Here is a 57,671-nt window from a genome sequence, read left to right as displayed (position 1 = left end):
GGTCGTGATGTGCTTGCCGTCCCCATGCAATTTCCATTTGAAATTGCCGGTTTTCGTTTCTGACATTTTTCGTCCTTCCTTGCAGACTCCCGGATTTGTCCCTCTCATCCTAGTACGGCCCCGGGCGCGCAAAAAAACGCCTGTTGCGTTAGGCTAAACGGGTGAGCGATGCCTATGTTTCGGATTTTCCCGGCCTGGAAAAGGTCGACCCGCGAGAGGTTTTTTCCCAAACCGGATACAGGGATTCAGCACAAAAAATCCCCGGTGTCGTCATCACACTGTTTGTGATTGCCCTAGCCAGTTTCCTGGTACCGGTGTTTCTTTCAATAGCCGCCGTAGTCGTGGCGGTGCTGGCTGGCGGGATGCTGCGGGTGCGTACGCTTTCCTCCGAGCATCTTCCCGGCGACGGGATGCTGCGAGCCGCGTTCGGGCTGTCATTCCTGTCGATAGCTTGGGGCTCAGTATGGTTTCTAGCCTGGATAATCACCAGAGTTACTGTGACTGTCGTCCCGTTTTAGCCGCTACGCCAGACACGGTTCCCGGCTTCAGTTCGGGAAATCGCACCATACAATCCGACGAATTTACTCGTCGACAGGCTCGTCAGGAATTTCAGAGGACAGCAGACGGCGAACCTGGAACTTTTGAATCCAAGTGGTCCACAAGATACCGCAAAGCGTGGTGACGACAAACGCAATAACAGCCAGCCAGGGTTGTCCCACCATAGCGCGCGCCACGATAATGGCGGACAACAAGCCAATGGGCATAAAAGATCCCAACCAAATCACCTTGTACCCGGTCGGATCATAGAAACGTCCCGAACCGATACGACTGGCGAAAGAGTAGGTGAACAGCAACACAATCGCCATCAACACGGTAAAGGCAATCAAGGAAAGAAACGCGTTCAAAGCGGAAACGGCCGCCCCGCATACGCCACCGAACAAGGAAATTACCCAACGAATCCATCGGGGAATCGCGACGATACGAGCCAGCACCTGGCGGGCGTGCTCGGGATCACGAATGGACTCCATGATTAGGCTGATTTCGTAGCCTGTGTAATACGACGGGTGTTCACGGGCGATGTAGGGAATCTCGTAACGGGCGTCCACCTCGGGCACTTCGCCCACGGCCAGACCTACGGCTCGCATTTGCAGGCCATCAGAATCTTCGATTTCTTTAGGGCTCAGAATCGTCGCCGCAGCCATATTTGACACGGGCTGACCCAGCAGTTCCTTTAGGGACAGACCCGCATTCGGATCGCCAGGAAGACTGAGATTCCCCAACTTCCCTTCGGATTTGTCCCTCTGGCCGGCATCGCGCTTTTTACGCCGAGAAGCCCGACCGACCACGGCGGGCTGGTCAGAGCCCAAGGTCGGCATATTAAAGGGCACTCGCGCGCGAATGTCTTGCAAATCAGGATACTGTTCCTCGGAGCGCTGCACCACCATACGAGGATCCATGGGTTGGGGTGCATACTGAGGAGCCGGCGCCCCCATGGAGGGGTATCCCCCGGGCGGTGAAACAGTTCCTGCCTGACTAAAATCAACCGGCTGGTTTTGAGCAGGGTATCCAGGGTATTCGGGATATTCAGCACCGCTGGGAGCTGACCCTGGACCACCGGAAAAAGACGATTGAGCCATATTGGAATTACCGTAGCCGTAGCCAGCGTATGCGCTAGGATTCAGGGGCTGACTGTTCGGGTCGTATGTCGGCATTCCCATCGGTGCCGCCGGCGGCATTCCCATCACATCGTTCACACCATCAGGTTCCCCACTGAGAGGCACTGCCCCACCATCATAGGCAGCCGCAGGGTCGTTGAGAGGCACCGCACCTCCCATGGGGACGTTGAGGGAAACCATATTGTCACTACTGGCAGCGCCGCCGTAGCTCTGGGGAGGAACTGCCACAGAATCGAGCGGAACCGCACCTGACGGAGTGCCGCCCAGGGAAACCAGGTTCGGGTTGGCATTTGCAGGCTTGGGCGCAGGTCTGCCTCCCTGACCGCTACCGGGCACGTTTACGCCAGTCATAAACCTGTAATCCTCCTTGAGCATACAAATACCTGGACACCATTGTACAAGGTTGGAACAGGTGGGGTCGCGTGATTCTGTAAAGAAGAATTAAACTTTTCCCCATTCTTTCGGTCACTACCTTCACGGCGTGGCGAGTTGGCCCCCGCCGTCCAACATACCCGGGCAAACCTCGATTTATGCAGGCTTCGCCCGATTAGTGCCCCAGCAGTCTCACCAAGATACCCAGCCACAGCCCTGTCAGCTTCTCGCGGCGAACCTTAATTTGCCGAACTGGCAATGTTTAGGTATCTTTTTATGGCGTTGTTTTTATAAACAGCCGCACACGCGCGAGTGGCGGAATTGGTAGACGCGCACGGTTCAGGTCCGTGTCCCAGTGATGGGGTAGGGGTTCAACTCCCCTTTCGCGCACGCTTCCGGGATTTCCCGGTCTGACCCAGCGCCGGTTTTACAGCCGGTTTTGCTGGGTTTTTTCTTATTTCCCAAATCTTTATTATTCTTTCATTATTAACATGACATCGAGGGAAAGGGATATCATGAACAAATTTTTCACTCGCGCCGCAGCATTTTTAGGCGCTGGCGCTTTGGCTATTTCTCTGACCGCCTGCGGCGGGGCCGGCACCGGTGACGCAAACGTTTTGACCGTAGGTGCTTCTCCCACCCCGCACGCCAAGATTCTGAAGTACCTGCAGGATTCCGGCGCCGCCGAAAAGGCTGGAATCACTATTAAAGTTCAAGAATTTTCTGATTACATCCAGCCCAACGAGGCTCTGAAGTCTGGGGACCTCGACGCTAACTATTACCAGACCGTACCTTACCTCGAGGAGCAATCTGCCTCTCGCGGCTACAAGTTCACTGCCGGCAAGGGTATTCATCTGGAGCCGATGGGCATCTACTCCAGCAAAATCAAGAGTCTCGACGAACTCAAAGATGGCGCCAAGATTGCCATCATCAACGACCCGTCAAACCAGGCACGCCAGCTCAACTTGCTGGCAGCTAACAATTTGCTCCAGCTCAAAGGCATGAAAGATGTCTCGGTCGTGAACGTTAAGGCTAAGCCGGCGGCTAATCCTCACGGTTTCCAGTTCACCGAAGTTGACGGCGCTTCCGAACCAGCCCTGCTTCCTGACGTGGACATCGCCGTTATCAACGGAAACTTTGCGCAAGGCGGGGGTCTGAAGCCCTCTGACGCTTTGACTCTGGAAGACCCGAAGGGCAACCCAGCGGTGAACGTCCTGGTGTGGCGCGCTGACGAAAAGGACAAGCTCGACGCCATTAAAAAGCTCGATGAGCTGCTGCATTCTGACGTGACCAAGAAGTACATTGAAGACACCTGGCCCGATCAATCGGTTCTCCCGGCGTTCTGATCATAGCTAGCTAAAAATATTGGCGGTCAAGGTTTTCCTTGACCGCCAATATTTTAAAATCTCAGTTCAGACCAGCCCGTAGAGACGATCTCCGGCGTCGCCCAAACCGGGCACGATATAGGCATCCTCGTTCAGATGGTCGTCCACCCCAGCCACGACAACACTGACTTCCGCCCGGTCACCCACCGCGTCAGTCACGGCCTTGATTCCCTCAGGAGCAGCCAGGATACACGTGCAGGTGACATCCCGAGCACCGCGTTCCAACACGTAGTTGATGGCCGCTACCAAGGTTCCCCCCGTCGCCAACATCGGGTCGACGATGAAGCACTGACGTCCGGACAGGTCACTTGGTAACCGGTTAGCGTAGGTTTCAATCGCGAGGGTTTGTTCGTCGCGTTTCATCCCCAAAAATCCGACTTCCGCGGTCGGCAGCAGGCGAGTCATACCTTCCAGCATCCCCAAACCAGCGCGCAAAATCGGAATCACGATGGGGCGCGGAGCCGCCATGACCTGGCCTTGTGTCTTCGTGATGGGGGTCTCTACGTCAATCGTCTCCACCCGAACGTTGTGGGTTGATTCGTAGGCCAACAAAGTCATCAACTCGTCCACGAGCTGGCGAAACATCGGCGACGGGGTGTTTTTGTCGCGCAACAGGGTCAATTTATGGTTAATCAGCGGATGATCCGCAACATATAAGTGCATGGTTTTAACTTACCGCGAAAGCACCTCGCCTCGCGTGAAGTTCACTCGGGCGGTTAGAGTTACTTTATGGTTTCCTCCAGTGTTCCTTCTGTTCCCAACTTTTCCGCCGATTCCCCTGGGAATTCACCAGGCGGGGGCGCGGCTTACGGTTTGTCCCCGGCAGAAGTACGGGCGTTGGATACCGCGTTTCATTTAGCTCAGCAGGCGGGACAGAGCGGAGACGTCCCGGTCGGCGCCGTCGTGTTAACCCCGGAGGGAATAGTGGCGGGATTGGGGCTGAACCAGCGCGAGTGTCCGCCTTACGATCCCAGCGCTCACGCGGAAATTGTGGCGCTGCGGGAGGCCGCGGGCCGGCTGGAACGTTGGAATCTCAAAGATTGCACCCTGGTGGTGACGCTGGAGCCCTGCACGATGTGTGCCGGAGCCATTGTGAACGCCCGCATCTCGCGGCTCATTTTCGGCGCTTGGGATCCGAAAGCCGGAGCCTGCGGGTCGGTGCGCGATGTGGTGCGGGATAGCCGGCTCAACCATCAGGTGGAAGTCAGAGGCGGGGTGGATGAACCTCGGGTAAAAGCCCTGTTGAGAGAATTCTTTGGGGAGCGTAGATAGGTTTCGGCACGGCTCGGGTCAGACCGTGAGTTTCTCGACAACTTGCCGCAAGGAATCCTCGTCCCCCACGTTGCCCGGAAAGACCACGTAAGGAATGCCCGCCCCCAGGCCTTCTGGGGCGCTCCAAAGCGACACCAACCCCTCCAACATGGGACCACGTACCCAGGCGCGGCGTATCTCCAGTCCTCTCGCCGCCACATCAGAAGACGTAATCCCCCCTTTTGCCACCACAAACCGCGGTTTCACCCTGCCAATGACTCCCTGCACGACGCGCACCACCGCCTGTGAAACCAGGCGGGCAATCCGCAGCGAGTCGGCCTGGTCCTGGCCTTTTACCAGGTTGCGGGAGGTGTAAACCACTACTGAACCGCTCTCTAAGGCCCGGCAGACTTCGCTAATGACCTGCTGTATCAAAGCGTCGGGCTGGTTCTGGCTGATAACCCCCGCCACCTCGATTTCGACCCGTTCCAGGGACATCTGTGACTCTAACCGGGCCAGTTGCCGGGTCGTCAGTCCCACGTGGGAACCCACCACAATGAGGCCCCCCGGAACAGGAGTCCGGCCAGACGTCGAATCGGGAATCCGGGTCGAAGCGATGTCCGGGGCCTGCAGTGGACAGGGAATGTCTTGCCCCAGACGAGCCCGCACGAAAGAGGGACCGGTGCGATAGATAAACCGTTTCCCCTGTGCTTCGGCCCGCATCACCGCTAAAGCCAAGAGCCGCAGGTCATCCTCGGTGAGGGCATCGCAGATAAGCGGTTGGCGGTTTGAGGCGGACAGCAGCTTTCGCAACACCTCGTCCCCCGCACCCCGATGACGCAAATCCTGCAAGTCAATGCGGATAACCGCTTCAGGCCGGTATTGGCCCGCGGATTTTTCCTCGACCCACTGGGCCAAATCCGATTGTTTATACCCAAAGGTCGCGTCCTTAGCGAACTCGGATTGACCTACCGGAATGAAACCTTCGCTCGGCGAACCGGCATAGTGAACCCCGCCGACGGTGACGCGACCAGCCTCAGGAAACGCCGGCACGATGATGACCCCGTCAACCGTTTGACCCTGTTTTTCTAGCTCGGAGCCAATCGTGTTGGGTTCCAGCGGGAAATGCCCGCGCAAGGTGGAATCAGACCGGGAAATAAACGCGACTTCCCGCCCCCGTGTCGCGCCCGCACGAGTGGCGGCGGCTACGATTTCCTGGTTTATACGGCGGGCTGAATCCGAATCCAGAGACCGGGTATTGGTCACCACGTACACAGCTGGCGCGGCGGTGCCCAGAGCCCAGAGAAAATCCGTTTCGTCCCACTTCATCAGCACCGGTAAGTCACAAACTGATTGGCTGCCAGTAGGGTCGTCGTCGAGTACCACAAAGAAGGGGCCGGGATGATCCGCCTGGGCTTGGCGCACCTGAGATGCGGATACGGCAAGCGGCGCCGGCCATCCTTTCGTCAGCTCCTCCAGGCTCACCAAAGCTGCCGGAGTATCGCTAGGTTTAGCCATAAAGCCTCCCAAAATTGCGGTAGAGGTGGGATTTGAACCCACGGTGGGTTGCCCCACACAGCATTTCGAGTGCTGCACCTTCGGCCGCTCGGACACTCTACCTGGTCGCGCTTTTCAGCACGAGCCATGATTTTACCATGAAGCCGCGGGGGAAATCTTGTGGCGGTTCCACGTGCGCACAGTCCGGGTGCTGCCGAGAGTTTGTCTGGATGGTTTAACCTGTCAATATCGTTGCAAACACGGCAGTTTCCGCGTTTGTCGCCTTGATACCCTCGCTACGCCATCGGTCGGGATTGGGGGAAACGTGAAAATCGGCAGAGTGGCCAAAATATGCTCTACAATTTGGTTTTCGGGATTTCCTGGAAATGACCCATTTGACACCAGTCACACGAAAGGCTCGATATGTCAGTCGACCGCGACCTGAATCTTCCCCTGCCCCCGGCTCGCACGCCGGTTCTGGCCATCATTACCGCCGCGATGGAGGACGAAGCCACGCCCTTGTGGGACCTGGCTAAAGGCGGGGGGAATCTGGTGCGTTTAGGCGCGAAAGGCGCCCTGCAGCTGCTCCAGATTGAGGACGCTACGATTGCCCTGTTGACTACTGGAATCGGGCTGGTCAACGCAGCCAGTTCGCTGGCCACAGCCCTAACTTATGTTTCTCCGCGCTACATTTTTAGCTGCGGTTCGGCTGGCGGTTTGGATGCACATTCACAAGTCCGGGATGTCGTCGCGGCTTCGTCTTGCCTGTTCTCCACCGCCGATGCCCGCGAGTTTGGTTACGTTCTGGGCCAGATTCCGGGGATGCCCGAACGCTATTTAGCTGACGGAGACCTGTTAGGGCGTTTTCACGCCCTGCCCGAGCAGCTGGCTGGGTCGCGCACCCGCAGCGGTGAGTTTCTCTCCGCTGACCAATTCGTGGGCACCGAAACCGCCCTGCAGCTACGGGAACGCTACCCCGAGGCGACCACAGTCGATATGGAATCAGCGGCTTTGGCGCAGGTTGCTTACGGGGTTGAGGTTCCCTTCCTGGCGATCCGGGGTATCAGTGATTTGTGCGGACCCGAAGCGGCAGCGGAAAACTACGCTCGAGCCGGGGATGTGGCCCGCCTGAGTTTCTTAGTGGCGCTGTGCCTGCTGGGACTGCGCGAACCTGAGGAAGTCAAGTAACGTCCCGGTTTTCCGACGTAAACGAAGACTTCGGCTTTAGTGAGAATAGATGCGACCCCACTCTTCCTTGTGATCAAGCATCTTTTGCGCCGCGGCTTGGGCTCCGGCCAAGCTGTGGTTCTGGCCCCAACCGCACTGGACTTCATTCGCGGCCGGCACCTCAGTCATGTTAACTACGTCAACCAGGGTTGCTTCCAATATAGACATAAATTCCGCTGGCTGAAGGCCTAAAGTCATCGCATAAAATCCCGTTTGGCAGCCCATCGGCGAGAAATCCAGCAGTTTATCCGTGTGGTCACGCATATGCTCAGCCACGCTGTGCTCCAAGGAGTGCACCACCGGCATATCCAGATGCTCTACATTGGGCTGGCAAAACCGTACGTCGTACTTGATGAACTCGTCCCCGCCGGGCAGAGTCTCCTGGTGTGCCACCCGCACGAACGGCGCCTTTACCTTGGTGTGATCCAGCTGAAAAGATTCCACGTTAGTTTTCTCGATTTCCATAGTTAAAATTCTATAGCTTCCCCGACACGCCGGCGACACGCCGAAGCCGCCAATTTTATAAAAAATTCTTTTTGCACCGCTTGTGGATAACTACACCCATGTAACTTACCCTTACTACGTGGACTAACGCCGCTATGCACAAGCTCGTCCACAGCAGGAATCGGACTTGTCCACAGGCGGCGGGGAGAGAAAACCGACCACTACATATAGTGGTGGTAGACACACCCGCCCCCAAGGTGTAGTGTTTTGAACTCGACAGGACTTTTCAGTGCTGATAGAATAACAACGTTGTAGTTTTCCCTTCGTGGTTCCCGAAAACGCCGCGGGAGGACTACACACCGGGAGAGAGATGTGGAGGAAGTCTCGAGATGAGTATCACTCTTTACACGAAACCTAACTGTGTTCAGTGCAACGCAACGAAGCGCGCTTTGGACAAACAGGGTCTGGACTACGAAACCGTCGACCTGACCGAGGACGTGAACGCTCTCGATCACATCAAGAGCCTGGGGTTCCAACAGGCCCCCGTTGTTTTTGCCGGAGACGACTCCTGGTCCGGATTCCGTCCCGATAAAATCAAGGCTCTCGCCGCTGCGGCCCTCACCGCCGCCGCCGTCTAAACGCAACACCTCGGTCCGCCCGCTCCGCGCCATCGGCTCGGAGTCACGCACCGCGCCCCCGCACCGTCAGCGCGACCGACAAACCTTGTGAATCCGCTAGAAAAAGCATCTAAGTAAGGCAAAACCGTGGGGTTATTGGTTTATTTTTCCTCCGCAACTGAAAACACCAAACGATTCGTGGAACGTGTCGGTGTTCCGGCGTTGCGTATCCCGCTGCGCCCCGGTCCTGAACCCTTGCTGGTCGACGAGGAATACGTGCTGATGGTGCCCTCTTACGGCGGCGGGGACACCAGTAAGGCAGTCCCCAAACAGGTCATCAAATTTTTGAACATCGAACATAACCGCAACTTGTGTCGCGGCGTAATTTCCAGCGGCAATATCAATTTCGGCGAGGCCTACTGCATCGCCGGCAAAGTACTTTCGAACAAACTTAAGGTTCCCTTCCTGTACAAGTTTGAACTGTTGGGAACCCCGGAAGATGTAACTGCAGTCAGAAAGGGATTGGAAGAATTTTGGGCGAACCTACACTCTCAACAAGCGGAATCGGACTCCCCGGCGTCACCGGAGTCATGACTGACACACTAGAAGACGAATTCCTCGACGCTAAACACGATTACCACTCGTTAAACGCGAAACTGAACCTCTACGGCGAGGACGGAAAAATCCAGTTTGACGCGGATCGGGAGGCTGCTCGCCAGTACTTCTTACAGCACGTCAACAAGAACACGGTGTTTTTCCACGATCTGAAAGAAAAGCTCGACTACCTGGTCGAGGAAGGCTACTACGAGGAGGAAACCCTCGAACAGTACAGCTTTGAGTTCATCAAGTCGCTGTATGAAAAGGCCTACAGTCACAAGTTCCGGTTCCCGACTTTCCTGGGAGCGTTCAAGTACTACACTTCATACACGCTCAAGACGTTCGACGGCAAGCGTTACCTGGAGCGTTTTGAGGATCGCGTGTGCATGGTGGCGCTGTACCTGGCACGCGGGGATGAACAGCTGGCCGTGGACATCATGGAAGAAATCATTTCGGGACGCTACCAGCCCGCCACCCCCACCTTCCTCAACGCGGGAAAGAAAGCCCGCGGAGAGATGGTTTCGTGCTTCCTGGTGCGCTTGGAGGACAATATGGAGTCCATCGCCCGGGGGATAAACTCAGCCCTGCAGCTATCCAAGCGCGGGGGCGGTGTCGCTTTGCTGCTAACGAATCTGCGTGAGGCGGGCGCCCCGATTAAAAAGATTCAAAACCAGTCCTCCGGCGTGGTTCCGGTGATGAAACTGCTGGAAGATTCGTTTTCTTACGCGAACCAACTGGGGGCTCGCCAGGGAGCGGGGGCGGTCTATATCAACGCTTTCCACCCTGACATCATGGCTTTCTTGGACACCAAGCGCGAAAACGCCGACGAGAAAATCCGGATTAAGACCCTGTCCCTAGGGGTGATGGTTCCCGACATCACTTTCGAGCTGGCACGCAATAAGGAGCCGATGTACCTGTTCAGCCCCTACGATGTCGAGCGTGTCTACGGGGTGCCCTTCAGCGATATTTCCGTCACGGAAAAGTACCGCGAGATGGTTGACAACCCCGACATTCGTAAGAAAAAGATAGATGCCCGCAAGTTTTTCCAAACTTTGGCGGAAATCCAGTTCGAGTCCGGCTATCCCTACATCGTTTTCGAAGACACCGTGAACCGGGCAAACCCGATTGACGGGCGCATCATCATGTCAAACCTGTGTTCCGAGATTCTCCAGGTGTCCGAGCCTTCCGTGCTCAATGAGGACTTGTCGTATGCGAAAGTCGGCAAAGACATTTCTTGCAACCTCGGTTCCATGAACATCGCCAAAACCTTGGAATCCCCGGATTTTGCGAAATCTATCAACGTGGCGATTCGCGCTTTGACGGCGGTGTCGGATTTGACGAACGTGGAATGCGTGCCGACTATTCAGCGCGGCAACTCGATGTCTCACGCCATCGGTTTGGGAGCGATGAACCTGCACGGCTGTCTGGCGAAAAACCGAATTTTCTACGGTTCGGACGAGGGTCTGGACTTTACGAATATGTACTTTTACGCCACGGCGTTCTATGCCCTGAAGGCGTCTCACGCTTTGGCAGTAGAACGCGGCGTCACCTTTGAGGGTTTCGAACGTTCCCAGTACGCCAGTGGGGAATACTTTGAGAAGTATATTAACGGGGATTGGACCCCAAAGACCGCCAAGGTTCGCGAACTGTTCGAGAAATCCTCGATTCACCTGCCAACCCCTGAAGATTGGCGGGCTTTAGCCGCGGACATCAAGCGCGACGGCATGTACAACCAAAACTTGCAGGCCATTCCGCCCACCGGATCGATTTCTTACATCAACAACTCGACGTCGTCGATTCACCCCATTGCTTCCAAGATTGAAATCCGTAAAGAAGGCAAGATTGGCCGGGTGTACTATCCAGCCCCCTACATGACCAACGACAACCTGGACTACTATCAGGATGCCTACGAAATCGGGTATGAAAAGATTATCGACACCTATGCCGAGGCTACGAAACACGTGGACCAGGGGTTGAGCCTGACCTTGTTCTTCCCGGACACGATTACGACCCGTGACGTGAATAAAGCACAGATTTATGCCTGGCGCAAAGGCATCAAGTCGCTGTACTACATTCGTCTGCGCCAAGCTGCCTTGGAAGGCACCGAAGTGCAAGGCTGTGTCAGCTGTATGCTCTAAGTCTTTCTGACTGCTTATATACGGGAAATCCCCGGTTGAGGCGTGAACCGCGTCAACCGGGGATTTCCTTTCTCAAAAGCGATTACTCGGGTATCTTACTTGGGTTGCAGAGCCTCGGAAACCAGGTATTGCAACAGCACCATCGGGGTATGCGCCCGCACGTCGACCTCACCACGAGAGTTCAAACAGCCTGCTGAGAACAAGAAGTTATTGAACACCTCCACCGCTTCGCCCACAGCCTCCGGGGTCGCATCTTGCCCCATTTCATGCAGCAGGTCCACCGCCACCGTTTGTGGGTCGTCCGGTGCAGCCCAGTCGCAGGAGGCGAACGCCTGTGCCAACGCCCCAATAATGAGACGCAGGAAAAACTCATCTTCATCGTTGTCGCTCAAAGCGAAAGCCACCATCGGCAAGATGGGCTGCGGTGAACGCAACTGGCGGATACCCATCAGCGAGAGCATGACTTGGGAACCGGCCAAGTTAATCAGTCCCGACTTCACCGCCATGAGGAAATAGGCTTGCAAGGAGCTCGACAAGGACATCGCGAACCCGTCGGGGAGATTTTCCATGTCCATCGGGGAGGAGGGTCGGACGGCTTTGATTTGTACCAGATTGTCATCGTCGCCCCGGTCAAAGCGTGAGGAAGCCACGGAAGGAATGTACTGACCGGCTGCCAAACCGACCTCGTCGGAGTTATCCGTGAGGGGGCCTGAACTGGGCAGCACAAAGTTCAATAAATCGGGGCCGGGATGCTGCACCAAATCCACGAAATCCTGCATATCCAGACCCGCGCATCCTGCCCTTAGCTGGGACAAAATCCAGGCTAAGGGTCGGTTTAACGCCTGTTCCGCGGCCTCAACCATCGCGGAAGTAATCGGCTGGTTAGACAGCTCCAGCAGGTATAAACCCAGCTTTGATCCGGGCTGCAGGTGCAACAACTGGTCTCCCAACTGCGAAACCGGCAGCTGGGTTACCAAGCGAATCAAGTCCGAGTCTTCCACTTTTTCTTGCCTTCAAACACGTATTGGTCTGTCTGCGCATCCTCACCGTTGAGTTAGTTTATTTCTGTTCCTACCCTAGCCGCCCCGCGGTTTTTTTGTATCCCAAATTGAAACCTGGGTCCCACAGGATAAACTTGGAAGGTCAGTTTCGCGCGATATTTCCCGCTTTGCGCAAACCCAAAAAAACTATTGAATTCAAGGAGAAACTCGTGGTCATTGGGATTCCAAAAGCCGTGCAAGCCATCAACTGGAACGACATCGAAGATGACAAAGATTTGGAGGTGTGGGATCGTCTGACCGGCAATTTCTGGCTTCCCGAAAAAATCCCGCTGTCTAACGATATTCCCTCGTGGAAAACCTTGAACGAAGACGAAAAGAACATGACGAACCGTGTGTTCACCGGTCTGACCCTGCTGGACACCATCCAGGGTACGGTGGGTGCGGTTTCGCTGATTCCAGATTCCCGAACTCCTCACGAAGAAGCGGTTTACACCAACATCGCGTTCATGGAATCGGTTCACGCCAAGTCCTATTCCTCGGTATTCTCGACCCTGCTGTCCACCGAGGAAATCAACGAGTCTTTCCGCTGGTCCGAAGAAAACGAATACCTCCAAAAGAAAGCCCATATCGTGCTGGAGTATTACCACGGTGACGATGCGGAAAAGCGCAAGGTCGCCTCGACCATGCTGGAATCTTTCCTGTTCTACAGCGGTTTTTACGCTCCGATGTACTGGTCGGCGCACGCGAAGCTGACCAACACTGCCGACCTCATCCGCCTCATCATCCGCGACGAGGCTGTTCACGGCTACTACATCGGCTACAAGTATCAACTGGCCATCCGCGAGTCTTCCGAGTCCCGGCGCCAAGAAATGAAAGATTACACGTTCTCCCTGCTGATGGACTTGTACGACAACGAAGAGCTGTACACCGAGACCCTTTACGACCCGCTGGGTTTGACGGAGGACGTTAAGAAATTCCTCAAGTACAACGCCAATAAGGCTTTGATGAACCTGGGCTATGAAGCCCTTTTCACAGCTGATCAGGTCGACGTTAATCCCGCGATTTTGGCAGCTCTGTCGCCCGCGGCCGACGAAAACCACGACTTCTTCTCCGGTTCGGGTTCCTCCTACGCCATCGGCACCGCCGAGGAAACCGAGGACGCCGACTGGGAATTCTAGATTTATTCAATCTTGAATCCAACAGTTGGTCCACGCTCTTTCATGGTTGGGAGTATTCTTGTTAGCAGTATGCCGTTTCCGTACTGTTGCGGTTACGGCGTGCATTTACTTTGTGAATGTTATTCTGCGTCTAGCGTTCAGATTTGCTAGAATGCAGTGGTTAATATCAACGTAATCGAGGTGTAATTCTTGTCTCGCCAAATTATCTTGTCCCAAGAGGCCGTTGAAGCCGGTCTGTGGTATGTGCTTTCTCTGCGGTATCAGGACGAAATCGACCGCGAGCTGAAACAGTTTCCAGCCGACATGATTGATTACTGGGCTACCAAATTAAAGATTAATCCTCGGATGAAGACCGAACTGGCTGAGGTTCTGGCCGAGGAACGCGAGGTCGTTAAGACCCAGCAAACGGCGGACAAAGAACTCGGCGCGGAAAAGGAAAACTATATCTTCCCCTCTCTTGACGAGGTCTGGCCCCGTATCGTGCTGGCCAAAAAACGCGCTCATGACCACCGAGAAACCACCATCCCCGCGGCAGTCTACGAGCGGTTACGCACCCAAGACATCACCAGCCGGGGGGTACATTCTTCGCAGGGCATGGTGCGCTGGCCACCGACTTGCCAAACCATCACGAAACGATGCGGCGGTTCGTGGAACGAAGCGCTACACAACATGGGACTGATGACCTCGAAACGGGGACGTTCACGGGGGTCGCTGAAGTTCACCGATGAGATTTACCTGCGCGCCGGTGCCGAATTTTTGATGCACTGCAACGAAATCGGTAAAGCTACCACCGTGGCTTATTACTGCCAATGGGTGGCTCGCGAACGCCGGGCCGGACGCATCTGGCCCTCCGCTGCGGCGCAGCGTCAATTGCGTGGCACCTGGAATCACGTCATGGAATTGGCTGACCAAATGGTGAAATCCAAGAGCTTTTCCTGAGTTTTTTCACGTCAGGCGATATCCTGAAGGTTGCGGATTTAATTTTTCGATTCCATGGGGAGGCAGAAGTGGATAAGCTTCACGGCGGACGACGCCTTTTTCGTCTTTTGGGGGGTACCTGCCTGGCTGTTTTTGCGCTAACAGGGTTGGTTCTCACCAGTTCGGGCCTGAGTCCGGCCTACGGTCAAGACTCAGATTCCACCCCCTCGATCCAATCCGAGTTCACCTCTGCGGTTGTAGGGTTCAACCCCGGAATGATTATTTCCGATGAAGTTTTTTACAACCCCAACACTATGGATGCCAACGCAATCCAGCAGTTCTTGAACGCGAAAGGACGTGCTTGCCAGCCGGGAGTTGACACGATTACCATACTGGCTCCCCAAAATCAGCCAGGTGCCCAGCCCACTACGCAAGAAATCACCATTCCTTGCCTAAAAGACTATGTTTTGGACACCCCGGATCGTCCGGCTGACGCCTATTGCCCTGGTGCCTATCATGGAGCTGAAGGCGAAAGTGCCGCGCAAATCATCTGGAAAGTCAGCCAGGCTTGCCAGATTAACCCCCAGGTATTACTGGTGACTCTACAAAAGGAACAGAGCCTGATTACCGCTTCGGGTAAAGCTTTGAAACTGTCGCGATACCAGAAAGCTATGGGGTACGGCTGCCCGGACACAGCCCCGTGCGACACCCAGTACTATGGGTTCTTTAACCAGGTTTATCAAGCCGCACACCGTTTCCACTACTACCAAAAGCATCCGAGCAAATTCCGTCATCGTGCCGGGCGAGTCAATGACCTGCTGTATCATCCCTCTCGGAATCAGGATGGCTCCTACAAGTGCGGAACTGCTCCGGTTTTCATTGAAAACCAAGCGACTGCGGGGCTGTACAACTACACCCCTTACACTCCGAATGCCGCGGCCCTAGCCGCCGGGGGTGGCCTGGGAGACAAGTGTTCCAGTTACGGAAACCGCAACTTTTATCGCTTCTTTACGTCCTGGTTTGGTTCCGCCGGTTCGGCTAGTGCGATATCGTCGCTACGGATTTCGGGTGCTAGTCGAATTGAGACCGCGGCGGGAATCTCCGCTCGAGCCTTTCCCGGTGGTTCGCAACGGGTTTATATAGCTCGTTCAGATATGCCCATTGATGCCTTAGCGGGCGGAATTCTGCCTGACGGACCGGTGTTGCTGGTTCCCATCAATGGTCCCCTTCCCTCTGCAGTTACTCAGGAAATCAACCGGCTGCATGCCACCACAGTAGTGGCTCTAGGCGGGCCGGGAGCAATTCCAGATGCAGTTCTGGCCAACGCGGCACAAGGACGTCAAACTTCGCGGATTTCCGGTCCTGATCGATATGCCACAGCTATCGCGATTTCACACCATGCGTTTCCACAGGGTGCCAAGCGGATTTATATTGCCGATGGCGTGGGCGCAAACGGTGCAGGTTCTCCCGATGCGGTTGTTGGCGGAACGCTGAGCGATGGCCCGGTTTTGATAGTCAACCCGCGCAGCCCCGAGACGTGGAAGTACGTCGCTTCTGAAGTTTCTGACCTGCACGTTTCCGAGGTGGTTGGCTTGGGTGGACCCGGTGTCCTCCCGGAGCAAGCCCTGACTACGATCGCGGCTCAATCAGGAGCTAACGTCTCCCGACTGGCTGGGGCAGATCGTTACGGTACCGCAGCGGCTATCGCTGCCTACGTTTTTCCATCTCAGTCGGACTTGGGCGATGGTGTCGCTTATATCGCTCGCGGTGATAACTTTGCGGACGCTTTGGTGGCAGGAGCTTTGCGAGACGGGCCAGTTTTGTTGGTACCTTCCCGCACTAACCAAGCCCCCGCTCCGGTGGCGAACTATCTGAGTGTCCTGCACCCCAACACGATTATTGCTCTCGGCGGTTTAGGAGCAGTGCATCCCGATACGGTTAAAGCAGTAGTAGTTAGTGCCGGATCTGGTTTGCTATAGAAGATTAGCTTGCGTCGGTTAACCTGGTTCACTCACGCAGGCAGGTTCCAAATGCGGTCTGCCCGCGCTTGAGAACTCTGGACCAGCAGCCGGTTCGGTTCGTCAACCCGCTGCACCCAAGCGAGCGCCTGTTCCGGGGTTCTGCCGTGATGCGTGTGGCGAGCGACTAGGCGAGCCTGCGTTGCCTCCGGCGGCGCTTCCAGATAAATCAACAGGTCGATTGCCTCGCGAACCAGGGCCCACGCCCCGTCTTGCAGCGCCAAGTAGTTGCCTTCCGTAAGTACCACGCCTTCTCGTTCGACCTTGTAACGTGCCGCGATCGCTTGACCAAGCTGACGGTCGTATCCGGGAGCGTACACCACCGTTTTGGCATCGTGGGCCCGATCCAAAGCCATCAGGTAGCCCACCACGTCGAAAGTGTCCGGACGTCCTTTATAGTCGCTGAGACCCTCGGCTTGGAGGACTTCGTTTGACTTGTGGAAACCATCCATCGGAATAATGCCGGCTAGCAGCGGCTGCGCACCCCAAACCGATCCGTCCAGCAGCTTCATCAGCCTAGTTACCGCCTCGGATTTACCCACTCCTGGAGCTCCGGTAAATCCAACCACCCGCAGGACGTGTCCGTCATCAGCCATTTCCTTTAGTTCCGTAGCCAAATCGCTGAGCAGTTCATCAAGGGTGCCTGAGAAAGTTTGGACCATGATTATCCTCGGTTCGCCGTGATTGAAATGGGTTCGCTGTCCCCAGTCTAACAGCCCCAGCGTCTCTCGCGGGAGGTAGGTTACGATGGTGGGGTGTCCACAAGATTGCCCCCAAGTCTCTCCCCGAGGGGTTACCCGCCCGCGAGCACACCCAGGGGAGGGCGGCGCAAGGGTGGTGCGGTTCGTGTTCTTCTGGTGATCTTGGGGATAGCCTTGGTCGCGCTCGGTTTGGGCGGGGCTTTGGCTGCGGCGGGGATTCATTTTTTTGCCAGTACTGAGGAACCGGCTGTACCAACGGCAATCCGACCGAAGGCTCCTGCCCTTGACCTGTCTGGATTTGACCCCGGAAACATTATTTCCGACGCGGTTTTCTATGATTATCAATCCATGACCCAAGCGGACATAGAGAACTTTATTCGCGACAAGAACGCGGGGTGTGTGAGCCTCTCCACCCCCTGTCTGGCTGACTACACCGAGGACACCATTGATGTTCCTGCTTCACCCCGCTGCGAGGGCTATCAAGGTGCGCCGGGGGAATCAGCGGGAACAATCATCTATAAAACCGCCCAGTCATGCAAAATCAATCCCCAGGTGCTGCTGGTGCTGCTGCAAAAGGAACAGGGCTTGCTCACGGCCTCTGACTATAGTTTGTCCCCGCGCCGCTACCAGGTCGCAACGGGATTTGCCTGCCCCGATGGGGCAGATTGTGACCCCCAATATTTCGGTTTTGGAACCCAGGTTTACTACGCTGCGGCTCAGTTTCAGCGCTATCGGCAGAGCCCAGCGCAGTTCCCTTTCCACACCGGGATAGCCAACAATATCCCTTACTCGCCTCAGGCCAGCTGCGGCTCGGCTCCGGTGGTTTTGGCTAATCAGGCGACCACGGCGCTTTACAACTACACGCCTTATCAGCCAGATCCCGCTTTGCTGAGTGGGACGCCCGGCGAATGCTCCAGCTATGGAAACGCAAATTTTTACGGTATTTTCAAGGCTTGGTTTGGGGATTAGCGTCGCTAAATAAGCCTATCAATGCAGCTAGTAGGCATTTATAAGCATTTTGCAGCTCCTTATTTTGGCGTTAGCTAACCAGGTAGATTTCCTTATTTTAGAACTAAGATTTGCTTATTTATCCGTTTGGCCGACACCTTTTCAATCGTACCAAGCTGCTGTGCAAAGGTCTGTACCCGGTACTCCTCCAGCAGCCAACGCAGCTCCTGCAAACGGCGATGTGTCTCGGCGTTAAACGGACGAGCCTCCGCCGCTGTCACCGCCGTGTCAAAGGCCGCTACAACTTCCGCAAAACGTGCAGCTAACTGGGCGTCACCAGCAGAGTTACGCCGAGCCTTGTCCAATCGTAAAGTATCTGCTCGCAAGTAACGAGCCAACTGAGCCAGCCATTTGCCAGGCGTCCTCGCCAGGAAGTCGCCGCCCACCAATTGGTTTACGTGGTTTACAATATCTGCTTTGGTAGCAGTGAGGTTAGCGCCGGTGGCTTCTCGTAAATGCTGCTCAAGTTCGCCTTGTGCCTGCATCGTCGCAGCGACGGATTGCAGGATTGAATAAACCTGGTCCTCAAAGCGGTCGGTAGCCCATTCTTGCAGTTCAGCGTAGTCTGTATCGTTTGTTAGGGCATGCCCCTCCGCCAGGTATTCCTCCACCAAAGCCCGACCCGCCGCGCTTTGTGCCGCCCCGATCAAAGCGGAAGTGGAGGGATAGGGGGACGCGGCCAAAGCCGCCGCTTCCGCCCCGCGCCACCGCGTCGATACCCGCGTCTCCGACAGGCACAGCGCTTGACTGAGTTGCTCAGCAAAATCTCGGGGCCGCTCGACTTTGGCTTTTTCGGCTTCCTGCTGCGCCCAGACTTTGCCTTGTTCCTGAGTGGTTTTCACAATCAGGCGGTCACGCAGAGCCTGAAAATCGTCCCCCAGCCCCAGGACTTTCCCACCGCGTCCCACAATCGCGAAGTGGTTTCGCTGTCCTTCTTCCAAAGCCGCGTGCATGGCGGCTAAGTCTGTCGCGCACAGGTCAACTCGGCGCACCGCGGCTACACTCTGGGTAAAGATTTCGTCAAAGTCGGGACGCTGGTAGGGAGGCTCGTTTACAAACCGCTCAAACTGGGGCAGGATTTCGTCAACGCAGTTTGCCGCGGGTACCACGTATTTCCGCACGGATTTCGGCAGTGCTTTGACGCAAGCCAGCAGGTAATCACGCAGTGCTCCGGGAATCGGCCAATCGAAGCCCTGGGAATCTAGAGACTCTAAGATTGCCTCATCGATGATGATGGTGACCCCTTCGGGAAGGTCAACCGTGTCAATCTCACGTTCTTTGGTTTTGCGGGATTTTTTCCCTTTGTTGTGGGGCAAGTTACGGTGATGAGCCGCTTCGGGGGTCGGTCCGCGTTTGCCCGAAAACGTGTAGGCCAGTGGCAACAGATGCTCGCCCGCCGGCCAAAAATCAGGGAATTGGTCAGCATTTTCGTCGCTATCCGGCACCAAGAGATCCCAGGGATATTCCAACCAATCCGGGTGCTCAAGACGCTGGTTTTCCCACCACGCCTCGAAGGCGGCTCCTGAGTTAACTGCGGGGTCAATGCGTGTTTCCAGCCAGTTCTCTAAAGAGTAGGGATCGACTTCGCCGGGAATCTGACGCCGCCGCCGCGCCTCGGCAGCCATCTCTAGCCGGCGCTGATTTTCTTCCCTAAAGGGATAGACAGAACGCCATTCGCCGCGCACAATTCCGTGACGAATAAACAACTCTCGCGCCAGAGTCCGGGCAGGGGTCCCTTCCACCACCGTGTCTCGTAAAGATGCCAACGGAAGGGAACGATCCGCGCTGAGAACCATCCCGAACAGGCTGACGCGCTCGTGAATCATGGCGCACCCAAAACGTGTGGACCAGTAGGGATCGAAATATGTTCGCGTCAACAGGTAACGTCCCGCCTGTTCAATCCATTCAGGTTCGACCCGTGCCACTGTCCGGGCAAACAGTCGCGATGTTTCTACCAACTCAGCAGCCATGACCCAGTCATAGTGTTTGCGGCTCAACCCCGAACCCGGCCACACCACAAATCGGGTTCCGTGCGCCCCGTGATATTCCCTTTTTGCCTCTGACCAGAACCCAATCTGGGTGAGCATCCCGCTCAAGATAGCTCGGTGCAGCCGCTCAACGTCAACCTGGTCAAGGTTTACTTCTTTGATTTCCCTAGTTTTTATCCCAACCTCGCGGCACATTCCGCGAAGTTCCGCCACCAGGTCAATCCACTCCCGCACCCGCAGGAAATGCAGAAACTCGCGGCTGCACAACCGACGGAATGCGCTGGAAGACAGGGTTTCAATCCGGTCTTGCAGGTAACTCCACAGTTTCAGATAACTTAGGAAATCCGAACGCTCGTCTTCGAAACGGGCATGAGCGAGGTCGGCCTCCGCCCGGCGTTCGCTGGGTCTCTCCCGCACGTCTTGCATCGCCAACGCAGCTACGATAACGACCGCGAGGTCAATAACTCCGAGCTGATCCGCTTCGATAAGGATGCGTGCCAAGCGCGGGTCGAGAGGGAACCGGGAAAGTTTGCGCCCCAGACGGGTCAGTCGAGCGGGCTTCTGGCGGGTATCCAACGCTCCCAGCTGGCTGAGTTCCGTCACCCCATCCGTAACAGAACGAGGCGAGGGCGGATCCAGGAAAGGGAAATCCGCAACTTCGCCCAAACCCAGAGCCGCCATCTGCAAAATCACCGCGGACAGGGAAGTCCGTTGAATTTCAGGCTCGGTGTAAGGGGGGCGGGACAAAAAATCCGCTTCGGAATACAGACGAATGCACACCCCCGGAGCCACCCGGCCGCAGCGCCCTTTTCGCTGATTGGCAGAGGCCTGCGAGATGGGTTCGATAGGCAGACGCTGCACGCGAGTCTTGTTTGAATATCGGGAAATTCGTGCCACTCCGGGGTCAATCACGTAAACGATACCCGGTACGGTCAAGGAAGTTTCGGCTACGTTCGTAGCGAGGACCACTCGTCGGTAAGGGTGCGGGGCAAACACCCGCTTTTGTTCCGCCTCGCTGAGTCGGGAATACAACGGCAAGACTTCCACTGCTCCCGGAACTGAGGTCCGCTGACCGGGAGCCACGTAACGGCGCCCCAAGTGTCCCTGCAGCGCCTGGGCAGTATCACGAATGTCACGCTCGCCAGCCAGGAAAACCAAAATGTCTCCGGGACCTTCCCTGCATAGTTCATCTACCGCGCGCAAAATGCCGGTGACCTGGTCAATCTCGCCGTTTTCAGCCCTCGAGAGGTCATCCTCGGCTTCGTCGAACGTGAACTCCCCCGAATTTTCGTCATCCACGTCAACCAAGGGGCGATACCTGACCTCTACCGGATACGTTCGGCCCGCGACTTCAATAATGGGAGTATCGGGCCCAAAAGCCGTGGCGAAACGTTCGGAATCAATGGTGGCGAAAGTAATAATCACCAGCAGGTCAGGGCGTTTCACCACCAGACGCTGCAAATAGCCCAGGATAAAGTCAATGTTCAAAGACCTTTCGTGAGCCTCGTCGATAATTAGCGCATCGTATTGTTTCAGCAGCGGATCGTGGCTGATTTCGGCCAGCAAAATCCCGTCGGTCATCAGTTTGATCTGCGTCTCGGGACCCAAAGTTTGGCGAAACCGCACCTGGTAACCAACCGTGGAACCTAGTGACTGACCCAGTTCGGAGGCAATTCGCGAGGCGACGGTCCGGGCCGCCAGACGACGCGGCTGGGTGTGGCCGATCATCCCTCGCGTGCCCCGGCCCACTTCCAGGCACATTTTCGGCAGCTGCGTGGTCTTTCCGCTTCCGGTGGCTCCGCTGATAACGACAACTTGATGCTGACGCAGGGCAGCCAGAATCTGCGGTCGTGCCGCGCTGAGGGGCAAGTCGGAGGGATAGGACAACTCTAGGGACATAACCCACCTATTTTAGGCAAGGATGGCTCAAACTTCACCTGTCAGCGGGTAAACTCGCCGGGATGCTCCCACCAACCCGTGAATGCGAGAGAATAGGAGCGTGAATAACTCGACGCCGAATCTGCCCCCGGAGCCGACCGATGCCGCCAGTTTGCCTTCGAGGCCCGCTGCGACATCGGATTTTTCCCCGTTCCTCCCGGTTCAGGTGCCCATTTTGCCGTGGAAAAACACGAAACTTTTGAGCCAAGCCCTGGGCGACACAGTCTATGTCAACTCCGCTTTTGCCACGGCCTTGCGCTTGGAGCTGCAGCTCGGCGTGCCCGCCCAGCGCGGAGAAATCGGGGTGAGGATTCCGGTTGCTGATCCGGATTCATGGTCTGAATTTTTTTGTCTGGGTGATGCATCTCCCCAGCTGGGCAGGTCTTTGCGTGCCGAAGTCAGCGCTCGGGAAGTGCTGGAAAATTCCCGCGCATTCTCTCAACTAGTGTCATGCTTGGCGGATAATCACTGGCACGGCATCGAAATTGAGGTTCCGGGAGAAAACCTCGATTCGCAATTGATACAGGTGGCCCAGCGCGCCGCCGACGCGGGTCTACATCCGGCTTTAAGCGTTTTGCCCGGAACGCTACATTCTCAGAATCAGGGGATTATGAGTGCTTTTGAAACAATTTCGTTGGACCTTCTCAATGGCTACCAGCCCCGGCGTGAACAGTTGAAATATCTGGCAACTCAACGCGTGGTGGGCAAAATCATTGACGCGAAAGGTCGCGAGAGAACGAACTTGGAAGCCGCTTTAGAGACCCTGGTGTTGATGCGGTCTCAATTAGACAGCCATTCGGAAGTTGCCGTGGGGATTGCGGGAGATTTTGGTTTGGAGTCCCTCACGCTGCCGCTGCGCGAGGACTTGGATTTCGTGGCCAAAACACGCTTAGCGGGGGCTCCGGAAAAGATTTTTGAAGCCCTGGATTTGGCTAACGCGCTGACTCAGGGCAAGACCACGGTGGCTTCCGCTTTCGTGGCGGACGTACTGTCCCGGTCTGGCAAAGCCACGTCCCTTCCGGTCTAGCTTTGGCGCAAAAGGCCGGTAAACAGTAGAATTGTCCCACAGAGTTTTTCGGAGGTGTGTGCAATGTCTGAGGGCAAGTGGCTGTTTCTGGCTGGTTTGGGGGCTGGAGCCGCATTGGCCTTGCGGATGAGTGAAAAGCAAATTAGCAACGTAAAGGGGTTTGCGGCAAAAATTGCTAATTCGGAAAGCGTCACTGATGCCCGCAGGGTGACCGCCGAAAAATTGAACGATGTCTTGCGCACGCAGGGGGCTAAACTCGTCGACAAGTTGGCAGAGAGCCTAAAGAGCCAGTTGAACGCAGGGGGCAGTGCCTCCTGGGCGGGCTTCGCCAATGCCGAGGGAGCTGGGAACAACCCTCCCAAATCGTCAACCACATCAACTGATAAAGACGGCGTTACCCGCGATAAAGACGGCCACATTATTATTGATGGAAAAATCGTTGCCTAATCCGAGTTGGCCGAGAGGTTACCGCAGTACATGAACTTACAGAACCTCCCCGAACCCACACCGGAACAAATTAAACGCTGGCGGCGCTATCTCGCCGAGGAACGTGACGAAGCCAAGATTTACCGTGCTATCGCTAAAAAACGCTCCGGCATGAATCGCGAAATTCTGTTGGAACTGGCCGATGCCGAAAAACGTCATGAGGATTACTGGCTGGCGCACCTCGGCACTAACGCCGAGCCGGCTCCACACAGCCCCTGGTATATTCGGTTGCTGCAGGGTTTGGCAATCAAGATAGGCTCAATTTTCGTCTTGGCGATGATGCAGCGCTCCGAAGAACGCGGCACCTACGATGTTGATGCCGACGCCACCCCGCAGATGGCGGCGGATGAGCACCTGCATTCCGAGGTCGTGCGGGCTTTGGCAGCCCGCTCTCGCGCCCGTTTTTCGGGACGAGCCCGAGCCATGGTTTTCGGGGTCAACGATGGTTTGGTTTCCAATCTCGCCCTCGTGGCGGGCATTGCGGGTACCGGCGTTGCGCCGTCAATAGTCCTGGTCACCGGATTGACCGGGTTGGTGGCGGGAGCCCTGTCGATGGGTGCGGGAGAATACATCTCCATCACGTCTCAACGCGAGTTGTTGGAATCTTCACGGCCCAACCCCGATGTGAAACAGCGTCTGCCCATGCTGGACCGCGCCGCTAATGAACTGAAACTCCTGTTCATGGCTCGGGGTGAGAAGCCTGAGGAGGCAGCCGCGCACGCGGTTTTGGCCTTGGAAGCCATTGATGCACAACTGCAGTCACGTACGCTGTCCAAAGCGGTTTCGCCCGACCAGCCGGAGGACTCCAACCAGAGCGAACCCCCGCACGAAAAAATTGTGCCAGGGGGCGATGCCACCCTCCCTTCTGCGTCAAGAATGTCAACTGAAGAATCAAGAAAACAAGCCGATAATCCGTTCGCCTTAGCTTTCGAGGACACTCCCTCTGGCGAGCTGGAGGCGATTGGCTCCGGGTCTCAGGCGGCCGTGTCCTCTTTCCTGGCTTTCACCCTGGGTGCGTTCGTTCCCCTAATCCCTTTCCTCCTGGGATTCAGCGGAATTACCGCTATTAGCGTCGCGGTCGTCCTGGTCGGACTCATTTTGCTGATGATTGGAGGAACCATCGGCATTCTGTCAGGTAAACCGCCGTTTTTCCGAGCCTTGCGGCAAGCTACTATCGGTATTGGTGCTGCCGTCGTCACTTACCTATTGGGTCTCGCCGCCGGAGGGGCATTTTCCCTGTAAAACCCCCGGCAACAACGGTTTGCGCACCCTGCCCTGCCACAAAACACGCGGATTTTCGCTAAACCGCCATGATTTGCACCGCTTGCGATTTTTCGGGGAAAGTTTCGCTTTGCCTCAGGTAAAATGCTCACGTGCTGAGTGCTATCTTCTCTTTCGATACCGGCCTGTTTTCCACAACTATTCCGGCCGCGGCACCAGTTTCTTTCAATGACCTTTTACCTCAGGTGTTTCGGGTTCTCGACATTACCGGCGTTTTCCTCAACGGTATCCTCGGCGGCAGGCTGGCTCGTCAAAAACGTTTTGACCTGGTCGGTTTCGGGGTTTTAGCGGTCGTTTCTGCTTTGGGAGGCGGCATCATTCGCGACATCATGCTGAACAACGCGCCACCTGTAGCCCTGACCGACAAATTTTATTTGACTATGGCTTTGGCTGGGGCGTTGGTCGCCGGACTGTGGAAATTTGACGGCAAATGGTCGCGGCGAACCCTCATTTTATTCGATGCCCTGGTGCTGGGAATCTGGGCTGGCACAGGTACTCAAAAGGCTCTGAGCTTGGGATTCGATGTGATTCCGTCCATCTTAATGGGTGTTGTCACCGCTATCGGCGGGGGGATGGTACGCGATATCGCCGCGGGCAATGTGCCGATGGTTTTCGGCGGAAGCAGTCTCTATGCCATTCCGGCCATCCTTGCGGCATGTGCCGATGCTTCTTTCTATAAACTCGGATACCCCCTGACCGGTATGGTGGCGGCGGCTCTCATCGGTTCGACCCTCACCATCTTGGCTTCGTGGCGTCGCTGGGTTCTGCCCGAAACTCACGACTGGACGATTTCGATGACCCATCAGCAGTGGAAATCAGCGCAGCGGGCCCGCCGAATCGCCCGCGGGGATTATCCAGATGCTAAGACAAAGAAGCTGTGGAAAAACCAGTTTTCCACAGGTAAATCCAACAAGGATGGCGAAACCGAAGACTCCGGTACCACACTTGAGAAGTGAGCGATTCCTCTAACTTCGAGACATCTACGCAGGTACGCCGAGCGAGTGTAGGCGATGTTGTCTTGATTGGCTGCGCGGCACTGGTGTGGTGGGCACTATGGCCTGGCGTGGGGCCGAATCTGGCGAATTTTCCGACCCCCGGCCTCCACTGCCCCGCCGGTTCCGTCAGCGCGAAAGTCGGTGGCTCCCTGCAGCAACTGTGTGCCCTGACGGTTCGTAAAGATGCTGGACCCAGTGGGTATCAGCGCGATATGTTCGGAGCGGGATGGATGGACCGCGACGGAAACGGCTGCGATACCAGGGCGGAAATTTTGGCTCGGGACTTTCAGTCCCCGCGTTTTGCAAATAGCGCCAAGCCCTGCCGGCTGACCGGGGGAATCTTTCACGATCCTTACACCGGCAAAACTATGCAGTTTGAGACAGCGCCAGGCCGTAAAGTTCAGATTGACCACGTAGTGGCGTTGGGTAATGCGTGGAAGTCCGGGGCTTGGGCCTGGACGAAAGCACAGCGGGAGGCTTACGCAAACGACCCGAGCGTGCTTCTGGCTGCAGACGGAGGGGCTAATCAACAGAAATCCGATGCCTCCGCCGATGCCTGGATGCCTCCGAACCGCAACTTCCGTTGTGCCTACGCCCGCCAGCAAATCGACATCAAGTACCGGTGGAACCTGACGATCACCGCCGCGGAAAAAACCGCGCTACTCTCTGCCTTGGCCAAATGTTAGGCAAGTCTGGCGCAATCCGCCTTACTTTGCCAAAGCCTGGGCCACCACCTGTTTTGCTTCCTCCTGAATAGCCTTGAGATGCTCGGGACCCTTAAACGATTCGGCATAAATCTTATAAATATCTTCGGTGCCCGAGGGACGCGCGGCGAACCAAGCGTCCTTGGTGGTGACTTTCAACCCGCCGATAGCTGCGTGGTTGCCCGGCGCCTGAACCAGGCGGTCGACAATCGGTTCCCCGCCCAGAGTCGAGGCCGCAACGTCTTCGGGTGCCAAGGCCGCGAGTTTAGTCTTTTCCGCCTTGGTAGCGGGGGCGTCCACTCGTTCGTAAGCGGAGGCACCAAACCGGGCCACCTGTTCCTCGTGCAAAGCGCTGGGAGTTTTTCCGGTCACTGCAAGGATCTCGGAGGCCAACAAAGCCGCAATCAACCCGTCCTTGTCGGTGGTCCACACCGTACCGTCTTTGCGCAGGAAAGATGCGCCGGCGGATTCCTCGCCGCCGAAACCTACGGACCCATCGAGCAACCCCGGCACAAAATACTTGAAACCGACGGGGACCTCGACAAGTTTGCGTCCCATATCGGCCACCACCCGGTCAATTAAGGCCGAGGACACCAGGGTTTTACCTACGGCACAGCCCTGTGCCCAGTGCGGACGGTGGGTGAACAGGTACTCGATTGCCACCGCCAGATAGTGATTCGGATTCATCAGGCCGTCGGCAGTAACGATACCGTGACGGTCCGAATCAGCATCATTTCCAGTCGCAATATCATAGGGAGCCGAACCGCCTTCCATCACCTGACGCAGAGAAGCCATCGCGTATGGTGAGGAGCAGTCCATCCGAATCTTGCCGTCCCAGTCCAAAGTCATGAAAGACCAGCGCGGATCGACCTTTTCGTTCACCACCGTCAGGTTCAACCCGTAGTGCTCTGCGATGGCGGCCCAATAGTCTACCGAAGCCCCGCCCAAGGGGTCAGCCCCGATACGGATTCCCGCAGACCGAATCGCCTCAACGTCAACTACGTCAATCAATGAATCAACGTATGAAGGTAGAAAATCTGTTTTCCCGATGAAATCCGATTGCTCAGGATGCGGGTTTCTCGGTACGGAACGCCACCCCTGGCGCAAAATTTCGTTGGCACGATTAGCAATCCAGGAAGTCGCGTCTGAATCGGCGGGACCTCCGCTGGGCGGGTTGTATTTAAATCCACCATCACGAGGCGGATTGTGCGAAGGGGTAACGACGATACCGTCAGCCAAACCAGTCCCGCTCAGCCGCACGCCTCCGGCAGTGCCCGCCCCATTAGCCTTGAGGATGGCGTGGGACACGGAGGGCGTGGGGGTGAAAGAATCGCGCGCATCCGTCAGAGTGCGCACTTCCATCCCCGCGAGGACTTCCAGAGCGGTACGCCACGCCGGCTCGGACAGGGCGTGCGTATCGCGGCCGATGAACAGGGGTCCGTCATAGCCTTGCGACTGTCGGTATTCAACAATCGCGGCCGTGGTGGCTACGATATGAGCCTCATTAAAGGCGCGGTCCAAAGATGATCCGCGATGCCCCGAAGTCCCGAACGAAACTGCCTGTGCAGGCTCGTTTACATCGGGTTCCAGGTCATAGTAAGCGCTGATGACTTCATCAACGTTGATTAGGTCTTCCGGTTTGGCAAGTTGTCCAGCTCGTTCATGCATAGCCTCATTGTTTCACTAATTTCTGTTCCGGCGCGGAGGTTTAGAGGGCAAAAACCGGAAACTTTTAGCGTCGAAAACTCGCATTTGGCTTAATGGGGCTTTAAAATTGCACACGTGCCAGAAACTGACCAGGAAAACAGCAAGAACTCCGCCGCAACCGTTCCCGATCCGAACCAGAAAGTCGCGGTCATCATCCCTGCCAAGGATGAAGCCGATTCGATTGGGGCGACTATTCGTGCCTGCAAGGCACTGCCCCGAGCGGATTTATTCGTGGTGATTGATGATGGTTCCAGCGACAATACGGGAGAAGCCGCGCGCAGTGCCGGTGCTGTGGTGGTGCGCCATTCCGTCAACCGCGGTAAGGCCAGCGCGATGGAGACTGGGGCAAAAGTCGCGGCCATGCGCGACCCCGAGGACGGTCCTCGCCGTCTCATCCTGTTTCTGGACGCGGACTTGGGCGATTCTGCCGCCCAGACTTTCCCGCTGGTTGAGGCGGTAATGGAGGGACGCACGGACTGTGCCATAGCTGCCCTGCCGCGCCAAGCCGGTGCCGGCGGTCACGGTTTTGTGACGCGTCTGTCGCGTCGAGCGATTCGCTGGGCGACCGGGTGGGAACCTCTCCAGCCTCTGTCCGGTCAGCGTTGCCTGAGTGCGGAAGCGTTTTTCGATTGTCAACCTTTGGCACACAAGTGGGGTGTGGAAACCGGCATGACTATCGACCTTTTGGTGAAGGGGTACTCGGTGCAGGAAGTTCCCTGCGACCTGACCCACCGGGCTACCGGCAACGATATGGCAGGGTATCGTCACCGGCTGAGCCAATTCCGAGATGTATTCCTGGCCGCAGCGACACGCTTTGTGCGCCATGTGCGCGCTCCACTTCGGCTACGCCTAGCCGCGGCGAGTAAGCAACAGCCCGGTGAGGTTTACTGCCTGAAATAACGTTGCGTTGAGCGGTTAGCGCTGAGGCTGGTCTGTTAGGAATTTGTGACATCCCTGCGCCAAGATGGCTGGGAACATGACCGCGGCTCCCGCCATACCCAGCAGGATTCCAGAATCATTGAGCAGCATTCCCACCACCATCGTGGTACACCAAGCCATAAATAAGGCTCTTTCCGCATGATTCCAAGTGATTCCTTCGGGTTTTAGCTTGGCGCCAACGCTGCCCCACAGCCAGCCGTAGTCACGTCGGTAGGGGTTGCGCATATTGGCAAACAGCGGGGCCAGAATAATCGCCAGGGCCAAGAGAATAGCCAGAATGACACTAATAATCAGCCACGCCGGCCAGCCAGCATTCCAAACCATCGTAGATTTGTTAATCAGTACCGGCAACACTCGCCCCTGTGCGAGCGTATCCATAAAATTGCCCAAATGAGTGCGTTCATCGGCGGGCCGCAACCAATCTAAATAAGCAAATATAGCTGCTACGACTACGGTCAATAAGGCTATCGTCGCAGATGATAGGATTGTTAGAGGTTTTCGATTGAATTTTAAGAACAGGATGGCAAAGCCGGGAACCAGAGCCATCGTGCCGCCGAAATCTGCCCCCAGGCTGGGGGCTGAGTCCAGAATAATCACCGCGCCAGCTAGCACTATTAGCACTACCATCAGGGACTTTTCTGAGACATTTGGTTGTTTGCGTTCCTCTACCAGCCCGTAGGCCACCGTAGCCAGGGTGAGCGCCCCGGTAGCGAGTACCGCGAACATGACATTGTCGATGCCGAAAAAACGCCCCCCGACCGTTGATTGCAGCCCCATGATGGAATCCAGCACCATCGGAGAACCAATTAAGGGGTCAAGTACCCCTACTATCAGCGATGATATGCTTATTATGAAGAGCGGGCCGAGGAGGGAATTCAAGCCCAAAACGCTCCAGACTATCGCCGCTAGGGCACTAAGGATGACCGGGAGCAGGCACCCCAACCACAGGTAGCTGGCGGCAGCCACGTCCGTGTCGGCTGGTCCAAGTTCCCACCACGGCGCCAAGTTCATGAAGTACGCCATGGCCGGAATGAGGGCGGCGAAGGTTGCGACCATTCGCCAAAACCCCAGCAGCGCCCGGGGCTGTGCCCACTCCTCACCCAGCCGAGGGTGAGTGCGACGATTCAGTGTCCATACTGCCACAATCAACAACAAAGCCAGCCCCACCCCCAAGCCGGGAAGGAACCAAACTTGGACATTGCGGATCATCGCGGCCCGGCGCGCTGCCGACGCGAGAGACTCCACTGTGACCACATTTCCCGTAGTGATGGTTGAGCCTTGTACCCACGCTGGTTTCTGAGCTCCGACATAGTCCAAGATGGTGGCGGTCAGGTCGGCGGTTTGCACCCACCCCGGTCGGTGGGTGGAAGCCGAGGTCGCGCCCCCATTGCCAAACTGGGGGCCGCGCGCCGCAAAAACCTGCAGCCTGGGATTTCCCGGCGGAACAATGGCTTTTTGAGGCACGGATTTGTCAACTAGGTAAACATCGGATTCCCGATTCACCGCCGATTTATCATCAGCTATTGAGGCAACAATGGTATTCCAGCCCGAATCATCGCCGCGCTGCCAGGCGGCGCGAATAATTTGGGGCTGCAGGCGGCGGGAAAATACCCTCATATCGACCACGACGACCGCTCCGGGAGTCATGACCTGGCTGAGCAGGTCCGCAAAAACTTCTGGGCTGGCCCCCCGGTAGCTGGATGCCGGAGAAAAACTCAGGGAATCGGGAAGCTTGGTGCCCGGTGCGTCAGGGTGCACGAAACCCAGACCGGCCGCCGCTCCATCACCAAAGAGGCGCAAGTTTGTACCGGAATCCAGCACCGCCCGACCGAGGCTCCAGTTTCTTTCACTTGAGCCCATCCGGTTTCCTGTCGCCAACGTCCGAAAACCGGCAGCCGGAACAGTGGTGTTCGCTTTGGTACGCACCACCGAATTTGCGCGGGTGGAACTTTCCAGGAGTCCTCGTAAGTCCGGGTCGGCCAGGGAATCGTCATCCCAACGCCATTGCGCACCCAACAAAACTAATAGCGGCGCGCGGCTCATCTGGGCAGCCATACTGACCGTACCGGAGGCACCACCCAAACTGGAGACCGATGAAGACGCTCCGGTGGCTATGCTTTTGGGACCGCGACCTCGTGAACCGGGTCAACTGGAGAACCCTTAGAGATGGAACCCATAGCCACGGGAGGCGCCCCAGCGGGAGCTTCTGAAGCGGTCGGCTCTTGGGGCGCGCCAGGAACTTCAAAAGTCTGTACGACAGTAGAAGACGACTTTGTCTCATTGGCTGAGGAAGGCTCTGGATTGGCTTGGCCTGAGGCCGGAGACTCATCGACCGTCGCCTCGGGAGTTTTCTCAGTCTTTGTCTGCGTATTAGTTTCTGCGGGAGTTGCACCCGTCTTAGGTTTGATTGCCTCAGAAGTACGACGTCCCGCCTCACTGAGAGAGCCCACATCCAAACCAGCAATCATATGATGCTCGAACGGATCCCAGTGCATTTCTTGGGAAGGATCCCAGGGCCTGGTGTCAAAAGTATTGGTTGAGCTCATCGCCCCGGCGATGAGTCCCATGCTGACAATAATCGCGGTCAAACCAGCAACCAGGTAACGCGTCGTCGGAAGCGGCTTATAAGAACGCTTAATCGGTTTACGCGTACCGTTGCCCGTCCGCCCCGACGTCGGGCGTGGAGGCATAACAGCGGGCTTGACTTTTGTCTGCATGGTTAAAATCATACCGATTTTTGTGGAAATTGCGCTGCTTCGCGATAATTATTTTGAGGAGTACCATCTATGAACACTGTATCAAACAACCCGGCATCATCGAATTCGACTGGAACATCACTTCCCGGACCGGAGGTGAGAGGTCCTTTGCGAGTTTCCTTCCTGGGACCTTTTGGGACTTTTAGCGAGCAAGCAACCCGTGAAATCACACCCCGTGACGCCACCTTGATTCCCGCTGCCGGCGTCGAATCTGCTCTGCACCTGGTTCGTACCGGCGAGGCCGATCGCGCTGTCGTGCCTATTGAGAACTCCGTTGAAGGCGGCGTTAACGCCACTTTGGACGCTTTAGCTCACGGTCAGCCCTTGACGATTGTGGGTGAAGTTTTAGTACCGATTGCCTTTGCGTTGATGGTGCGGGCAGATTCTGGGCTTGAGTTGAGTCGGATTAAACGAATCGGCACGCATCCGCACGCCTGGGCGCAAACTCGTTGTTGGGTGGAGCAGCATATCGGCGAGGTGACTCATATCCCGACCACTTCCACCGCCGCGGCCGCCAAACTGCTGATGGAGGACGCCTCGTGCGGCTATGACGCGGCCCTTTGCTCCGCAGTATCCGCTTCGGCCTATGGCGGAAAAACTCTCGCGGAGGGGATTGCCGATGACGACAGCGCCCAAACCCGATTCGTCCTAGTTTCCCCTCCCGGAGCCATTCCTCCCCCCACAGGGGCAGACAAAACCACAGTTCAAGTTACGTTACCGGACAATGAATCCGGCGCCCTGCTGACCATGCTAGAACAGTTTTCGGCACGGGGAGTAAACCTTTCGCGCATCGAATCACGCCCGGTCGGAGGGCACTTTGACCGCTATGCCTTTTCCATTGATATCGAGGGCCATATTTTTGAAGAACGTGTCAAAGATGCTTTGATGGGGCTGCACCGAACCTGCCCGGAAGTGCGGTTTTTAGGCTCCTACCCGCGGGCGGATCGGATGCGCACCCAGATTGTGCGGGGGACGGCGAATATGGATTTCGCCACGGCACAAGCCTGGATGGAACAGGTCGTCTCCGGTCGCGCGGTGTGAGTTCGCTAGCGAGCCGCGCTATCTAAAGATGAGGCGCAAAACGGTTATGCTTTAAGCATGATTGATTTGCGTGCGATGAAAGACAATCCGGAACCGATGCGGGCCTCCCAGGTGGCTCGCGGTAACGACCCCGCAACTGTAGACCAGGCCTTAGCCGCTGACGAACGCCGCCGGGCGGCGCTGACCGCTTTTGAAACAGCGCGCGCCGAACAAAAGGCCTTTTCAAAGACCATCGGCAGCGCCTCGAAAGAGGAACGCCCCGCCCTGCTGGAGCAAGCCAAGAAGCTGAGCGAAACAGTCAAAGCTTTAGAAGTTACGTCTAATGAGGCCGCCGAGGAAGCCAAGAAGGCCGCGATGGTGCTGGAAAACCTGATTTTGGACGGGGTTCCTTCCGGCGGCGAAGACGATTACGAGGTACTGGGTCAGGAGGGCGTGCCGATTCGCGACTTTGAGGCGGAAGGCTTCACCCCCAAGGATCATCTCGACCTGGGTATCGGTTTGGACGCTATCGACACTGATCGGGGCGCCAAAGTTTCGGGGGCGCGGTTCTACTATCTGAAGGGCGTGGGCGCGCGCCTCGAACTCGCCATCCTCAACGCCGCCTTTGACACCGCCATGGCTCACGGGTTCACCCCGATGATTACGCCGTGCATGGTGTCACCTGAGACTATGAGCGGGACGGGATTCCTAGGCGAGCACTCGGACGAGATTTACTACCTACCGGCAGATGATTTGTACCTCACTGGAACTTCGGAAGTTGCTTTGGCTGGTTATCATACGGGAGAAATCATTGACCTTTCCGCCGGTCCCAAGCGCTATACCGGCTGGTCAGCATGCTTTAGGCGCGAAGCGGGTTCCTACGGCAAGGATACGCGCGGCATTATTCGCGTCCACCAGTTCCACAAAGTCGAGATGTTTTCCTATTGCAAGCCCGAAGATGCGCTGGCGGAGCATCAAAAGCTGCTCAATATGGAACGCGAAATGCTCGCCAAGGTGGAACTACCCTATCGAGTCATCAATACAGCGGCCGGGGATCTCGGTTCCAGCGCGGCGCAAAAGTTTGACTGCGAAGCCTGGCTGCCCACCCAGAAGCGGTTTATGGAAGTAACGTCTACCTCCAACTGCACGACTTTCCAGGCGCGACGCCTGGGAATTCGCTACCGCGATGCGGAAGGAAAACCGCAGGTTTGCGCCACTTTGAACGGAACGTTGGGAACTACGCGCTGGATTGTGGCTATTTTAGAAAACCACCAGCAGGCCGATGGTTCGGTGCGGGTCCCTGCCGGATTGCGTCCCTATCTGGGCGGGTTGGAAGTTCTGGAACCTGTCAGTCAACCAGGTAAATAACTTGCATAGCTTTTTAGCACGATATTAACCCGATACCGGAGGTTTTTTTGGGCGAGTACACCGAACAAGTCACACGCCACGCTATCGCGCTGGGACTAATGGGCTTGCCCAAAAATCCTCGTGACGTGTTGGTCTCCCTGGACATTGACGGCACCATAGTCACCCCCGAACAGCAGATTTATCCCAAAGTAAAGGAATATGCCGATCGACTCCGTATTGGTGGGGTGCACATCTGCATCACCACAGGACGTTCCGTTCCGGCAACCCTGCCGGTGGTGGAAGGGCTGGAACTGGAAAGTGCCTGGATTGCCAGCGCCAACGGCTCCCTGGTCGGTCATTATACGCAAACTGACGGTTACGCCCTGACGAATCAGTACACTTTCGACCCGCGTCCCATAGTGGCTCGCGTACTCCAGGTGCTTCCCGAAGCCTGCATTGGAGTGGAGGACAATCCACTCGGTTTCCGGGTTTCCAAGCCCTTCCCTCCCGGAGAACTGCGTGAAACCCTGGAGGTGCAAGACCTCGAAACACTTTTGGCGACCCCGGTTTCCCGGGTGGTCATTCGTGAACCCCAGTTGAATAATGAGGAATTTCATCGCGCGGTCAAACGCATAGATTTTACCGGTGTGGAACACGCCATCGGGTGGCGTTCCTGGCTGGACATTAACCCTCCGGAAACTTCAAAAGGGCACGGACTTGCCACTGTTTGCGCGAATTTAGGGGTTGACTTGGGTCACACTATTGCCATCGGAGACGGCGGTAACGATATCCCCCTGCTGCGAACCGCTGGTTACGGGGTCGCCATGGGAAATGCCCGACCCGAAGTAAAAGCAGCCGCTGCCGCCACTACCCTGCCGGACACGAAGCAGGGTGCAGGCGCAGTCTTGGAAGCTCTCACTCAAGTAATGGGACTTTGAAGTACTCGAAGCCCCCAGGGTGAATCGGTTACCAGATAAAAATCTGCCGAACGCAACGCGAAACTTACTCTCTCAAGCAATTAATAAGTGTTGAAAATTCAACCGAAGTCCAAAAAACTTAGGAATCAACGGGTAAAATTTTCGTATCGATGGCTGGTGAGGAGGGAGCGACAATGCCAAGATTCGATTCCACAGAACATGTTCGCTGGCTCGGCAATCACATGCAAACGGTGCTGGAATACGGCCAGAATGCATACATTCACGGCGGTTTTGGATACATTCGCAGAGATGGGAGCGTCGATACAGCAAAACCTGTGGATCTCGATTTGACGGCTCGCTCGACCTACATTTATGCCGTAGCTTCGCTATTGGGAATCCCCGGTTCTCTGCGACGGTGCGAACACGGAGTCCAAGCCATCACATATGCATTCAAAGATCCTGACTACGATGGCTGGTTTTCTTTGATTGAACCAATTCAAGAACGCCAAAAATTAGCAAATACGCGTGGCATACCTGCGGGAACAGAGGGGAATCGGAAAAGCTCACGGGCTATGTCCTATCTTTTGGAGGCAGCTGCCGCAGCTTCATTAACCCCTGTCAGTAGCGCTAAAGACTTACTGAAACAAGCCATCAAAGTCGAAGAGAAATACTTTTGGGACGAAGAACTTGGCCGTGTAAACGAAAACTTCGAACGCGATTTTTCAGAGATGGAAAGCTATCACGGCATGAGCTCAAACCTGCACGCCGTCTCGGCTTTTCTCGCTGTCGGTGATGCCACTCAAGACAAAAAGTGGATTGAACGAGCCGCGCGAATTGTCACTTTTGCCATGGAACAAGCCAGAAAAAACAATTGGCGAGTTCCGGAACACTTCGATGGAAATTGGAACCTGGACCGAAACTACAATGTCGGCACCCCAGCTGACCCGCGCCGACCCTATGGAATCAATGTCGGACACAATTTTGGCTGGTCACGGAAAATTATCCAAGTAGCTGCCGCTTTACAAAACAATGGTCTCGAACCCCCGAAAGATTATTTGCAGGTGGCACGAGAGATTTTCGATCGGACAGCCGCGGATTCATGGTACAAAGACGGCCACAGCGGTATTTTCTTTACCGTGGACTATCACGGTAAACCTTTGATGCGTCAACGGTTTACCTGGGTCCTTACGGAAGCTATCCAGTCATTGGTATCCCTGGCTTTTGCGTTGCGCGAACAGGGAGCCACTGCAGAAGAATTAGAGCCCTACTTCGAACTTTACTACCGTTGGTGGGACTTCTTGGAGGCACATGTCATCCAAGCTGATGGCTATTGGGTCGGCGAGCTCAACGCAAACAACCTACCAGATGACACCGTATGGCCAGGAGCTCCCGATATTTATCATTCAGTGAGAGCATTGTTGGCACCGCGTCTGCCCAATGCCCCCTCCGCACCCGCCGCGATTGCACAAGGTAACCTGGATCACCCTCTTAGTGCTGAATACCACGAAGCGCTGTGGGTATAACCGCTACTATTTTCTGTGGCAGAGGCAACACAAATTCTGGAATGAGGCGTTAGTCATCATAGACTGGGCACTTCAGTTCCGTCTTACTATCTTCATCATGTCAACCGTGTCAATTAATAGAATCAAATATCGTCATATGAACAGACCCGGTGCAATCGGATAGTGTTGGTGCTTCCCCTTTGCCCTGGAGGAAGGCCTCCGACGAACACAGCCACCTCGTCTGGTTGAACAATACCGCGTTCCAGCAAAATATCTTCCGCATCATGAATCATTGAAAAAAGTCGCTGCGCCATTTTAACGGGATAGGTTTGAATTCCCCATTCCAAAGCCAATTGGCGCCGGACTTGCTCGTGGTAACAGAACACATACAGAGGTATCGTGGAACGCAACCGAGCCAGCCGGTGAGCTGTAGCTCCGGAATTAGTGAAGGCCGCCACGAATTTAGAATTGGTTGACTTCGCAATTAAAAGTGCATGACGTGCGATGATTGATTCCCAATCAAGGTCGCCATCCTTGAGTTTCGCAAAGTGACGCGTGCCTAGTTCTTCCGCTGCTTCGATAATTTTTGCCATAGTTTCCACGGCTTGAATCGGATAGCTGCCCACTGCTGTCTCTCCGGAAAGCATCACCGCACTAGCACCATCCCACACCGCATTGGCACAGTCTGAGGCTTCTGCCCTGGTGGGGCGGGCATTGTAGATCATGGATTCCAGTACCTGGGTAGCCACGATGACAGGTTTCGCCTCTGCACGACACAATTCGATCGCCCTCTTTTGTACGGTGGGGACTTCCTCCAGCGGCATCTCCACCCCAAGATCGCCGCGAGCCACCATAACGGCATCAAAAGCTTGAATAATTTCCTGCAAATTGTCCACAGCCTGGGGTTTTTCTATCTTGGCGATAACCGGAAGGTAATGTCCGACTTCATCCATCACCTTGTGTACGTCATCCAAGTCAGCCGCTCGGCGTACAAAAGACAAGGCAATGTAGTCAACTTCCCGAGTCAGCGCCCAGCGTAAATCATCCTCATCTTTTTCAGAAAGAGCAGGTACCGATACGGCCACGCCCGGCAAGTTCAATCCTTTATGATCCGATACTTCTCCCGGAACTTCAACTTTCGTCACCACGTCCTCACCCTCGACGCGAGTCACCCGTACCTGAACGTTGCCGTCGTCAATCAGCAGCAAATCGCCGGGATGGCAGTCTCCTGGCAATCCTTTGAACGTAGTTGAAACAAGGCTGGAGTCCCCCGGTACGTCACGGGTGGTGATGGTGAAATCCTGGCCCAAAATGAGGCTTTCAACACCATTTGTGAACGTACCCAAACGAATCTTGGGACCCTGCAGGTCAACTAGGATAGCCACGGGGTTTTCAAATTCTTTCTCAACTTTGCGCACCAGAGCGATTTGCTCATCCGCCTCAGCTTGGGTGCCATGGGAACGGTTGATGCGCACCACATTCATTCCGGCGTGCATCAACGAACGAATCTTTTCCTCCGTGTTGGTGGCTGGGCCGAGAGTGCAGACTATTTTGGAACGACGCATAGTTCAACACTATCTCGAATAACCGGTGAAACTGAAAGAATTTATCAAAAAGTCATAGAGCCGAGTCGAGCGGATATCGCACGATAAAGAGAATGGGGACGTGCCAGCACAAATGAAAAATCCCGCGTCACCCTAAGTGACGCGGGTTTGGCGGAGACGACAGGATTTGAACCTGCGAGGGGCAAGGCCCCTAACACCTTAGCAGGGTGCCGCTTTCGGCCGCTCAGCCACGTCTCCAAGGGTTTTAACTCTAGCGAAATTCCTCCAAATTTTCCAAAAGTCGGCGCTTCAGTTTTCACCTGCTAGAATCGATATCACGCTTTTCGCGCTGGAGGGCTGACAGAGCGGCCGAATGTGACGGTCTTGAAAACCGTTGTGGGGAAACTCACCGGCGCGGGCGGCAGCGAGCAACGCTCGCAAGAGCCACCGCGAAAACGGTGAAGCCGTTAAGAAACGACCATGATTGGTCGTTTCAGGCGAAACACCACAAACACCACCCTCGCCCTCCGCGAGGGATTCGAACCCCCGGTTCACCGGCGCGGGCGGCAGCGAGCAACGCTCGCAAGAGCCACCGCGAAAACGGTGAAGCCGTTAAGAAACGACCATGATTGGTCGTTTCAGGCGAAACACCACAAACACCACCCTCGCCCTCCGCGAGGGATTCGAACCCCCGGTTCACCGGCGCGGGCGGCAGCGAGCAACGCTCGCATGAGCCGCCGCGAAAACGGTGAAGCCGTTAAGAAACGACCACAATTGGTCGTTTCAGGCGCAACACCACAAACACCACCCTCGCCTTGTGCAATCTAGCTTGATTACGACCATTTCACACCTCATGAAATCTTAAAATGATGGTAACGATGTTTCACGATTGGGCGATGTGCCAGCCTTTTCAGAACTCCGTAACAGTCAGGCAAAATGCCCAGCAGACAAGGGCTCAAGAATTTCAGGAGGAACCATGATGGATATGGACGCGGTGATCAAGAAAAATCCCCTCATACCGGTAGTAGTTTTAGACGATGCGAAAGATGCCGTGGCATTGGCGGACGCTTTGCTTGCCGGAGGCATCACCACCGCTGAGGTCACTTTCCGCACTGCCGCGGCAGCTGAGGCTATCGCGCAGATGTCCCAGCACAGCGATATTTTGGTGGGTGCGGGCACCGTCACGAATCTGGAACAGGCTCGAACCGCCATAGATTCGGGGGCCAAGTACCTGGTCATGCCCGGTTACGATCAAGACCTAGTGGATTACTGCCAGGCGAACCAAGTGCCGGTGTTGCCGGGCGCTACCGATGCTTCTTGGCTGATGAAAGCGGTCAATTCGGGATTGCAGTACGTCAAGTTCTTCCCCGCGGAAGCCTCGGGCGGGCTGCCGGTTATTTCCGCACTTTCAGGTCCTTTCCCACAGATACAGTTTGTTCCGACCGGTGGTATCTCAACGGAAAATCTGGCGCAGTATCTGGCTCACCCACAGGTGGCGGCCTGCGGGGGCTCTTGGATCGCCACTCGACAGTTAATTGCCCAGGGTGATTTCAGCGAAATTGCCGCTCGGGCTGCTGCTGCCCTAGAGATTGCGGCAACTCGCTGAAAACCACACCGTACTGCTGGTGACACTACCCTATCGGGTGAACCACGTTAACTTATAGTTACTGCTAGGAGAGCGATATCTCCGGACGTTCCGGTTTCTCCCAACGGGTATGGAAACTTCCCTCACTGTCCCGCCGGCGATAGGTATGCGCCCCGAAGAAGTCCCTTTGGGCCTGCACCAGAGCTGTCGGCAGAGATGGGCAACGCAAGGAATCCAGATATGCCAAGCCAGCGCTGAGAGCAGGCAGAGCTATCCCGGCTTTGATCGCGTCACTGACCACCGCGCGCCACGCGGGCAGGGCGTCTCTAATGACCGCGCTGATGGCAGGTTTCAGCAACAGCGGGGTATCAAAGTCGCCATCCTTGTAAGTTTCCATGATGTCTTGCAGGAGCCGGGCTTGGATGATGCAGCCGGCACGCCAAATGCCTGCCAGCTTGGCCAGGTCGACTTCCCAACCGTATTCCTTACAGGCGGCTTGGATTTGCGACAGTCCTTGAGAGTACGCCACAATTTTTGCCCCATAGACGGCTTTTTCCAGATTATCTAGCAAATCTGGCCCCCCGGGGGCAGTGTCAGGAACCAGCTCTCCTAAGACCTCACGGGCCAAGTTCCGGTGGACTCTTTGCGAGGATACCGCCCGAGCAAAAGTGGCCGCCGCAATGATGGTGGAACCAGCCCCCAGGGTCAGCGCGTTTTGCACAGTCCACGAACCCGTACCCTTTTGACCAGCCTCGTCACAAATAATGTCGATGAAAGGCTGCTGCGTTTTTTCATCGGTATGCTGCAAAATATCGGCGGATATTTCTAACAGATAAGAATGCAGCGGGCCCTCGTTCCAGCGAGAAAACACCTCGCCAATCTCAGCCGGACTCATTCCGTTTCTGTAACGTAATAGCTGGTAAGCCTCACTGAGCAGTTCCATATCGGCATATTCAATCCCGTTATGCACCATTTTCACGTAGTGTCCCGCCCCTCCCGGGCCTACCCAGGTGCAGCACGGTTCGCCCTGATAATGGGCCGAAATTGATTCCAACAGGGGCCCCAGCCTCTCGTAAGCCTTTTGGGCACCGCCAGGCATGATGGAGGGTCCGTTGAGAGCCCCGGATTCCCCTCCTGAGATTCCACAACCGACAAAGTGCAGTCCGCGCTCAGTAACCAGCTTTTCCCGTCGTTCGGTGTCAAGGTAGAAAGAGTTGCCCATATCTACGATGATGTCCCCGGCGGAGAAAACTTCCCCGAGCATATCGATAGCCTTGTCAGTCGGTTCACCCGCTGGCACCAGCAAAATGGCTACCCGAGGGGTGGACATCGATTCGGCCAACTTCACCGGATCCTGAGCCGGGATAAAGGCTCCTTCCGCACTGTGCTCTTGCGCCACCTGAGCAGCCCGCCCAGGAGAAACATCAAACAGGGCAACGGTGTGTCCGTGACGTGCGAAGTTGCGCGCCAAAGAACGTCCCATCACGCCGGTTCCGATTACTGCTACATCTGCTTTTGCTGTCATAAGTTTTCACTCCTCAAACCATAGGTTGACTATTACTTTGCCGGACGCGGCACTGTCTTTGGCCGTGTGGAAGGCTTTTTCAGCTTCGTCAGCGTTGAACTCGTGCGTAATGACGGATTCTAACTGCGGAGCGGCAACCAAGATTTCCAATGCTTGGTCGATTTCGTCTAGGAAACGGAACGTTCCCAAATAGGTGATTTCTTTGGAAATCAAGGGTGCTAAATTGACCGGCCCATCAATCGCGGGGACCATTCCCACCTGAACCACTGTGCCACGAGGACGGCAAATCTGGAAGGCTTGTGAAATGGCGGGAAACACGCCCGCGCATTCCAGGACCGCATCGAAAGCTCCAGCCTCGGGTTCAGTCACAGTCGAGTTATACACGTGGTCTACTCCCAGGGCTTGAGCTCGCTGCAGAGGGGCGTCCTGCACATCTATACAGCTGACCTGGGCTCCCAGGCTCTGGGCCGCGCCGGCGGCCAGCAACCCAATTGGACCCGCCCCGATTACCGCCACGTTCCGACCCGCCAAATTCTGCCATCCTGTGGCTGCCTGGAGACGATGTAAGGCGTGCAAACCGACACACAAAGGTTCGGTCAGCACCCCGCGTTTCAACGGCAAATCCGGTGGCAAAGCGTTGATTTGGTCAAGTCGTAACAGGAGGTATTCGCTCATACCCCCTTGGGTGTGGGGCCAGGTGGAGGCCGATCCAAGGTAGGCTCCCCCCGGCCACAAGTGAGGTGAATCACTGTAGGCGGCTTGGGGCTGGCCGAAGGTGGCCGGATGCGGGGTAACCGGCGTTCCTGGCGCGTAGGTCCCAGAGGGGTCCTTAGCGACGATACCGACTATTTCATGACCTGGCACCAGCGGTTCGCGCAGTTTGAAAGCACCGACCTGTCCATCAAAGAAATAGTGCAAATCCGAACCGCAGATACCGGCCCAAGCGACCCTCACCAGCACCTGACCTTTACCGGGCTCAGGGCGAGGCACGCAGCAGGATTCCATTTCTTCCTTGGCGTTGATACGCACCTGTTTCATGTCAGTCATTCATTACCTCCCTGTGGCGTTTCGACCTGATGATCTAGACCACGCTGGTCATTCCACCATCAACGAAAATATTTTGTCCGGTGACAAAATTCGACGCCTCGGAGGACAGATATATGAGTGTCCCCATCAGCTCGTCGAACTTTCCCCAACGTCCCGCCGGAGTCCGGGCTTTCAGCCAGGCATCAAATTGCGGGTCTTGCCACAAATCGGTGTTCATCTCGGTAGCAAAGTATCCGGGAGACAGCGTATTGACTTGGATGTTGTAGCGCGATAGATCCGCCGCGAGGCCTTGGGCAAACATCGCTACGCCGCCTTTAGAGGCGCAGTACGGAGCAATGGTTTGCCGCGCTAGCCGAGACTGCACGGAACCGACCATGATGACTTTGCCACTGCCGCGTTCCACCATGCGCTGCGCTACCGGTTTCGTCACGTAGAACACGGAAGAAAGATTCGTGTTGATGACCGCGTCCCATTCTTCGGTGGGGAACTCGGTGATGGGGTGACGACGCTGGATGCCAGCGTTGTTGACCAGGATATCTGGCGTGCCCTGGCTGTCCATAAAGTCATTGAGAGCCTGCTCGGCGTCCTGGGCATTCGTGACATCAAAAACCAGGTGTCCGACCGGGACCCCCAAGGACTGCGACAACTGCTGGGCTGCTTGGGAAACTTTCGTGGCATCCCGGCCTTGCAGAGTGACGTGTGCCCCAGCTTTTGCTAATCCAGTGGCCAGAGCCAGCCCTAGTCCCCGGTTAGATCCGGTTACTAGGGCGGCTCGACCAGAAATATCGAACCAGTTACTCATAATTTCGCGGACTTCGCTCTAAGCAAAGATGAAAAGCAGCGCCACGATAGCGAAAGCGATGACTGATTCGAGAAGTTGCTGCACGGTCCACACCTTCAGGGTGGTCTTTACATCCATACCCGTCAATCGACCAACCAGCCAGAAACCAGAATCGTTGACGTGTGAAGCAAACACCGAACCCGCAGACGCAGCCATAGTGATGCAGACCACGCCCCACTGCGAAAGATGACCGGCAGACACCGCCTGTTCGACCGCCGGAGCCAACAGTGAAGCGGCCGTAACCAGCGCAACCGTGGCCGACCCTTGTGCGAGACGCAGAGCCACCGCAATCAGGTAGGCAGCCAGCAAGAGCGGAATACCCAAATCTTCCATCGATTTAGCCAACGCGTCACCGATTCCCGAAGCACGCAAAACCCCACCGAACATACCGCCGGCGCCGGTGATGAGCACCACCGAACAGATTGGTCCCAAAGCGGAATCAACCACCTTTTCCAAAACAGTTTTGTCCTTAGAAATCCTGCCGCCAAGTACCGCAATCGACACCAGAGTCGAAATCAGCAGCGCTATGGGAGTCTCGCCCAAAGTGATGAGGAACTTCACCCAGCTGGCATCACCGCTGATAACTCCGACCTTGGACAGGGTCGAAAACCCGGTGTTCATGAAAATTAACAGTACGGGCAGCAGCAGCAACGCGATGATGGTACCTACCGAAGGGAGATTATCAGGAAGTTCATCATCCGACACGTTACCGAACACGTGGGAAGCCTCCACCTTAACGCGGGGAGCAATGAATTTAGCCCACAGGTAACCGGAGAGAATGAAGGTCGGAATGACGATGATGAAACCTTGCAGCATCACCAAACCCACATTGGCATGGAAATAATCGGCTGCGGCAACGGGGCCAGGGTGGGGCGGGAGGAAAACGTGCATGACCGAGAACGCGGCCGCGGTTGGAATCGCGTAGAGGACGATGGAACCTTTTAGCCGCTTCGCCACTGCGAAAACAATCGGCAGCATCACGATCAAGCCCGCATCAAAGAAGATGGGGAAGCCCAAAATCAGGGATGCCACACCCAAAGCAAGGGGGGCACGTTTCTCACCGAAGAGATTAATCATGGTGTCCGCCAGTACCTTCGCGCCTCCCGATTGCTCGACCATCTTGCCGAGCATGGCACCTAAGCCAACGAGCAGCGCGACCGAGGCCAGGGTGCTTCCAAAGCCATCTTTCATCGCCCCCACGATTGAATCCAGAGGCAAACCAGTAGCTAAGGCCGTGAGGAAGCTGACCAAAACCAAGGTCAGGAAAGCATGGAGCCTGAATACAATGACCAGGACCAAAATCGCGGCGATTGCAGCTAAAGCAATGCCGAGCAGCGGTAATGTCCCCATAGTCTGGGTCCATCCCTCAATCTCAAATGGTTGCATCTAAACTCTCCTTTGAACATAGAGCAAACTCTCACTTGTATGTTGGCCACCAAACACCCCAACAGTCCTCATCAAGAACCCTGTTGGCCGGCACTCAGCGGTCGATATGTACCCAAAGTCTACTGGAACGCGCCGCGTTTTTGGTTGAAATAGCTGCGCAGGTGCAGATAATGAGATTTTTAGACGATTCGCCCGAAGGCGTCGCGCGGGCCAGCCACAAACAACGATAGGGAACTAGGATGGTTTTCAACGCTGACCATATTTATTGAGCCGCCACGGAGAACACCATGAAGAACCATCAACCACAGATATTAGTGACACCCACCTCTTTTGCCTCAGCGGAGCTGGAGTTTGCCCGCGATCTCTTGCAAGACAGCGGCTACGAGGTGGCTTATAACCAGTCAGGCAAACCCTTAGACGCCGACCAGCTGGTCGAAGCCGCTCGCGGTTGCGTGGGGATTTTGGCGGGTTTGGACGATTTTTCAGCCGAGGTTTTGCATCAGCTCCCTGACCTGCGAGTCATTTCTCGTTACGGTGTGGGGGTTGATCGGGTCGATTTGCAGGCTGCTGGCCACAACGGAGTCGTGGTGACCAACACTCCGGGAGCAAATTCCATCGCGGTTGCCGAAATGGCCTTGACCAGTATGTTTGCCCTGGCGCGCCACGTTACCCAGTTGAACGAAACGACTCGGCAGGGACAGTGGTTGCGCGTGGTGGGTACCGAGTTGTCGCAAGCCACTTTGGGGATTGTGGGATATGGCTCAATCGGGCGGGCTTTGCGCCGGTTGGTCACGGGTCTGGAGATGAAAGTGCTGGTTTACGACCCATTTTTTGACCCCGACACCGACCCGACGGTTCAGGGCATGGAGCTGGCTGACCTGGTGCGTGAGAGCAATTTCATCTCCCTACATCTGCCGCTCACGCGGGAGACTGAACATCTGTTTGATGCTGCAATGTTCCGTCTCATGTCTCCCGGTACGTTTTTGATTAATACTTCACGAGGGGGGATTATCGATGAGTCCGCCGCCGCCGCAGCCCTGGACGCCAGTCAACTCGCCGGTCTCGCCTTGGACGCTTACGAGCAAGAACCGCCCTCGCCCGACCACGAACTTTTCCGTTTCCCCAATGTCATCGCCACCCCGCACAGCGGCGCCCAAACTGTCCAAAGCCGCATCCGCATGGCACGGGGTGCGGTAGACAATCTGTTGCACGCTTTAGCAGGTAAACCGGTAACTAATCTGGCTTCTAAATCGATTTCTTGAATCAGTACACCGCGCAAGACACTGTGGATATACTGAAAACAAGCCGTGAACTTTAGGAGTGCGCGATGAATGTTTTAGTTATCGAATCATCAACCAGTTCAGCCAAAGCGATGATCTATGACACAGTCAAGAACGATTTTACGGTTGAAAATGCTTTCTATCCGCCCATGGATAATGATTTGACCCTGCATGATCCCATGGTGGTTTATGAAGCGAGCTTGGCGGCAGCCAAGAAACTTCTGCGGGGTCGGACAGACATTGACATCATTGTTCTCTCTGGGGTGTGGCATTCCATCGGACTGTTCAACCCTAACTTGGACCCGGTGACCCCCATCATGCAGTGGTCCAATACCAAGGCTTCCGACCAAGCTGAGGCTTTCCGCAGCAAACCCCAGCTGACCAGGGAATACTATAACCTCACGGGTGGTTATCCCAACGCTATCTATCCTTTCTTTAAACTTGCCTTCCTCAAAGAAGAGGGATACAACATTTCTTCCTACATCGCCATGGGCCAGGCCACGTATAACTTCTATCGCTTGACTGGAACCATCAAAGTTTCTCGCTGTATGGCATCCGGTTCCGGACTGGTTAATATCACCACCGGGAAATACGACCCAAAGCTGCTAGAGGTGATTGACCTCGAACCTTCCCAGCTTCCAGAAATTGTCGATAACGACTATCAGGCGCCGCTTTCCGCCCAAGCTGCAGCCAGTTTGGGGTTACCGGCTGGAATCCCTGTGGTTCCCGCCATGTCCGATGGGTCTCTCAATCAGCTTGGTTCGGGAGCCTTGCGCGAAGGGCAAATGACACTGTCGGTAGGCACGTCCGGTGCTTTACGGGTCACGTCCCCTCAACCGCAGCTCCACCCGGATATGTCCACCTGGTGCTATATCGGACCAAAGAATTGGATTTCCGGGGCTGCAACGGCAGGAGCCTGCAACACAGTGGATTGGTTCAAAGGTTTGTCGCTGCGCCCCACCACTTACGACGAACTCGAAGCGGGGATGGATTACGCTGCCGATACGCCGGTCTTTCTACCCTTCATTTTTGGGGAACGTAACCCCGGCTGGGGGGACAAGCGCAAGGGCGGTTTCTTGGGCCTGATCTCAAAGCACGATTTCAAGCTGACTTACCAGGCCGTATTGGAAGGGGTGTTGTTCAACCTCAAACAGTGTTACGACGCCGTAACCAAACTGAACGGAGAACCCGAGCGTATCCTCATTTCGGGAGGAATCCTCCACTCCAGCATCTGGTCCCAGTTGGCAGCTAACGTGTTCGGACACACCCTGAGCCCCTGTCTGGTGAAACAAAACTCCATGATGGGCGCCGCCCTATGGGGGGCGTATCTGCTGGATAGCACCCTGTCTTTAGAGGATTACGAACCGCCGGTAGGCGAGGAAATCATCCCGCAGGAAGAATACGCCGAAATTACGGCCCAGAAATATCAGCGTTACCTGGAGGCATATCGCGACAATGTCAGCCGGTGACGCTAGGCCAATCCCGGCTGAATTCCTCACCCTGATAAATGTGCGGCTTGGCGCAATATATTGCGCCAAGCCGCACTCTCCCACAGTTAGGAAACATATTCCATGATGGGGGCCGCGCGGCGAGGCGATATAGTGAAGTAATGGAAATGGTCCTCTTGACTGCAATCGTCTTGCTGGGCACCTGCGTGCAGGGTGTGGCCGGAATGGGTTTTGGCATGATTGCCGTCCCGGTTTTCGTGGTGGCAGCCGGAGCTCACTACGGGATTCTGTGGGGAAACATTTGCGGCGGTCTAGTCACGTTACTGCTGTTCGTGACCGGTTTTCGAGACGTGAACTGGTATCGTTTCCGCTTGCTGATGCTCAGCGCCTTGCCGGCGCTGTTCGCTACCGTTGTGGCACTGCGGTTTGTGCCGGACCGTGTATTTTCCATTTTTGTGGGAATCATTATGTTGGCCATGGTGTTCTTTTCCATTTTTGCTCCCCGTTTTCGGGCGGTACCCGTCTTTTCGGGGTCTCTGATCTTTGGTTTCCTCGGGGGCATGATGAGTGCCCTGGTGGCTCAGTCCGGCCCGGTCATGGCGGCCTACTCTCAAACTACCCGGTGGTCCCAGCGCGAGTTCGCAGCCACCTTGCAGCCGCTGTTCCTGTGTTTCAACATTATTGTGGTGGCCAGCAAAGTCTGGTTCGGCGGGCAAAACGCCGTACTTACCTCCCTACCCGCCCCTACGATTGCCGCCATCTTGGTGGCTATTTTGGCCGGCACCGTCATTTCACGATTACTAAAGAAATATGTCAAGCCTCAGTGGGCCCGCAACTTGGCGTTGGCCCTAGCCACGTTTGGGGCTTTGCGGGTCATCATCAGCGTGTTCCTCCCCGGCCTGCCCTAAAGTCACAAGACCGGTTCGTCTCGTTTCCGGTTCTGTGAGTGCTCTACACTGTGGATAGGGGATTGTTCGCCGCGGCAGCTTCACAAGCTATCTGCCAATCACAAAGGAGTTCTGGTGAGTTTAACTGAAAAAGAAAAAATGCTGAACCAGATGCTCTACAACGCAGACCGAGATCCCACCCTTTGCGGCGAAAGAGACCACGCCAAAGACTTGTGTCTTGAATACAACCAAATCCGACCTTCTGACCACGCCGCCCAGCACCGCCTCATGCAGGAACTGTTGGGCAAAACCGGGCAAAATTTCACCATCATCGCCCCGTTTTGGTGCGACTACGGCTACAACATTGAAATCGGGGAAAATTTTTACGCCAACCACAACACGGTGATGCTGGATTGCGCCCGGATTACTTTCGGCAATAATGTTTTCATTGCTCCGAACTGCGGATTTCACACGGCGGGCCACCCGATTGACTTTGAGCGGCGAAACCAAGGTTTGGAGTACGGCCACAGCATCACCGTGGGCAACAACGTGTGGATTGGTGCCGCTGTGCAAGTCCTGCCGGGGGTGAGCATCGGCAGCAACGTGGTCATTGGTTCGGGCAGTATCGTCGTCAAAGACATCCCCGATAACTGCGTGGCCATCGGCAACCCCTGCCGAGTGTTGCGTGAAATCACCGAGGCTGACAAATTGACCTCTTGGAATCGCTTTGAATGAAGCCAGATTCCTCTGGATTTTTTGCCCGGAGAGTGTCGATTTGGGGAATCGTGCAGGTTAAGGCTAGACTTAATGACCTCAGCGCTCGTAGCTCAATGGATAGAGCATCTGACTACGGATCAGAAGGTTGGGGGTTCGAGTCCCTTCGGGCGCGCTGTTCCCCGGAATCCGCTGCGATCCAGCGGACCGGGGAAAACTCATTTAACGCCCACAATTTGTTCCGCATTTTCGGGCTGTTTGGTCAGGCTGGTGTCAACCAGCCCAAGACGGACACTATTGCGGGAATTACAACAAAATCCGGTAAGGTATAAGGCGATGAAAACAAGCGAGCCGATGATTACCCTGAGCGGGGTTAGCAAAATCTATCATGTAAAGTCCGCGGAAGGCGGAACCGTTCATGCCTTGGATAACATTGACCTGACGATAGCCAAAGGTTCGATTCACGGTATCGTGGGGCAATCCGGGGCCGGTAAATCCACCTTAATTCGTTGCTTGACGGCGTTGGAAAAACCCACCACGGGCTCCATCACCCTTGACGGTCAAGAAATGACCGCCTTGAGTGAGACGGAACTGCGTCAGGCGCGACGCAAAATCGGGATGGTGTTCCAGGCCGCGAACCTGCTGGATTCCCGCACCGCGGCCGGAAATGTTGCCTACCCCCTCTATCTGGCTGGTGTACCGCACGGCAACCGCAAGGAAAAAGTCATGGAGTTGCTGCGGCTGGTGGGTTTAGAGGATCGTGCCTCGTCCTATCCTTCTCAGCTTTCCGGAGGTCAAAAGCAGCGGGTCGGCATTGCTCGGGGTCTGGCCACCAGTCCTCAGGTTCTGTTGTGTGACGAACCGACTTCGGCACTGGATCAGGAAACCACCAGTCAGGTCCTGCACCTGATTCGTGACCTTTCCGAAACTTTGGGAGTCACCGTGGTGATTATTACACACGAGATGGCGGTAGTGCGTGAAATTTGTGACTCCGTCACCCTGCTGGAACACGGCAAGATTATCCAAACCGGCACGGTTGAGGACATATTAACCGAGCCAGAAAGCCGTTTAGCGCTTGACCTGGTTCCCCGACCGCAAGTTAAGAGCGAGCCGGTGCTGAACGGTAAACCGGCCGCGCTGGTGGACATTGCTTTCAACTCGAATCCGGGCAAACCTACCGGTTCTGCCGTGATGTCGATGGTTGCCGCCGCGGGGGCGGATATCGCTGCCGGAACATTTGAAACTGTAGGAAACACACAGGTCGGAAGGCTAGCTTTGGCGGTTTCGGCTGAAAACATGAACGGTCTGATTGCGGCGATGCGTGCCAAAGGTGTGTATGCGAGCGTCAGACCTTTGGAGGCTTTGAACTTGGAGGAGGAAATCTAAAATGCTGGAACTCCTGCCCACCCTGCTGTCGCACAACGCTGATTTAGTAAACCAGGTGAACCCGATTGTTTCGTCAGTGCAATCCATACTTCCCGCCGGACCTGGCGATCCGACCTGGTTTGACAACCCCGCCATCACGCGAGAGATGCTTCCTGCCACCCTGGAGACCTTAGCGATGACAGCCGTTTCGACTCTGTTCACGGTGCTGTTTGGTCTGCCGGTGGGGTTGTTCCTGGTTTCCACGGCGAAAACCGGCTTGATGCCCAACGCTGCGGTAAACAAAATTTTGGGATTCATTGTGAACCTGGGGCGTTCCCTGCCGTTCCTGATTTTGGCAGTATTCATTCTCCCGTTTACGCGCCTGCTGATAGGCACCACGATAGGCTGGCAGCCGGCCTGTGTCCCGCTTATTGTCGGCGCCACGCCATTCTTTGCCCGCCTGGTCGAATCCAACATTATGGGTGTGGATTCCGGCAAGATTGAGGCGGCACAAATGATGGGTGCCAGCCGCAGCCAAATTATGTGGGGCGTGCAAGTCCGCGAGGCTCTTCCTGCCCTGATTCAATCCACGACCGTGCTGGTCATCACCATCATTGGTTATTCCGCGATCACCGGGGCGTTTGGCGGGGGAGGCTTGGGCTCTTTGGCCATTAATTACGGCCACTCGCGCTACCAAGCCGACACCTTGTTGGTTTCGCTGATTGTGATCGGCATTATCGTCATTATTTTGCAGGCCATAGGGGACTTCTTTACCCGGGTTGCGGATCATCGCTAAAATCCCTGGTCTGATAGTTCAATAACGAATTACGTGGGTTATACCGTTAGAATTGTCCCAGACTGTCTTAACTGTTGGTGATTCTCGGAAGGAGGGGGTTTTGGAGTTCTTTGACCGCGTGAAATCCAAAGTGTATCGTTCCGGCCCTGACAAACCTATAGATGTGACTCAGGCTATCCGACAAGCCATGGATCGGGGTGCCATCCCGATGTCTCGTGAACGCACCGTGGCACCAAACTATTTCGAGATTTCTATTTCTCCCGAGACTGACGCCGCTTTCGAACAGTGGGGTAAGGAAGCCCTGCTGCAAGAGTTTGTGCGTGATGCCAACGCCTACGCGACTGAGCAAAATTATTCCTTGACCGGTTCGGTTTATGTCGAATTTACCCCGCTGAACCCCGAACAGCACCGCCTGGAAGTTAAGGCTCGTTCCGTATCCGGGGCCCGTCCGGTTTCCGGTGTGGAACCCGGAACCCCAGCTCAGCCGGTAACACCGCCCTCCCAACCCGAACCGCACCCGGCTCCGCCACAGACTCTCGCTAGTGAGGACCTGGAATGGAAACCTGTGGAATCCGCGGCTCCTGGGGTCTCGGCGAATCCCGGCGGCACGGTCACGCCGCAGGAATCCGAACTTTTAGCCAAGCATGAACAAAAACCCCTGTTGGAAGTGGTCGGGGGACAGACTTACCTGCTGGTGGGAGAGCGTACCGTGGTAGGACGGGGACGCAACGTGGACATTGCCCTGAGCGATTCCGGGGTGTCCCATCAGCATTTTGAAATTGTCCAGGTCGGTACCAACTACGTGCTGCGCGATTTGGGGTCCACGAACGGAACTTTTGTGGAAGGCAACCGCGTCAACGAAGCTACTCTCTTAGATCGCAACGTGGTGACGGCAGGTCGCATCAAGATGATTTTCTGGCGCCAAGCCGCCCCACCCCGAGTATCGTGAGGCTAGGGGCGAGCTGTTGAACGAACTAAGTTTTTCTTTACTGCGCCTGGGATACCTGGTGCTGCTGTGGCTCCTGGTGGGAGGTTCCATCCTGGTTTTGAGCCGTGATATCTATGGTACGGTCGTTACACGGCGTGACCAGGCTAAATCAGCAAAACCCACCAAAGGCCGTAAACAGCGGAAGCGTGACGCCCAGGTGTCCACGCTTTTGGTTACCGAGGGGCCATTGACGGGGTCTTCCCTGCAGCTCACCGACAGGCCGGTCATCGTGGGACGCGCCCCGACCTCAACTTTGGTGCTGGATGACGACTACGCTTCGGCTCAACATGCCCGGATTTATCCGCAAGACGGCCAGTGGTTCGTGGAGGATTTGGGCTCAACCAACGGGACTGTCGTGGGAGGAGTGCGGATTACTTCCCCGACCCCGCTCAGCGCACACACCCCGGTTCGCTTCGGGCAAACCATAGTGGAGCTGCGCTGATGTCAATCCAACTGCGTTATGCGGCTCGTTCTCACGTCGGCTTGGTTCGCAAAAATAACCAGGATTCCGGCTATGCCGGGCCGCATCTGTTGGTGCTGGCTGACGGAATGGGCGGTCCCGCCGGAGGCGACATTGCTTCCTCGGTGGCGGTGGCGCATTTGGCTCCGCTGGACGCAGATTCCCACGCTGCTGACGACTTGTTGAACCTGCTGCGTGATGCCATTGGGGAGGCTCACCGAGATTTGGTGGAGCTGTCGGGCAGCCACGAGGAGTTGCAGGGTCTGGGTACCACTTGTGTGGCAATTTTACGGTCTGGAAACAAGATGGCGATGGTTCACGTGGGTGACTCTCGAGCCTACCTGTTGCGGGACGGTGAGTTGACCCAGGTGACGAAAGACCATTCTTTTGTGCAGTACCTGGTGGAATCTGGAGAGCTGACCCCGGAGGAGGCCGCGCACCACCCGAAACGTTCCGTGTTGTTGCGGGTGTTGGGGGATTCACAAGGCGACGTGACTTTGGACGAGTCCGTGCGTGCGGCCGTGGTGGGGGATCGCTGGTTGCTGTGTTCGGACGGGTTGAGCGGAGTGGTTTCCGCCGAAACCATCGCCACCGTACTCACCGAGGGCCAAACGCCGGAGAGCTGCTGCGAAGACCTGGTGGGTTTGGCGCTGAAAAGCGGCGCCCCCGACAACGTGACCTGCGTGATTGCCGATGTGGTGGATTCCGATGAGGAACTGACCGCTACCGCCCCACAGATCGTGGGGGCCGCCTCCATTCGGCCCGCCGGAGCCAGTATCAGCGAAGCCACCCCCGCTGAGAAAGCTGCGATGCTGCGCCGCGGGAAACCTCTGGAGCAGGATGAATTTGCCACCCGTACCCCGAAAGATCCCCGCAAGATGTCCCGGCGGGGCTGGTTCATCGGCATATTTTTGACGCTGGTGATTTTGGCGGGTTTGGGGCTCGGAGCCTGGTTTTCCTATGGCTGGACCCAAAAACAGTACTTTCTGGGGGTGAATCGGGGCGAAGTGACACTGTTTAGGGGGATTGACCAATCCATCGGCTCGTGGGATTTGTATCACCCTGTCGAAGGGATGGGGCTACGTGATTCCGATTTGGCTCCCGTCATCCAGCAGCGCCTGGAAAAGAGCATTTCTCTGCGGAGTCGTGAGGAGGCCCGGGAGCTGATTGCGTCGTGGCGGGACACCGGAATGGTGAAGGAAACGAAAAAGCCCGCACCGAAGCTTGTGACCCCGACCCCAACAACGCCAACACCTGAGACAACCACGTCAACCGAAGAATCCCCGAATACTGCGGGAGGTAACCAGTAATGGCTACCATCGTGCAATATCCTGCCAGATCCGGACGCCGCTCTGAACTCGTTTTGCTCATCCTGGCAATCTTGGTCGGGGTCGGAGCTTACCTTTCCGTCATGGTTTCTCACCCGGAGGCTCCCCAGGTTTGGTACTGGTATTGCGCCGCAATCGCCGTGGGGGGAATCAGTCTGCACGTGGCGATACGGTTTTTGGCGCCCTACGCCGACCCGGTCATTATGCCGGTGGCTGTGGCGTTAAACGGAATCGGTTTAGCGATGATTTCGCGCCTGGATCTGTACTATCAGCAGCGCGCCGATACCACCGGTTCCACCGCGGTGCGTAACGCCATGTTGACCCAGGTCAACAATGAACGCCAAGTCGTTTTCATGATCGGCTCCATCGTGGTGGTAATCCTGACCTTGCTGGCGTTTCGGGATCATCGCAGCCTGCGAAAATTTGCCTGGCCCGCCCTGGTTGTCGCCATTTTGCTGATGCTTTCCACCAAGATTCCGGGACTCGGTCAAACCGTCAACGGTGCCGATATTTCCTTGCGCATCTTGGGATTCACGATTCAACCTAACGAATTCGCCAAGATTTTGCTGGCGATTTTCTTTGCCGGCTACCTGGAATACCGTCGGGATTCCCTGGCTATCGCCGGCAAAAAGCTCGGATTCATTCAGCTGCCCCGGTGGCGCGACCTGCTGCCGATTCTGGTGGTCTGGGCTGCGGTGATGGGCCTGCTGGTGCTGCAAAAGGACCTGGGGGTGGCGCTTTTGCTGTTCGCCATCTTTGTCGCCGTCCTCTATGTCGCTACGGACCGACCATCTTGGATTATTTTCGGCGGGGTGTTGATGATACCGATGGCCGTCGTGGCGTACCTGTCCTTCTCTCACGTGCAAGACCGGGTGACGAACTGGCTGAATGCTCTGGATTTGGATGTCGCCAACCCGGATCGAGTCGGCGGTTCTTGGCAGCTGGTCAACGCCCTGTTCGGCATGGCTTACGGCGGCTTGACCGGAACCGGGTGGGGTTTGGGCCGGCCGGGTCAAACTCCCTTGGCAAACTCGGATTTCATCGTGTCCTCTGTCGCTGAGGAAATCGGTCTGACCGGTATGTTGGCCGTAATGCTGCTGTACCTGATTCTGGTGTTGCGCGGATTGCGAGCCGCGATGGGGGTGCGCGATGGTTTCGGGAAACTGCTGGCCACGGCTTTGGCTTTCGGGATTGGGGCGCAGCTGTTTATCGTGGCGGGGGGCGTGACCCGCTTGATTCCCTCCACCGGCCTGACCGCCCCGTTCCTGGCGGCGGGGGGCGTTTCTTCCGTCGCCAACTGGTTGGCGGTAGCGATTCTGCTGCGCATTTCCGATTCAGCACGTCGACCAGTTCCATCCGATGGGTCCGGCGGTTTTCGGTTGACATCCGGTACCGGTGACTCGGGAGATGCTGGGCTCGCCGGGGGACCTCTTGACTACGCCGCCACCGAAAGGGTGGTGATGCCGCAATGAACGCTCAGATTCGCCGTTTAGCGGTTGCCCTGATTGTCATGATTGTGGCTTTGATGGGGGCGTTAACCTATCAGCAGTTTATTTTTGCTCCGACCCTCAACGCTCACCCCCTGAACCGGCGGGTCACCGATGCCTACTGGAACCAGGAGCGCGGCAAGATCGTGACCGGAGACGGTGCCCTGGTATTGGCTCAGTCGCTGCCAGTAGGAACTGATCCGGACGTGACCTACGCCCGAAACTATCCTCAGGGCGCAAAGTACGCCCATATTACGGGATACTTCCCGGCGGCAATTCGCGGCCAGATGACGGATTTGGAGAAGGCCGCCGAACCGGTTTTGTCCGGCAAGGCGGATTCCCAATGGATGCAGCGCCTACAAGACTTGTTTACCGGTGCCCAGCCGCAGGCCGGAAACGTGTCACTGACCATCAATCCGGCAGTCCAAGACGCGATGACCGCGGCATTGTCCGGGAAAACCGGCGCCGCCGTGGCGCTGAACCCGAAAACGGGAGAAATCCTGGGAATGGCGTCCTCCCCCACTTTTGACCCCAACGCCTTGAGCGGCCCGGACGGCAACGCCCTGCAAAGTACCTACAACGCTTTGGTCGCCGACCCGCAAAAACCCCTGCTAAACAGAGCAATTAGCGAACTTTATCCGCCCGGTTCGACGTTTAAGATTGTGACGACCGCGGCTCTGCTGTCTCACGGGACAGTTGCCGCGGATACTATTGTGGACGCTCCCGATTCTCTGGATTTGCCGGGCACCAACGTGAAACTCATCAACTTTGCCGGAGAATCCTGTGGAAACGGCCAAGTGCCGTTGCATAAAGCCTTTGCCCTGTCCTGTAACACCCCGTTCGGCGCATTGGGAATGCAATTGGGCGGCGAGCCTTTGCAGGCACAAGCCAAGGCCTTTGGTTTCGGCACCGTCCCGAACGTGCCTCTGACCGGGGTAGCTTCCCAATTTCCTCCTCCGGAAGCGCCGTCTTTCCTGGCGAACGCCGCGATTGGCCAGCAGTCCGTGCGGGTGACGCCCCTACAGATGGCGATGGTGGCGAGCGCTGTCGCTAACGACGGAAAAGTCATGACGCCTTACCTGATCAATCAGGAGCTGTCCTCCGATTTCCAGGTGCTCAAACAGTATGCTCCACAAGTTTTGAGCCAGGCGGTGTCACCGGAAATCGCCGCCAGTATCCGCCAGATGATGGTGGAAGTTGTGCAATCCGGAACCGGCAAGGCTGCCGGCATTCCCGGCCTGAACGTAGCAGGTAAAACCGGAACCGCCGAAACGGGGGTGGGGCGCGGCCTGGATCACTGGTTTGTAGGGTTTGCCCCGGCGGAAGACCCGCGCATTGCCGTAGCGATTGTGGTGGAGGACCCGCAGGGCGTACGCGGTACCGGGGGTACCGTGGCTGCCCCGCTGGCACGCAGCATTTTGCAGGCAGGAGTGAGCCAATGATTGGAGCAAATACGGTGCTCAACGACCGTTACCGCCTGGTTTCCATTCTGGCGACCGGCGGAATGGGGGTGATTTGGCGCGGTTGGGACAAACGCAGCCAAAACGTCGTCGCGGTGAAGGTGTTGAAAGAGGAACTCATCGGTCAGGCGACATTCCTGGCCCGTCTGCGTGCCGAAGCTACCAACGCCGCCCGCCTGCATCATCCCAACCTCGCCGCCGTTTTTGATTGGGGCGAAACAGATGGCCAGGGCTGGATCGTGATGGAACTGGTGGAGGGCCGTCCCCTGTCGGATATTCTGGCGGGAGGCCAGATTCTGACCTGGGAACAACTGGCCCCGATTCTGATCCAGATTGCCAACGGCTTGCAAGCTTCCCACGAGGCGCACGTCATTCACCGTGATGTGAAGCCTTCGAATATTTTGGTTTCCGACAAGGGCGTGGCGAAGCTGACGGACTTCGGGATTTCGTTGGCCCCGCGCGCCGAGGCCCTGACCGCGGCCGGGATGGTGATGGGTACCGCCCAATATCTGCCTCCCGAACAGGCGATGGGTGAAACCGCGACCGCCTTGGGTGATATTTATGCTCTGGGTGTCATCGCCTACGAAGCCTTGGCTGGAAAACGTCCGTTTACGGGTCCGACTCAGGTCGACATCGCGATGTCACACGTGAAAGACCCGGTTCCGCCTCTTCCCGAGACGGTAAATCCCCAAGTGGCAGCGTTGATTTACCAAATGTTGGAAAAAGACCCGCGGCTGCGTCCGCAATCGGCGAAACAGCTCGCTGAGGCGATTCAGGCGCTGTGGCACGGCACGGTGCCACTGTCGTTTACCCCGCGCATGAGTTTTTCACGCAATTTGGCCGACGCTCCCCCGACCGCCCAGATGCCCGTGGCACCGGTCGAAGATACCCCGAA

At 56.2% G+C, this 57,671-nt stretch carries 50 protein-coding genes and 4 tRNA genes (2 of these 54 cut by a window edge); 36 read left to right on the top strand and 18 right to left on the bottom strand.

The window, feature by feature from the left end; translation table 11 throughout:
* On the bottom strand, positions 1-66 hold the start of the coding sequence (locus tag RQ935_RS06135; protein ID WP_311497612.1) for a solute carrier family 23 protein. It extends 1,359 nt beyond the left edge of the window; the window shows 66 of its 1,425 coding nt (coding positions 1-66); its start codon is at positions 64-66; its stop codon lies beyond the left edge, outside the window.
* Between the two features lie 95 nt (positions 67-161).
* Between RQ935_RS06135 and RQ935_RS06130 the strand changes: the two genes are divergently transcribed.
* Positions 162-518: a hypothetical protein gene (locus RQ935_RS06130; RefSeq protein ID WP_311497611.1), complete on the top strand. Its 357-nt coding sequence runs from the start codon at positions 162-164 to the stop codon at positions 516-518.
* Positions 519-581: 63 nt separating this feature from the next.
* Here RQ935_RS06130 and RQ935_RS06125 read toward each other — a convergent pair whose 3' ends face one another.
* Positions 582-2,027 (bottom strand): hypothetical protein, encoded by a 1,446-nt coding sequence (locus tag RQ935_RS06125; protein WP_311497610.1) that lies wholly within the window; start codon positions 2,025-2,027, stop codon positions 582-584.
* A 327-nt stretch (positions 2,028-2,354) separates the two neighbouring features.
* On the opposite strand from RQ935_RS06125, the gene RQ935_RS06120 reads away from it, so the two are divergent.
* Positions 2,355-2,438 (top strand) — tRNA-Leu (locus tag RQ935_RS06120).
* Positions 2,439-2,563: 125 nt separating this feature from the next.
* The gene (locus tag RQ935_RS06115; protein ID WP_311497609.1) at positions 2,564-3,394 is read left to right on the top strand and encodes a MetQ/NlpA family ABC transporter substrate-binding protein; all 831 of its coding nucleotides are present in this window, start codon (positions 2,564-2,566) and stop codon (positions 3,392-3,394) included.
* 66 nt (positions 3,395-3,460) lie between these two features.
* Here the strand turns inward: RQ935_RS06115 and upp are convergent, their stop codons facing one another.
* Complete coding sequence (upp, locus tag RQ935_RS06110; RefSeq protein WP_299295790.1) at positions 3,461-4,096, bottom strand: uracil phosphoribosyltransferase; 636 nt, start codon at positions 4,094-4,096, stop codon at positions 3,461-3,463.
* A gap of 66 nt (positions 4,097-4,162) precedes the next feature.
* On the opposite strand from upp, the gene RQ935_RS06105 reads away from it, so the two are divergent.
* Positions 4,163-4,705 carry a nucleoside deaminase gene (locus tag RQ935_RS06105; RefSeq protein ID WP_311497608.1) on the top strand — a complete coding sequence of 181 codons (543 nt, stop codon included), beginning with the start codon at positions 4,163-4,165 and terminating at the stop codon, positions 4,703-4,705.
* An 18-nt stretch (positions 4,706-4,723) separates the two neighbouring features.
* Here the strand turns inward: RQ935_RS06105 and RQ935_RS06100 are convergent, their stop codons facing one another.
* Both RQ935_RS06100 and RQ935_RS06095 read right to left on the bottom strand, forming a co-directional pair.
* Positions 4,724-6,202, bottom strand: a complete 1,479-nt coding sequence (locus RQ935_RS06100) for a four-carbon acid sugar kinase family protein (RefSeq protein WP_311497607.1) — start codon at positions 6,200-6,202, stop codon at positions 4,724-4,726.
* Positions 6,203-6,219: 17 nt separating this feature from the next.
* Positions 6,220-6,304 (bottom strand) — tRNA-Ser (locus RQ935_RS06095).
* Between the two features lie 300 nt (positions 6,305-6,604).
* Between RQ935_RS06095 and mtnN the strand changes: the two genes are divergently transcribed.
* On the top strand, positions 6,605-7,369 hold the full coding sequence (gene mtnN, locus RQ935_RS06090) for a 5'-methylthioadenosine/S-adenosylhomocysteine nucleosidase (protein WP_311497606.1): 765 nt from the start codon (positions 6,605-6,607) through the stop codon (positions 7,367-7,369).
* Between the two features lie 36 nt (positions 7,370-7,405).
* On the opposite strand, the gene RQ935_RS06085 is transcribed toward mtnN, so the two are convergent.
* Complete coding sequence (locus tag RQ935_RS06085; protein WP_299295780.1) at positions 7,406-7,873, bottom strand: S-ribosylhomocysteine lyase; 468 nt, start codon at positions 7,871-7,873, stop codon at positions 7,406-7,408.
* Positions 7,874-8,241: 368 nt separating this feature from the next.
* Between RQ935_RS06085 and nrdH the strand changes: the two genes are divergently transcribed.
* From nrdH to nrdE, 3 genes are all read left to right on the top strand, one after another.
* Positions 8,242-8,490: a glutaredoxin-like protein NrdH gene (gene nrdH, locus RQ935_RS06080; protein ID WP_299295777.1), complete on the top strand. Its 249-nt coding sequence runs from the start codon at positions 8,242-8,244 to the stop codon at positions 8,488-8,490.
* 126 nt (positions 8,491-8,616) lie between these two features.
* On the top strand, positions 8,617-9,063 hold the full coding sequence (gene nrdI / locus RQ935_RS06075; protein ID WP_299295775.1) for a class Ib ribonucleoside-diphosphate reductase assembly flavoprotein NrdI: 447 nt from the start codon (positions 8,617-8,619) through the stop codon (positions 9,061-9,063).
* Positions 9,060-11,204: a class 1b ribonucleoside-diphosphate reductase subunit alpha gene (nrdE, locus tag RQ935_RS06070; RefSeq protein WP_311497605.1), complete on the top strand. Its 2,145-nt coding sequence runs from the start codon at positions 9,060-9,062 to the stop codon at positions 11,202-11,204. Before nrdI ends, nrdE begins: the two co-directional genes overlap by 4 nt.
* Positions 11,205-11,299: 95 nt before the next feature.
* Here the strand turns inward: nrdE and RQ935_RS06065 are convergent, their stop codons facing one another.
* Positions 11,300-12,205: a hypothetical protein gene (locus RQ935_RS06065; RefSeq protein WP_311497604.1), complete on the bottom strand. Its 906-nt coding sequence runs from the start codon at positions 12,203-12,205 to the stop codon at positions 11,300-11,302.
* A gap of 209 nt (positions 12,206-12,414) precedes the next feature.
* Between RQ935_RS06065 and nrdF the strand changes: the two genes are divergently transcribed.
* The 3 genes from nrdF (at position 12,415) to RQ935_RS06050 (ending at position 16,280) form a co-directional block, all read left to right on the top strand.
* A complete protein-coding gene (nrdF, locus tag RQ935_RS06060) occupies positions 12,415-13,383 on the top strand; it encodes a class 1b ribonucleoside-diphosphate reductase subunit beta (protein WP_311497603.1) in 969 nt (322 codons plus the stop codon).
* Positions 13,384-13,572: 189 nt separating this feature from the next.
* Positions 13,573-14,322, top strand: a complete 750-nt coding sequence (locus RQ935_RS06055; protein WP_311497602.1) for a multidrug transporter — start codon at positions 13,573-13,575, stop codon at positions 14,320-14,322.
* 254 nt (positions 14,323-14,576) lie between these two features.
* Positions 14,577-16,280 (top strand): cell wall-binding repeat-containing protein, encoded by a 1,704-nt coding sequence (locus RQ935_RS06050; RefSeq protein WP_311497601.1) that lies wholly within the window; start codon positions 14,577-14,579, stop codon positions 16,278-16,280.
* A gap of 32 nt (positions 16,281-16,312) precedes the next feature.
* Here RQ935_RS06050 and RQ935_RS06045 read toward each other — a convergent pair whose 3' ends face one another.
* Positions 16,313-16,981 carry an AAA family ATPase gene (locus tag RQ935_RS06045; protein ID WP_311497600.1) on the bottom strand — a complete coding sequence of 223 codons (669 nt, stop codon included), beginning with the start codon at positions 16,979-16,981 and terminating at the stop codon, positions 16,313-16,315.
* Between the two features lie 195 nt (positions 16,982-17,176).
* Here RQ935_RS06045 and RQ935_RS06040 point away from each other — a divergent pair, with 195 nt between their 5' ends.
* A complete protein-coding gene (locus RQ935_RS06040; RefSeq protein ID WP_311497599.1) occupies positions 17,177-17,989 on the top strand; it encodes a hemagglutinin in 813 nt (270 codons plus the stop codon).
* A 92-nt stretch (positions 17,990-18,081) separates the two neighbouring features.
* Here RQ935_RS06040 and hrpA read toward each other — a convergent pair whose 3' ends face one another.
* Positions 18,082-21,915, bottom strand: a complete 3,834-nt coding sequence (gene hrpA / locus RQ935_RS06035) for an ATP-dependent RNA helicase HrpA (protein WP_311497598.1) — start codon at positions 21,913-21,915, stop codon at positions 18,082-18,084.
* A gap of 100 nt (positions 21,916-22,015) precedes the next feature.
* On the opposite strand from hrpA, the gene RQ935_RS06030 reads away from it, so the two are divergent.
* From RQ935_RS06030 to RQ935_RS06010, 5 genes are all read left to right on the top strand, one after another.
* Positions 22,016-22,981, top strand: coding sequence for a hypothetical protein (locus RQ935_RS06030; RefSeq protein ID WP_311497597.1), 966 nt, complete (start codon positions 22,016-22,018; stop codon positions 22,979-22,981).
* A gap of 63 nt (positions 22,982-23,044) precedes the next feature.
* Positions 23,045-23,428, top strand: coding sequence for a hypothetical protein (locus RQ935_RS06025; RefSeq protein ID WP_311497596.1), 384 nt, complete (start codon positions 23,045-23,047; stop codon positions 23,426-23,428).
* 30 nt (positions 23,429-23,458) lie between these two features.
* Entirely contained in the window at positions 23,459-24,709 is a 1,251-nt protein-coding gene (locus RQ935_RS06020) for a VIT1/CCC1 family protein (RefSeq protein WP_311497595.1), read from the top strand.
* Positions 24,710-24,888: 179 nt separating this feature from the next.
* The gene (locus RQ935_RS06015; protein WP_399532136.1) at positions 24,889-25,704 is read left to right on the top strand and encodes a trimeric intracellular cation channel family protein; all 816 of its coding nucleotides are present in this window, start codon (positions 24,889-24,891) and stop codon (positions 25,702-25,704) included.
* Positions 25,701-26,429, top strand: coding sequence for an HNH endonuclease family protein (locus RQ935_RS06010; protein ID WP_311497593.1), 729 nt, complete (start codon positions 25,701-25,703; stop codon positions 26,427-26,429). Before RQ935_RS06015 ends, RQ935_RS06010 begins: the two co-directional genes overlap by 4 nt.
* Positions 26,430-26,450: 21 nt before the next feature.
* Here RQ935_RS06010 and pgm read toward each other — a convergent pair whose 3' ends face one another.
* Positions 26,451-28,115 carry a phosphoglucomutase (alpha-D-glucose-1,6-bisphosphate-dependent) gene (pgm, locus tag RQ935_RS06005; protein WP_311497592.1) on the bottom strand — a complete coding sequence of 555 codons (1,665 nt, stop codon included), beginning with the start codon at positions 28,113-28,115 and terminating at the stop codon, positions 26,451-26,453.
* 189 nt (positions 28,116-28,304) lie between these two features.
* Between pgm and RQ935_RS06000 the strand changes: the two genes are divergently transcribed.
* Positions 28,305-29,054, top strand: a complete 750-nt coding sequence (locus tag RQ935_RS06000) for a glycosyltransferase family 2 protein (protein WP_311497635.1) — start codon at positions 28,305-28,307, stop codon at positions 29,052-29,054.
* Between the two features lie 15 nt (positions 29,055-29,069).
* Here the strand turns inward: RQ935_RS06000 and RQ935_RS05995 are convergent, their stop codons facing one another.
* Both RQ935_RS05995 and RQ935_RS05990 read right to left on the bottom strand, forming a co-directional pair.
* Complete coding sequence (locus RQ935_RS05995) at positions 29,070-31,136, bottom strand: hypothetical protein (RefSeq protein ID WP_311497591.1); 2,067 nt, start codon at positions 31,134-31,136, stop codon at positions 29,070-29,072.
* Positions 31,137-31,204: 68 nt separating this feature from the next.
* Positions 31,205-31,810: a hypothetical protein gene (locus RQ935_RS05990; protein ID WP_311497590.1), complete on the bottom strand. Its 606-nt coding sequence runs from the start codon at positions 31,808-31,810 to the stop codon at positions 31,205-31,207.
* 69 nt (positions 31,811-31,879) lie between these two features.
* On the opposite strand from RQ935_RS05990, the gene pheA reads away from it, so the two are divergent.
* The 4 genes from pheA (at position 31,880) to RQ935_RS05970 (ending at position 36,656) form a co-directional block, all read left to right on the top strand.
* Entirely contained in the window at positions 31,880-32,890 is a 1,011-nt protein-coding gene (gene pheA, locus RQ935_RS05985; RefSeq protein ID WP_311497589.1) for a prephenate dehydratase, read from the top strand.
* A 57-nt stretch (positions 32,891-32,947) separates the two neighbouring features.
* Positions 32,948-34,237: a serine--tRNA ligase gene (gene serS, locus RQ935_RS05980; RefSeq protein ID WP_311497588.1), complete on the top strand. Its 1,290-nt coding sequence runs from the start codon at positions 32,948-32,950 to the stop codon at positions 34,235-34,237.
* Positions 34,238-34,284: 47 nt separating this feature from the next.
* On the top strand, positions 34,285-35,154 hold the full coding sequence (locus RQ935_RS05975) for an HAD hydrolase family protein (RefSeq protein WP_311497587.1): 870 nt from the start codon (positions 34,285-34,287) through the stop codon (positions 35,152-35,154).
* Positions 35,155-35,303: 149 nt separating this feature from the next.
* Entirely contained in the window at positions 35,304-36,656 is a 1,353-nt protein-coding gene (locus RQ935_RS05970) for an AGE family epimerase/isomerase (protein ID WP_311497586.1), read from the top strand.
* A 122-nt stretch (positions 36,657-36,778) separates the two neighbouring features.
* Here RQ935_RS05970 and pyk read toward each other — a convergent pair whose 3' ends face one another.
* Together pyk and RQ935_RS05960 are read right to left on the bottom strand one after the other, a co-directional pair.
* On the bottom strand, positions 36,779-38,200 hold the full coding sequence (gene pyk / locus RQ935_RS05965) for a pyruvate kinase (RefSeq protein ID WP_311497585.1): 1,422 nt from the start codon (positions 38,198-38,200) through the stop codon (positions 36,779-36,781).
* A 148-nt stretch (positions 38,201-38,348) separates the two neighbouring features.
* Positions 38,349-38,437, bottom strand: a tRNA-Ser gene (locus RQ935_RS05960).
* A gap of 718 nt (positions 38,438-39,155) precedes the next feature.
* Between RQ935_RS05960 and RQ935_RS05955 the strand changes: the two genes are divergently transcribed.
* A complete protein-coding gene (locus RQ935_RS05955) occupies positions 39,156-39,785 on the top strand; it encodes a bifunctional 4-hydroxy-2-oxoglutarate aldolase/2-dehydro-3-deoxy-phosphogluconate aldolase (RefSeq protein ID WP_311497584.1) in 630 nt (209 codons plus the stop codon).
* 64 nt (positions 39,786-39,849) lie between these two features.
* Here the strand turns inward: RQ935_RS05955 and gndA are convergent, their stop codons facing one another.
* From gndA to RQ935_RS05935, 4 genes are read right to left on the bottom strand one after another with little or no spacing between them, the layout of a single operon-like run.
* Positions 39,850-41,289 (bottom strand): NADP-dependent phosphogluconate dehydrogenase, encoded by a 1,440-nt coding sequence (gene gndA, locus RQ935_RS05950; RefSeq protein WP_311497583.1) that lies wholly within the window; start codon positions 41,287-41,289, stop codon positions 39,850-39,852.
* 6 nt (positions 41,290-41,295) lie between these two features.
* On the bottom strand, positions 41,296-42,336 hold the full coding sequence (locus RQ935_RS05945; RefSeq protein WP_311497582.1) for a zinc-binding dehydrogenase: 1,041 nt from the start codon (positions 42,334-42,336) through the stop codon (positions 41,296-41,298).
* 34 nt (positions 42,337-42,370) lie between these two features.
* Positions 42,371-43,138 carry an SDR family oxidoreductase gene (locus RQ935_RS05940; RefSeq protein ID WP_311497581.1) on the bottom strand — a complete coding sequence of 256 codons (768 nt, stop codon included), beginning with the start codon at positions 43,136-43,138 and terminating at the stop codon, positions 42,371-42,373.
* An 18-nt stretch (positions 43,139-43,156) separates the two neighbouring features.
* Positions 43,157-44,563, bottom strand: coding sequence for a GntP family permease (locus tag RQ935_RS05935; RefSeq protein ID WP_311497580.1), 1,407 nt, complete (start codon positions 44,561-44,563; stop codon positions 43,157-43,159).
* 287 nt (positions 44,564-44,850) lie between these two features.
* Here RQ935_RS05935 and RQ935_RS05930 point away from each other — a divergent pair, with 287 nt between their 5' ends.
* The 13 genes from RQ935_RS05930 to RQ935_RS05870 form a co-directional block, all read left to right on the top strand.
* Positions 44,851-45,825 carry a phosphoglycerate dehydrogenase gene (locus RQ935_RS05930; RefSeq protein ID WP_311497579.1) on the top strand — a complete coding sequence of 325 codons (975 nt, stop codon included), beginning with the start codon at positions 44,851-44,853 and terminating at the stop codon, positions 45,823-45,825.
* Between the two features lie 65 nt (positions 45,826-45,890).
* Positions 45,891-47,312, top strand: a complete 1,422-nt coding sequence (locus tag RQ935_RS05925; protein WP_311497578.1) for an FGGY family carbohydrate kinase — start codon at positions 45,891-45,893, stop codon at positions 47,310-47,312.
* Between the two features lie 140 nt (positions 47,313-47,452).
* Positions 47,453-48,199, top strand: a complete 747-nt coding sequence (locus tag RQ935_RS05920) for a sulfite exporter TauE/SafE family protein (protein ID WP_311497577.1) — start codon at positions 47,453-47,455, stop codon at positions 48,197-48,199.
* A gap of 114 nt (positions 48,200-48,313) precedes the next feature.
* Complete coding sequence (locus RQ935_RS05915; protein ID WP_311497576.1) at positions 48,314-48,913, top strand: sugar O-acetyltransferase; 600 nt, start codon at positions 48,314-48,316, stop codon at positions 48,911-48,913.
* A gap of 81 nt (positions 48,914-48,994) precedes the next feature.
* A tRNA-Arg gene (locus RQ935_RS05910) sits at positions 48,995-49,067 on the top strand.
* Between the two features lie 161 nt (positions 49,068-49,228).
* On the top strand, positions 49,229-50,278 hold the full coding sequence (locus RQ935_RS05905) for a methionine ABC transporter ATP-binding protein (RefSeq protein WP_311497575.1): 1,050 nt from the start codon (positions 49,229-49,231) through the stop codon (positions 50,276-50,278).
* A gap of 1 nt (position 50,279) precedes the next feature.
* On the top strand, positions 50,280-51,053 hold the full coding sequence (locus tag RQ935_RS05900) for a methionine ABC transporter permease (RefSeq protein ID WP_311497574.1): 774 nt from the start codon (positions 50,280-50,282) through the stop codon (positions 51,051-51,053).
* Between the two features lie 100 nt (positions 51,054-51,153).
* A complete protein-coding gene (locus RQ935_RS05895; RefSeq protein ID WP_311497573.1) occupies positions 51,154-52,002 on the top strand; it encodes an FhaA domain-containing protein in 849 nt (282 codons plus the stop codon).
* A 16-nt stretch (positions 52,003-52,018) separates the two neighbouring features.
* Positions 52,019-52,483 carry an FHA domain-containing protein gene (locus RQ935_RS05890; protein ID WP_308534470.1) on the top strand — a complete coding sequence of 155 codons (465 nt, stop codon included), beginning with the start codon at positions 52,019-52,021 and terminating at the stop codon, positions 52,481-52,483.
* Positions 52,483-53,811, top strand: a complete 1,329-nt coding sequence (locus tag RQ935_RS05885; protein ID WP_311497572.1) for a protein phosphatase 2C domain-containing protein — start codon at positions 52,483-52,485, stop codon at positions 53,809-53,811. The genes RQ935_RS05890 and RQ935_RS05885 overlap by 1 nt, the downstream gene beginning before the upstream one ends.
* Positions 53,811-55,301, top strand: coding sequence for an FtsW/RodA/SpoVE family cell cycle protein (locus RQ935_RS05880; RefSeq protein ID WP_311497571.1), 1,491 nt, complete (start codon positions 53,811-53,813; stop codon positions 55,299-55,301). Before RQ935_RS05885 ends, RQ935_RS05880 begins: the two co-directional genes overlap by 1 nt.
* Positions 55,298-56,758, top strand: a complete 1,461-nt coding sequence (locus tag RQ935_RS05875; protein WP_311497570.1) for a penicillin-binding protein 2 — start codon at positions 55,298-55,300, stop codon at positions 56,756-56,758. Before RQ935_RS05880 ends, RQ935_RS05875 begins: the two co-directional genes overlap by 4 nt.
* A protein-coding gene (locus tag RQ935_RS05870; RefSeq protein WP_311497569.1) for a serine/threonine-protein kinase crosses the window boundary here: on the top strand, positions 56,755-57,671 show its 5' portion. It continues 565 nt past the right edge of the window; only the first 917 of its 1,482 coding nucleotides appear in the window; its start codon is at positions 56,755-56,757; its stop codon lies beyond the right edge, outside the window. The genes RQ935_RS05875 and RQ935_RS05870 overlap by 4 nt, the downstream gene beginning before the upstream one ends.

Source organism: uncultured Mobiluncus sp., from assembly GCF_963511525.1.
GTDB lineage: Bacteria > Actinomycetota > Actinomycetes > Actinomycetales > Actinomycetaceae > Mobiluncus.
The sequence above is the reverse complement of the archived record's forward strand: the minus strand, read 5'-3'. Positions and strand labels throughout refer to the sequence as shown.

Coding starts and splice junctions, on each gene's coding strand:
- RQ935_RS05940 (WP_311497581.1), bottom strand. CDS start 43,138: ATGAGTAACTGGTTCGATATTTCTGGTCGAGCCGCCCTAGTAACCGGA.
- gndA (WP_311497583.1), bottom strand. CDS start 41,289: ATGACAGCAAAAGCAGATGTAGCAGTAATCGGAACCGGCGTGATGGGA.
- RQ935_RS06050 (WP_311497601.1), top strand. CDS start 14,577: ATGATTATTTCCGATGAAGTTTTTTACAACCCCAACACTATGGATGCC.
- serS (WP_311497588.1), top strand. CDS start 32,948: ATGATTGATTTGCGTGCGATGAAAGACAATCCGGAACCGATGCGGGCC.
- pgm (WP_311497592.1), bottom strand. CDS start 28,115: ATGCATGAACGAGCTGGACAACTTGCCAAACCGGAAGACCTAATCAAC.
- RQ935_RS06105 (WP_311497608.1), top strand. CDS start 4,163: ATGGTTTCCTCCAGTGTTCCTTCTGTTCCCAACTTTTCCGCCGATTCC.
- RQ935_RS06025 (WP_311497596.1), top strand. CDS start 23,045: ATGTCTGAGGGCAAGTGGCTGTTTCTGGCTGGTTTGGGGGCTGGAGCC.
- RQ935_RS05955 (WP_311497584.1), top strand. CDS start 39,156: ATGATGGATATGGACGCGGTGATCAAGAAAAATCCCCTCATACCGGTA.
- RQ935_RS06100 (WP_311497607.1), bottom strand. CDS start 6,202: ATGGCTAAACCTAGCGATACTCCGGCAGCTTTGGTGAGCCTGGAGGAG.
- pheA (WP_311497589.1), top strand. CDS start 31,880: ATGAACACTGTATCAAACAACCCGGCATCATCGAATTCGACTGGAACA.
- RQ935_RS05970 (WP_311497586.1), top strand. CDS start 35,304: ATGGCTGGTGAGGAGGGAGCGACAATGCCAAGATTCGATTCCACAGAA.
- RQ935_RS05995 (WP_311497591.1), bottom strand. CDS start 31,136: ATGAGCCGCGCGCCGCTATTAGTTTTGTTGGGTGCGCAATGGCGTTGG.
- RQ935_RS05930 (WP_311497579.1), top strand. CDS start 44,851: ATGAAGAACCATCAACCACAGATATTAGTGACACCCACCTCTTTTGCC.
- nrdH (WP_299295777.1), top strand. CDS start 8,242: ATGAGTATCACTCTTTACACGAAACCTAACTGTGTTCAGTGCAACGCA.
- RQ935_RS05875 (WP_311497570.1), top strand. CDS start 55,298: ATGAACGCTCAGATTCGCCGTTTAGCGGTTGCCCTGATTGTCATGATT.
- RQ935_RS05920 (WP_311497577.1), top strand. CDS start 47,453: ATGGAAATGGTCCTCTTGACTGCAATCGTCTTGCTGGGCACCTGCGTG.
- RQ935_RS05990 (WP_311497590.1), bottom strand. CDS start 31,810: ATGCAGACAAAAGTCAAGCCCGCTGTTATGCCTCCACGCCCGACGTCG.
- RQ935_RS05880 (WP_311497571.1), top strand. CDS start 53,811: ATGGCTACCATCGTGCAATATCCTGCCAGATCCGGACGCCGCTCTGAA.
- upp (WP_299295790.1), bottom strand. CDS start 4,096: ATGCACTTATATGTTGCGGATCATCCGCTGATTAACCATAAATTGACC.
- RQ935_RS06020 (WP_311497595.1), top strand. CDS start 23,459: ATGAACTTACAGAACCTCCCCGAACCCACACCGGAACAAATTAAACGC.
- RQ935_RS06115 (WP_311497609.1), top strand. CDS start 2,564: ATGAACAAATTTTTCACTCGCGCCGCAGCATTTTTAGGCGCTGGCGCT.
- RQ935_RS06085 (WP_299295780.1), bottom strand. CDS start 7,873: ATGGAAATCGAGAAAACTAACGTGGAATCTTTTCAGCTGGATCACACC.
- RQ935_RS05945 (WP_311497582.1), bottom strand. CDS start 42,336: ATGACTGACATGAAACAGGTGCGTATCAACGCCAAGGAAGAAATGGAA.
- pyk (WP_311497585.1), bottom strand. CDS start 38,200: ATGCGTCGTTCCAAAATAGTCTGCACTCTCGGCCCAGCCACCAACACG.
- RQ935_RS05900 (WP_311497574.1), top strand. CDS start 50,280: ATGCTGGAACTCCTGCCCACCCTGCTGTCGCACAACGCTGATTTAGTA.
- RQ935_RS06045 (WP_311497600.1), bottom strand. CDS start 16,981: ATGGTCCAAACTTTCTCAGGCACCCTTGATGAACTGCTCAGCGATTTG.
- RQ935_RS05885 (WP_311497572.1), top strand. CDS start 52,483: ATGTCAATCCAACTGCGTTATGCGGCTCGTTCTCACGTCGGCTTGGTT.
- nrdE (WP_311497605.1), top strand. CDS start 9,060: ATGACTGACACACTAGAAGACGAATTCCTCGACGCTAAACACGATTAC.
- RQ935_RS06125 (WP_311497610.1), bottom strand. CDS start 2,027: ATGACTGGCGTAAACGTGCCCGGTAGCGGTCAGGGAGGCAGACCTGCG.
- hrpA (WP_311497598.1), bottom strand. CDS start 21,915: ATGTCCCTAGAGTTGTCCTATCCCTCCGACTTGCCCCTCAGCGCGGCA.
- RQ935_RS05925 (WP_311497578.1), top strand. CDS start 45,891: ATGAATGTTTTAGTTATCGAATCATCAACCAGTTCAGCCAAAGCGATG.
- RQ935_RS05935 (WP_311497580.1), bottom strand. CDS start 44,563: ATGCAACCATTTGAGATTGAGGGATGGACCCAGACTATGGGGACATTA.
- mtnN (WP_311497606.1), top strand. CDS start 6,605: ATGTCAGTCGACCGCGACCTGAATCTTCCCCTGCCCCCGGCTCGCACG.
- RQ935_RS05905 (WP_311497575.1), top strand. CDS start 49,229: ATGAAAACAAGCGAGCCGATGATTACCCTGAGCGGGGTTAGCAAAATC.